This is a genomic window from Ruegeria sp. C5 (assembly GCF_056537605.1).
The window spans coordinates 1414608-1471448 of sequence record NZ_JBQFRX010000001.1 but is presented as its reverse complement, the minus strand read 5'-3'; the positions used below and the strand labels follow the sequence as shown (position 1 = coordinate 1471448).

Genomic DNA, 56841 nt, shown 5'->3' with positions numbered 1-56841 from the left:
GCACCTGATCCAGAAACAGAGGATCATCGCCATCCTGACCCGTCGCGCGCAGGTAATCTCCGGCGAAGAATATCAGCTCATAAGTGCCGGTTTTAAAGTCGTCCTGCGGTAAGATCGGGCTATTGGTTCGGCCATCCGCGTTGGTTTCCATCTCGACCAGTTTACGGTGCGAGTTCCCTGACACTTTGTAGAGCGCGATTTTCAACCCCTCAGCGGGGCAGCCGCGCGCCGTGTCGAGAACGTGGGTTGTCAGATAGCCAGCCAAGGGTCTCTCCTATGTGTTTCTTTTGGTGTGCCACAGTCTGGGCCAAACCGCAAAATGGTTGAAATGCCGAAAGAAGTGGAAACAGTGTTCGGATTGATTTGATAATCAATAGACCGTTTCTGCGGTAAAGCTGTCAAAACACCTAATCGGACTGGAAGACCCTATGCAGCCGCCTCGTTACCCCCGCGATATGATCGGATACGGAGCCAACCCACCTGACGCCGCATGGCCTGGCGGGGCGAAACTGGCTGTGCAGATTGTGTTGAACTACGAAGAAGGTGGAGAAAACTGTGTTCTGCACGGGGACGCTGCGTCCGAGGCCTTCTTGTCCGAGATCGTTGGGGCGGCGCAGTGGCCGGGCCAGCGTCATTGGAACATGGAATCGATCTATGAATACGGCTCGCGGTCGGGGTTCTGGCGCCTGCATCGCTTGATGAAAGACCTACCGATCACCGTTTATGGTGTGGCTACCGCGTTAGCGCGTTCGCCAGATCAGGTTGCGGCGATGAAATCGGCAGGGTGGGAGATTGCCAGCCATGGCCTGAAATGGGTCGAGCACAAGGATATGCCTGAGGCAGAAGAACGGGCCCAGATCGCCGAAGCGATCCGTCTGCATGCCGAAGTCGTAGGGGATCGCCCGCGCGGCTGGTACACTGGGCGCTGTTCGGACAACACCGTGCGTCTGGTCGCCGAGGAAGGTGGCTTTGCTTATGTTGCCGATACCTATGCAGACGATCTACCCTACTGGATGCAAACCGGTGGTCGGGATCAGTTGATTGTTCCCTACACGCTGGATTGCAACGACATGCGCTTTGCGACGCCACAGGGGTTCAACGCCGGGGATCAGTTCTATTCATATCTGAAAGACAGTTTCGACGCGCTTTATGCGGAAGGCGAAGCTGGCGCGCCCAAGATGCTGTCGATCGGTTTGCACTGTCGCCTGATCGGGCGACCGGGACGCGTCATGGCGCTGAAACGGTTTCTGGATTACGCGCGCGGGTTCTCGGACGTGTGGTTCGCGACGCGATTGCAGATTGCCGAGCATTGGGCCGAAAAGCACCCGGCGGCTGAGCGTCCACAACCCTCGCAAATGGGCCGCGAAGAATTCGTCTCTGCGTATGGAGGTATCTTCGAGCATTCCGCTTGGATCGCCGAGCGCGCCTATGATCTGGAATTGGGCGCGGCGCATGACACGGCAGGCGGATTACACAATGCTTTGACCCGCATGTTCCGGTCCGCCTCAACCGAGGAACGGTTGGGCGTTTTGACGGCCCACCCTGATCTCGCGGGAAAACTGGCGCAGGCTAAGCGGCTGACACAGGAAAGCACGTCCGAGCAAGCCTCGGCAGGGCTTGATGCGCTGACGGATGAGGAACGCGCCACCTTCACCGAACTGAACCAGCGCTATACGAAAAAATTCGGCTTTCCGTTCATCATTGCCGTACGGGACCACAATAAGGCTTCGATCCTAAACGCATTCGAACGGCGCATCGAACAGGATCGCGAAACCGAGTTCGCCGAGGCCTGCCGACAGGTCGAGCGGATTGCCGAGTTCCGTTTGCGCGATGTGCTGCCCTCATGACTCAGATTGTCGTTGAACCGATCTCGGCTGAGGCTTTCGCGCCGTTTGGTGATCTGATCGATATCTCGGGCGAGCCCGACAAGATCATCAATCAGGACCAGTGCGGGCGGTATCATGATCGGGCGAGGCTGGATTTCGCGGACGCCCGCGCGGGTATCAGCCTGTTCAACGCCAACCCACGCGAACTGCCTTATCAGCTAGAGATGGTTGAGCGTCATCCTGACGGCAGCCAGGCGTTCATTCCGATGACTCACCAGCCCTTTCTCGTGATCGTCGCCCCGGATGAGGAGGGGCAACCGGGTCGTCCTCGCGCGTTCATTACACAGCCAGGACAGGCGGTGAACTATCACCGGGGAACATGGCACGGAGTTCTGACACCCTTGCATGGACCCGGTCTGTTCGCAGTCGTTGATCGGATCGGGGAAGGCCCGAACTTGGAGGAATACTGGTTCAGCACACCGTACGAGGTGGTCAACCGCTGAAACCAGAACCGAAGCCGCCGGAGAAGCGGTAAGAACCCCATTGGATCTTAGGGAGGACAATGAGATCATGGCTGAAACTTCGATAGGGACGCCCGAACAGCTTCGGGACCCGAACTTCACACCCGCCTTGCACAAGGCGATACCGCTGGGCATTCAGCACGTTTTGGCGATGTTCATCTCGAACGTGACACCGGCCATCATCGTGGCGGGTGCTGCCGGTTTTGGATTTGGGTCGAACTCCCCGGATTTTCCCGAATTGCTGTACCTGATCCAGATGTCGATGCTGTTCGCTGGGCTGGCGACCCTGCTGCAGACTATCACGATTGGCCCGGTTGGAGCGGCTCTGCCGATTGTACAGGGAACGAGCTTTGCGTTTTTGCCCATCATGATCCCTCTGGTCGCCGGAAAAGGCGTGGATGCCTTAGGGGCGCTGTTTTGCGGTGTCCTGGTTGGCGGCTTGTTTCATGCCTTTCTTGGCCTCTTCATAGGCAAGATACGGTTTGCGCTTCCGCCGCTGGTCACCGGACTTGTCGTAACAATGATCGGTTTGGCGCTGGTCAAGGTCGGTATTCAATACGCCGCTGGTGGTGTGCCTGCGATTGGCACCCCGGAATACGGATCGCTGCTTAACTGGTCGGCAGCTTTGGTTGTGGTTGTTGTGACGCTTGGCCTCAAGTTCTTTGCACGCGGTATGCTGTCGGTGTCTGCCGTACTGGTTGGTTTGGCCATCGGCTACGTCTATGCCCTGATGGTCGGGATGGTGACGTTCGAGGCCATTGGCACAAGTTGGTCACGCGCCTCAGCTTTTGCTCTGCCCGTACCGTTCAAATATGGGTTTGAGTTCTCTCTGGCCGCCGTGATCGGCTTTTGTCTGATGTCTTTTGTCTCGGCCATCGAGACCGTCGGTGACGTATCGGGAATCACCAAAAGTGGTGCAGGTCGCGAAGCAACCGACAAAGAAATCGCGGGCGCGACTTATGCCGATGGTTTCGGTACTGCCGTTGCCGGTATGTTCGGCGGTTTTCCCAATACTTCGTTCAGCCAGAATGTCGGTTTGATTGCGATGACGGGCGTCATGAGCCGCCATGTTGTGACCTGTGGAGCTATCTTCCTGATCCTGTGTGGCCTTGTGCCAAAAGTCGGGGCAATTATCCGCACCGTGCCTATCGAAGTACTGGGCGGTGGTGTGATCGTCATGTTCGGCATGGTGGTCGCGGCAGGTATCTCGATGCTGTCAGACGTGGATTGGAACCGTCGCAACATGGTGATCTTTGCGATTTCGCTGTCGATCGGTCTTGGGTTGCAGCTGGAACCCGGCGCGGTTCAGCACCTACCTGATACACTTCGTATCCTGATGACCAGCGGCCTGCTGCCCGCAGCGCTGATCGCCATTGTACTGAATTTGGTCCTGCCAGAAGAATTGGCCGAAGAATCGACTGAAGAGGTTTCAGGGGGTATGGCCGGTCACGGGGCGGGTAGCCTACCTCACGATTGAAGTCTTGAAGTAATCCGCAGCGTGCTTCAGCGCTGCGGATTACCCGGCGTTTGCCATCAGGCGCGCGACATCCAGCATGCGGGCTGAAAACCCCCATTCATTGTCGTACCAGCCAAAGACCCTGATCTGCCTCTCTCCAATCATGCGCGTCTCGGGCCCCGCCACCACCAGTGACTCAGGGCGGGACCGCAAATCAGATGACACCAAGGGCAGATCGGTCCATCCCAGCACGGCAGAAGCTGCGACCGCGTCGCGAAAGGCTTGGTCGAACTGCTCAGCGCTCATGCCACGTTCAAGCGTGGCGACAAGATCAACGGCAGATACGCTGGCCGTCGGAACACGCACCGCGGCCCCCGACACACGACCGGCCAGGTCTGGCAAGACGATATCAATCAAATGCGTCGCGCTCGAGGTCGTGGGCACCATCGACAATGCCCCGGCGCGCGATCGGGCCAAATCCCCGCGTGGCGCATCGACCATCGGCTGGCTGTTTGTATAGCAGTGGATGGTGGTCATGTGCCCGGACACAAGCCCGCCGATTTCATCAATCAGCTTGACGAGCGGTGCCAGACCATTGGTGGTGCAGGATGCATTTGAAACGATCCGTGCGCTGCCCAATTGATCTTCGTTTGCCCCCAGCACCAGTGTGACTTCGGCAGCGGGTGACGGACCGGAAATCAACACTTTATCCGCCCCAGCAGTCAAGCCCCGGCTGGCCACGTCGGATGTTCGCGCGATGCCGGTGCAATCGAGCATGACATCGACGCCGGACAGATCGACCTGTGCCAAATCGGCGCTGTGAGACATCAGAATAACGCGGCCATCGATATTCAGTGCTTCACCTTCGGTCGTGACCGAACCCTGATAGGGGCCAAACGTGCTGTCATATTTGAACAGGTATGCGCATGTTTCCAGCGGTGCGATATCGTTGATCAGCACTAGTTCTACATCCGAATGCTGCGGCAGGCTTAAGACCTGACGCAGAATGGTGCGGCCGATACGGCCGAATCCGTTGATCGCGAGTTTCATGCGCAAGCTATGGCAGGCAGATCAGGCGATCTCAATCAAAGTATTGTACCAATTTCAGTTGCAGCTGACCTGCGAAAAGAACTGGCCCGAAATGTTCTGATACATGCTGGAATAGATCGCCTTGCAGCCAGTCGCCTTCTGTATCGCGGCCATTGCCTGGATGGTGCGAAGACGTGGCGGCGGGCCAAAGGGGTTCAGATTGTTATTATCCCGCGTCGCCCGATAAACCACAGGCGCGTCCGAGACCTGCGTCACCGCCCATGTGCGGCTCATGACGAAAACGGATTTGGTTTCTTCCTTGGCTGCGACCGGGGCGGCGTTGAACGCCGAAAGGCCAAGGGTGGCAACCAGTGCAATCATCGTACCGCGCAGTAACATCGAACAATCTCCAGTGCTGAAAACTCATTTGATTTCATCAGATTCCAGCGATTCTGTGAACCCCTTTACCAGAACTTGACCCGGTAAAGCCCCGATCGTCAGCTACCTAGACGGTACAGACAACGGCATGTGCCTATTCACATCCTTGTACAACAGATAGCGAAACCGTCCCGGTCCGCCTGCGTAACAGGCCTGCGGGCAGAAAGCGCGCAGCCACATGTAGTCACCGGCCTCGACCTCGACCCAATCCTGATTGAGCCGGTAAACGGCCTTGCCCTCAAGCACATAAAGGCCGTGTTCCATCACATGGGTTTCGGCAAAGGGAATCACGCCACCAGGTTCGAAATTGACGATGTTGACATGCATGTCGTGACGCAGGTCCTGCGGATCGGTGAAGCGGGTGGTAGACCAGCGGCCTTCGGTGCTGGGCATTTCGTTGGGTACCACGTCGCGTTCATTGGTGATGATCGGGTCAGGGGCGGGCAGGCCGGGCACTGCATCATAAGCCTTGCGCACCCAATGGAACCGGGCAACTGAATCGCCATGGTTGTGTAGCGTCCAGTCGCTGCCCGGGGGGATATAGGCATATCCACCGATCTCAAGAACATGATCCGCTTCGTTCAGGGTCAGCGTGACGCTGCCCTCGACCACGAAGATTACCCCTTGCGCATTTGGATCGGTTTCGGGCGTATCGCTGCCACCACCGGGCTGCACCTCCATTATGTATTGCGAGAATGTCTCGGCAAAACCACTCAAAGGCCGGGATAAGACCCAAAGACGTGTATTCTCCCAGAAAGGCAGAAAGCTGGTGACGATGTCGCGCATCGTGCCCTTGGGGATTACCGCATAGGCATCGGTGAACATGGCACGGTCGGTCAACAGTTGCTCTTGCCCCGGATGTCCGCCTGTCGGTGCATAATATTTAGGATGTGTCATCAAATGCCTCTGCTTCGTCTGGGCACAATATGAGGCGATCTCACGGGCGGACCTAGCGCCCGCCTTGCGAAAGGTTTGTTCGGGATAATTTGAAGGTGGCCAAGTGGGGCTTGGCCGCACACGCATAGAGGTATATCTATGGACGTGAAAGTCATTCAAATCGGCGAGGCCCTTTGATGAAAGCCTTTGTTTACACAGCGCTGGTTGCTGCACTTTTTCTAGGGGTGGGTGGAATAGCACAGGCTAAACCACTTTCCCGAATCATCGCGGAAATGGGGTTGAGCCCCGCTGACTTTGAGGTGTTGAACGACACCTCAAACGCGTTGCTGTCGACGGGCACTCCATCCGTGGGGCAGGAGAGGGCTTGGCTCAATCAGGACACCGGCTCGAAGGGGACAATCCGCGTGCAAAGCGTTCAGGGCAATTGTGTTATACTTCAGCACTTTGTGCAGCCTGAAGGTGCTGCACAGGCCCGCGATATCAGAACGCGCCGCTGCAAGACCGCTGATGGGAACTGGATCCTGACACCTTAAAGGCCGTTGCCTTGGCCAGCACCCGAACTAGCACAGCTGCACCCTTGTGATTTGCTCTAGCTAATTTTACCGCAGGCCCCCTGCTGGGCATCGCATTGATGCTGGACCGGGCTCAATTTGCGTGAATGACGTTCCGTCACTTAGCTGGACACGCTCATGGCCACTAAGCCATCCTCGGACCAAAGCCAAAGACCCGCATTGCGCCACAGGGAAGGAATAGACATGACCATGACTTTCGGATTGCGTGAGGAAAACCGCGCCCTGTTACAGCGGGTGAGAGATATGATTCACGACGAGGTCATGCCGCTTGAAGATGAGTATCAGGCAGAAATCAATAAAGGCGATCGTTGGAAATATACCGCGCGACAGGCCGAGATTCTCGAGGGGCTGAAAGCCAAGGCCAAGGCGGCGGGGCTTTGGAACTTCTGGCTGACAGACAGCGACAAAGGTTTTGGCCTCAGTACAGTTGAATACGCCTATTTCGCCGAGGAGATGGGCAAGACGCCCTTGGGGGCCGAAGTTTTCAACTGCTCCGCGCCCGATACAGGGAATATGGAGGTGTTTGAACGCTACGGGTCAGGCGCGATGAAAGAGCAGTGGCTGAAGCCTTTGCTCGACGGGCAGATTCGCTCGGCTTATCTGATGACCGAACCCGATGTGGCCTCATCAGATGCCACCAACATTTCGATGTCCTGCGTGAGGGACGGGGCCGAATATGTTCTGAACGGCGAGAAATGGTGGTCGTCTGGGGCGGGCGATCCGCGTTGCAGGGTCTATATCGTGATGGTCAAAACCGGCGGGGACGATCTGCCAAAGCACCAGCGCCAGTCGATGATCGTGGTCCCAGCAGACGCGCCCGGGATCGAAGTGCTGCGCCCGATGGAGGTCTATGGCCACGACGATGCGCCCCATGGACACATGCACATCCGTTTCACAGAAGTCCGGGTCCCAGCCGAAAACATTCTACTGGGTGAAGGGCGCGGGTTCGAGATTGCGCAAGGTCGCTTGGGGCCGGGCCGTATTCACCATTGCATGCGCGCGATTGGTCAGGCCGAGTCTGCGCTGGAGCAGATGTGCAAGCGTTCACTACAGCGCCAGGCGTTTGGGAAGAAACTGGCGCAGCTGGGGGCAAACTACGACATCATCGCCGAATGTCGGATGGAGATCGAAATGGCCCGTTTGCTGTGCCTCAAGGCCGCCTGGTACATGGATCAGGGCGATGCAAGGGCGGCGGCCCCATGGATCAGCCAGATCAAGGTCGTTGCCCCCAAGGTCGCGCTTAAGGTGATCGATGAGGCCGTGCAAATGTTCGGCGCACAGGGGATCAGTCAGGATACGCCCTTGGCAAATGCATGGACCCATGTGCGTACGCTGCGCCTGGCGGATGGTCCTGACGCCGTGCATCGCCGTCAGGTCGCGCGTGCCGAGTTGAAGAAATACACGCAGGAAAAAGTCTGAGGCGACAGAACCACAATGACATCGGATGTGTTGGGGAAGGCGTATTTCCACCAAAATGCGCAGGGTGTGTTTGTCGGAAATGACCCCACGCGCGGGCCTTGGTCAGCCGATCATTGCCATGCTGGGCCAGTCAGCGGATTGATCGTGCGGGCGGCAGAAACCGAAGTTGGCCCTGAGAAGATGTTGACCCGGTTGACCGTCGATCTGCTGCGTCCATTGCCTCTGGCTGGTTTGCGAGTCGCGGCAGAGACGACACGCCATACCAAGACGCTGGCGACCACACGGGTCACCGTACATGATCTGGACGACACGCTTTGCGCAACCGCCACAACCATGCATATGGTGCGCAAAGACCTTGGGGCCGTGCCCAATGTCGAACTGCCCGCGCCCAGGGTCGAAGATATGGTCGATGGCCCGTTTCCGATCGGTGAGATGCGCCATCAGTTGCCCGGTTTTGCCCATCACTCCCAGATCGGCTATCCCGCTGATGGCAAGCAAGGGGCAGGTCCGAAAACCGTCTGGATGCGTACACCTGCCTTGCTGGAAGGAGAGGACCCGTCGCCGATCCAAGCGCTCTGCCCGCTTGCAGATTGCGGCAATGGCATATCGTGGAACGCGCCCACATCTGAGATGGGTTTCATGAATACCGACCTGACTGTGCAAGTCCACCGCGAGCCTGTCTCGGACTGGCTGGCCTCTGACTCGATCTCGCACTGGCAACCCTCGGGGATCGGTATGTCGCAGTCAGTTCTTTTTGATACGCAGGGGCCAGTTGGGACGGCTTTGCAGACATTGGTCCTGTTCCCGCCGGAGTAAATGGCGGGATTCTGCAGCCTGGTGTTTAGTAGGATTGCCGATACCCGCTGCGCATTCTATCTTTGCAACATGCGCTGGCTTGCCTTCTCCTTGACCTGCCTTCTGCCGATACCGGCACTGGCTCATCCCCATGTTTTTATCGACACGGGGCTAGAGTTCATGGTCGATGACGCAGGCAACCTGACCCATGTGCGTGTGACCTGGGCCTATGATGAGTTCTATTCATTGCTGGTTCTGGAAGACATGCGACTGGATCAGGATGCAGATGGCGTGCTGACCGAGGCCGAAGAGCAGTTTTTAAGCGGCTTCGACGCGCAGTGGGTCGAAGGTTACAATGGCGATCTGGTCATTCGCATGGGCGAAACCGTGATCCCGCTTTCCGGCCCGCTTGAACCGCAGGCCACGACCGAGGATGCCCGCATCGTGACCACACATCTGCGCGCGGTCGAAGGAGACCCTGTTCCGGCGGATGCGCTGTCGATCAAAGCCTTTGATGAGAGCTTTTATACCGCATACGAAGTGACCCGCCCGGTTCTGGTTTCGGGCCCCACGACCTGTGAGATCGAACGGAGCGATCCGGATATCGACAACGAACTGGCCCAGATGCAGGCTTTTTTGCTGACGCTGGATGCCGAGTATGACCTTGAAGAAAACGATATCCCTCTGGTCGGTGAGAAATTCGCAACCGAGATTCGGCTTTCATGTCCAAATACCTGATCGTTCCCGTTGCCATCGCCTGCGGGGTGCTGCTGTGGTTCTGGGGCAGCGGTGGTTTTGACCATCTGGCCGCTTGGGCTGCCGGAGAGCAGCGCGAATTCCAAAACCAGATCGCCCGCGCCCTGCGCGCAGCACGCGCCGAGCAGCCCGAAGCTGTGGCAACGCTACTGACGGTCTGTTTTGCATATGGGTTTTTTCATGCCATCGGACCGGGCCATGGCAAGGTTCTGATCGGAGGATACGGGCTTGGCCGTCGTGTTGCGTTTTGGCGACTTTCTGCAATCAGTGTCCTGTCGAGCCTAGGGCAAGCAGTTACGGCGGTTGTGCTGGTTTATGCCGGGGTATTGGTATTCCAGATGTCACGCGAGTCGCTTGTAGGCACGACCGAACAGGTCATGGCACCGATCAGCTACGGCGCAATTGCCGCTATAGGCCTGTGGCTGGTTTTTCGCGCCATCCGCAGTTTTGCGCGGCGTCACAAAATCCAGGCCTCTCAAACGCACGACCACCATCACCATGCGCATGATCAGGAGCATCACCACAACCACGGAACCTGCTCGGATTGCGGCCATCGCCACGGCCCGACGGCCGAAGAAGTCGCTCAGGTCGGCAGCTTGCGCGAGGCGTTGATCCTGATCGCTGGCATAGCCGCACGCCCCTGTACGGGCGCGTTATTCGTGCTGATTCTGACATGGCAGATGGGTATCGCAATGGTCGGCATCGCGGGCGCATTCGCCATGGCTTTAGGCACCGCAACCGTCACCACTTTGGTCGGTTGGACATCCTTTGGGTTGCGCAGTGGGTTGTTGGCCTCTGCTTCGGCTACGCGCTTTGCATCGGTACTGGCCCCGACCATCGAACTGGTTGCGGGTCTTATCATCGCCGTGATTGCAAGCGGGCTGCTACTGCGGGCCTTGTAGACTTAGCCAAACACCGGTTCGGGATATCCTACCCGTGCCAGATACAATCCTTGCGGCGGGCAAACCGGCCCACAGGCCGCACGGTCAACCGCCTCAAGCGCATCGCGAACGTCTTCGGGCGTCCAAGCTCCGGCCCCCACGCGCTCCAACGTGCCAACAAAGCTACGTACCTGATTGTGCAGGAACGATCGGGCGCGAACATGGAAGTGGATTTCGGCGCCAGAGAAGCCCTGAACCTGTTCCACCCGCAACTCATCCAGTGTTTTGACCGGGCTGGCGGCCTGACAGATGGAGGACCGGAAGGTGGTGAAGTCATGCCGCCCGATCAGCATATCCGCCCCGGCTTGCATCGCCGCGACGTCCAGAGAATGATTGATCTGCCAGACCTGCCCCTTGTCGTGGGTTGCAGGTGCGCGACGCATCAGGATGCGGAACAGATATTGGCGCTCAAGCGCCGAAAACCGTGCGTGCCAATCATCATCCACCCGTGCGGCTTGCACGATGGCAACGGGCTGCGGCTTGAGGTGATAATTCAACGCCTCGGACAGGCGGAACGGGTCCCATTCTTTGACCAGATCGCAATGCGCCACTTGTCCTAGCGCGTGAACCCCCGCGTCGGTACGACCGGCGGCGGCGATTGTGTGGTCTCCGGGTTCGATCCGCGAAAGCGCTAGTTCGATCGCGCCCTGAACCGAAGGCAGCTCCTTTTGCCGCTGCCATCCGGCAAACGGTTCCCCTTGGTATTCGACTTGCAGCGCGTATCTGGGCATGGGGCGCTGGTATCGCGCCTTGGTCGGACGGGCAAGGGGGCGAAAGCTCTGGCAAGTGCCGCAACCGCTACCTATCTTGGGCAAAACGATAATTGCGGGGCGACAGCTTGGTCATCTCATCATTGGCAGACAGTCTGGTGCGCGGCGTCGAATCCGTGGGTGACCGTGTATCCGAGACATTCTTCGAACCGGTCATCCGGCTGGGCGTCACGGGATTGGCGCGGTCGGGTAAGACAGTGTTCATCACATCACTGGTCGCCAACCTGCTGGATCGGGGCCGCATGACCGGTCTTGTGGCGCAGCAAGAGGGGCGTGTCACCGCCAGCTATCTGCAGCCGCAACCCGACGACACCGTGCCCCGGTTCGATTTCGAATCCCATCTGTCGGCGCTGACCGGACCAGCGCCGCACTGGCCGGACAGCACGCGTGCTGTTTCCGAGTTACGCCTGTCCTTCAAAGTCCAGCCCGCAGGTCTGCTTTCGGGATTGCAGGGCCCTCGAACATTGCATCTGGACATTGTGGACTATCCGGGTGAGTGGCTGCTGGATCTGGCCCTACTGGACAAATCCTATGAAGATTGGTCGCGGGACACGCTGGAACACATATCCAATCGCCCACAAGCAGGGGCATTTCTGGCAAAGGTTCAGGCGACCGACCCAACCGCGCCACATGATGAGCCGCAGGCGCAGGACCTCGCCCGCAGCTTCACCGATTACCTTAATGCTGCGCGTGATGCCGGTTTCTATGACTGCACTCCCGGTCGGTTTCTTCTGCCGGGCGATCTGGCCGGGTCTCCTGTGCTGACATTCGCGCCGCTCCCGGTGTCGGGGGCGTCAATTCGGCGTTCACTACACCGCGAGATGGAGCGGCGGTACGAGGCGTACAAATCGCGTGTGGTCAAACCTTTCTTTCGCGACCACTTTGCCCGGATCGACCGGCAGATCGTTCTGGTAGATGCGTTGGGGGCAATCCATAAAGGCCCGCAAGCGGTCGAGGATATGCGCCGCGCGATGGCCGATATCCTGTCGGCCTTCCGCCCCGGTCGCAACGCATGGCTCAACAGGCTGCTGCTTGGCAAGCGGGTCGAGCGTATCCTATTTGCGGCCACCAAAGCGGACCATCTGCACCATCTGCAGCACCCGCGCCTGACCGCGATCATTGAGGCCCTGACCCGTGAGGCCCGCGACCGCGCCAGCTTTGCCGGGGCTGAAACTGCGGCCTTATCGTTGGCTTCACTTCGGACAACGACGGAAGAGATGCGCAGCCATAACGGCGTAGAACTGCCATGTGTGCGCGGCACTCTGCTAGATAGCGGTAAGCAGGCGGCCTTTTACCCCGGTGATTTGCCAGAGGACCCTGCCCATCTGCTGGGCCCCGCGCGCAATGGGGCCGAGCGATGGCTGGGCGAGGACTATGGCAATATGGCCTTTGCACCCGCACATTTGACCCTGAATCCCGGTGACGGTCCGCCACATATTCGGCTGGACCGGGCTGCGCAGTTTCTGATCGGAGACCGGCTGTGAACGTGATCCTTCGCCCCGCTCGCAGTACCGATGCCGGAACCACAGGCGCTATTCTGCACGGGTTCGCCCGCGAAAACGACTGGATGCCTGAACTGCATTCTGAGGCCGAGACCATTGCGTTTTGCGGCAGGATGATTGATCTCGGCTGGGTCACGGTGGCCGAAAAGCAAGGGCAGGTGGCCGGATTTCTGGCGTTGAATGGGGACGAAGTGCAGTCGCTCTATCTGGCGGCCTCGGCGCGCGGGCAGGGGATCGGGCAGCAATTGCTGGATCGTGCCAAAACGCAGCGTCCCACGCTCAACTTGTATGCGTTTCAGGCCAATCCTTCCGCATGCCGGTTCTATGAGCGCAACGGCTTTGTTGAGGTCGCACGCGGCGATGGGTCCGAAAATGACGAAAACCTGCCCGACATCAGATATGTCTGGACGCGCGAGGAGTTGGTCGATGGCTAAAGGCCCTGTTTTGATTGATCTGGAAGACGATGCCTCGACAGTTGATGTCTCGGCCGCGCCTCCTGTTCCAGACATCGCGCCTCCGCAGGGGCAGGCGATGCAGGCAGCGGTACGGTTTGCAGCGCGGAAACCTTCGGTTTTAGCGCGTTGGTTCTGGGGGCTGACATTAGCCGTTGTGGGGGCGGTGGTCTCGGTCGCCGCATGGGATTTCGCCATCTCTCTGCTGGAACGCGCACCAATTCTGGGTTGGATCGTCACCGGTCTGATCGCTGCGCTTTTGCTGGTCGTCCTGATCATTGCACTGCGCGAGTTGGCCGCAATCAGCCGTCTGTCTCGCGTCGATGGGCTGCGGCGCGCGGCGGACACAGCTTTATCAGACGAGGACTTGTCGCAAGCCCGCGCTGTAACCACACGGCTGATTGCGTTCTATAAGGGACGCGATGAAACACGCTGGGGTCGCGACCGTTTGACCGAACGCATGGGAGAGCAATTCGAAGCGGCAACCCTGCTGAGCTTGGCCGAAGACGAATTGCTGGCCCCGCTGGACGCTGCTGCCAGCCGCGAGGTCGAGGCCGCAGCCCGGCAGGTTGCCACCGTTACCGCTTTGGTTCCGCTCGCGCTGGCCGATGTCGCGACCGCGCTGGCAAGCTCATTGCGAATGATCCGACGTATTGCCGAAATCTATGGCGGTCGCGCAGGTTTCTTGGGCAGTTGGCGACTGACCCGCGCCGTATTCGTGCATTTGGTGGCAACGGGTGCAGTAGCGGTTGGGGATGATCTGCTGGAACCGATATTGGGCGGCTCAGTCCTCAGCAAACTGTCCCGCCGGTTCGGCGAGGGGCTGGTCAACGGCGCGCTCACCGCCCGTGTTGGTGTTGCCGCGATGGAGGTCTGCCGCCCGCTGCCTTTCTCGAAACGCCACCAGCCCTCGACCCGTGGCATGATCAAACGCGCGCTCAGCGGGTTGTTCTCCAGGACTTGATCTGGCGCAAGGCCGTGCCTGAACCTGTCCTGCATAAACAGGACGGAGCCAGCCATGACCGAACACGGCCACAGCCAGCAAGAGATTTTCGAACGGATCAATGCGCCTCCGGGGCGTGGGGTTCTGCGCGATGTGGTTTATGGCGGCATCGATGGCTCAGTCACGACATTCGCGATCGTTGCCGGGGTTGCCGGGGCAGGTTTATCGCCTTTTGTCATCGTGGCACTTGGGCTGGCCAACGTGCTGGCGGATGGTTTCTCGATGGCGGCGGGCAACTACTCGGGAACCAAGGCCGAGCTCGATAACATCCACCGTATTCGAGCCATCGAGGAACGGCATATCAAGTTGTATCCGGATGGCGAGCGAAAGGAGGTGCGCGAAATCCTCGCACAAAAAGGCCTTTCAGGCAGCGTTCTGGATGACGCGACGGCTGAAATCACTTCGAACCACGACAATTGGGTCGACCTGATGATCGAGGGCGAATACGGGCTGGGCAGCGTCGACCCGCATCCCCTCAAAGCCGCGATGGCGACGTTCTTTGCCTTTCTGATCGCGGGGATGATTCCGTTGTTGCCGTTCCTCTTATCCGTTGCAGATGCGTTCACGGTATCAGCCTGGATGACTGCGGGCGTATTCTTTGCCATTGGCGCGATGAAAAGCCGGTGGTCGCTTGCCCCCTGGTGGCGATCAGGCGGAGAAACCCTGCTGATCGGGGGTGCGGCGGCAGCTATCGCCTTCTGGGTTGGCTCGTTGTTTCACCCCTGAATGGTGCTGTTGTCGCGGACGGGGTGATCAGGCTGGTCCTCAGAATCTGACCCGCTAGGGTGTTGTAAACCATTGCGAGGCACCTCGTGGCAACGGATCATCCTGAAAAAACTGTTTTGGTGCTAGGCGCTTATGGCTTCATCGGTGCTGCGGTCGTTCGGTCGCTGCATGCGGATGGCGCCTGTGTGAAGGGGCTTGTGCGCAGCCAGAGGACGGCTGAGAGGGTCCTTCCGGATATTGCGCTGATCTCGGGGGATCTACGTGATTTCAAGTCGGCGGCGGATTGACGGGGCTATCGTGGGCAGCCGAGATACTCTCGCGCAATGGTTGGCCCATTGGGATCGCCAACACGAGCGTGGTGTTTTGGTCGATGATCAATATCGCGCTGGGGCTGGCAATCTTGTGGCGTCCGTGGGCCGCACGCGCTTGCCTCGCGCAGGCTGCAATCGCCGCTTTCTATCTGATCGCCGCCACGTTGACGGAGCCTGAACTGTGGCTCGACCCTTTGGGATCGTTGGTCAAGATAGCACCGGCTTTGATGCTATCACTGATCGCGCGATCCATGTTGGAGAGCCGCTGATGGACCCGGACCTGATCCTGCGTTGGCTGCACGTGATCGGAGCATGCGTTCTTCTGGGTACCGGCGCGGGTATCGCTTTTTTCATGCTTATCGCGCACCGAACGGCGGATGCTCGGGTGATTGCTCATACGGCGGGAATCGTGGTGCTGGCCGACACAGTTTTTACGGCCACCTCAGTCATTTTCCAGCTGATCACCGGCGTGTCGCTGGCCTGGCAACTAGGCTGGCAACTGGGCTGGTTGCTGTCGGAGGGTCGGATCGCGATATTACAGTTGCTTTACGTACTGACCGGCCTGTTCTGGCTGCCGGTGGTTTGGATTCAGGTGCGTCTGAGGGATTATGCAAGGCAGGCTGATCGGGATGGTACCTCCTTGCCAAGCAGTTACTACAAACTGTTCCGCAGATGGTTCGCTTGCGGTATTCCGGCCTTTGCCGCAGTGCTGGCGATCCCTTGGCTGATGCTGGCACGCCCTCACATCCTGCTTTTCTAGGCCGATTACCTGAGCAGCAGGCGGTATCCATGCGGATTTCCAGACTATAAACCAGCCTGTCTGCACGGTACGTTTGGCGCATCGCATCCCGGAGGTCTCGGTTGGAATCCTTGCTTGTCCTCGTTGGTCTGATCGTTCTGGCCATTCCTGTTTCGATCATCGCTTTGCTGATTGGTCAATCGCGGTTGCGTAAGCGCGTCGAACAGCTTGAGCGGCAATTGGCCAGGCAAATACCGGAAAGCGGCGCCGAAACCTCCAAGACATCAAGGCCGGAGCCGACGACGACGCAAACCAAGCATGATCCCTGGGCCGCGGCGAAAACCTCATCTACCAATGACGAAAGCCCATCGGATGCGCCGCAGGCCGTTGAGGCCGCCGATCCTCCTGCCACCATCGTTTTTCGTGAGGAAAAGATCGCTGCGCTGGGCGCGTGGTTGCGTGAGAACTGGTTCTATGCGGTTTCGGCGCTGTCACTGGCGTTGGCGGGGATTTTTCTGGTTCAGTACGGGGTTGAAAACGGACTGTTGCCACCGACAGCGCGCGTCATCGCGGCGTTGGTCTTTGGCCTTTTGTTGATCGGAGCGGGTGAAGTGATCCGCCGCCGCTTTGGCGACGATGAAAACTCATCTACTGCATACTTGCCGTCTGTATTCTCGGGCGCAGGTCTGGTGACCCTGTTCGGAGGGGTTCTGGCCGCGCGCCAGCTTTATGATCTGATCGGCCCCGAGGCCGCTCTGGCCGGTCTCGTTATCATCGCTCTGTTTGCGTTGGTCTTGGGATGGTTCCACGGGCCGCTGCTCGCCGCCGTAGGCCTAATCGGAGCCTTTGCCGCGCCCTTTTTGGTTGGAGGCGCATCGGACGATCCTAGTTGGCTTTATGGTTATTTCTTTATCATTGCCATTTTGGGCTTGGGTATCGATACCGTCAGGCGGTGGGCATGGATTTCCATTCTGACGCTAGTGGGTGCATACGGGGCGGCGTTTTTTCTGGTGCTGTCTTCCCCCTCCACGGAACCGGGGTATCTGACCTGTGTGACAGCACTGGCGCTGATTGCGATGGCGATACCCGTGCGCAGTATCTGGCCCGACCACACCGGCCCGATGATTGCCGAAGTCATTCGGCGACGGAAAGGGATTCCATGGCCCGTGTTTCCAACCCGAATTGCCTTTGGTGCGGTTCTCACCAGTTCCATCATCCTGTCGCTGCATTGGTCGGATTCAAGCGGTGAGTTTTGGCTGGGCGTTGCACTGTTTACCGCTTTGATACTGGCGCTGATCCTTTGGACAAAAGCTGCGCGTGCGTTGCAGGATGTGACGGTGCTGCCTGCGTTGGGTCTGATCTGGTTTGTTCTGCTGCACGGGTTGGACGGTGGCTCCGTGTGGCGCGGCTTTGCCGACACATACGTGGAAACGGCCGAGGCCGATTATCCTTGGGTAGTCACGCTATTGGTTGCCCTCGGGGCCTTGATCAGCGTGCTCGCTGCGTGGCGGTCCTTCCACGCCGGGCGCTACGCTGTGGTCTGGGCCGGGGGTGCAGCCCTATATGCTCCGACGCTGGCGATCGCGCTTGAAGTCGGTTGGCAGCCTGCAAACGTGATCGGAGCTTATGCGTGGGCCTTACACGCAATCGCAATAGGCGCGATGATGGTGGTTTTGGCCGAACGGTTTGCGCGGGCCGATGGTGAGAAACGGATGCGGCCTGCCCTGGCAACTCTGTCTGCGCTATCGTGCCTTAGCTTTGCCTGCATCATCGTACTCAGTTCTGCCGCATTGACCGTAGCACTTGTCGCCATGATTGTTGTGGCCGCGGCGCTGGACCGGCGATTTGTTCTGGCTCCGATGAGTTGGTTCATTTGGGCGGGTGTGTTCACGGTGACCGTACGGCTGGTGCTCGACCCGGGGCTCGATTGGGCCGAAACCGCGCCTTTGATCGAAATGACCTTGGTCTATGCAGTGGCGGTTGCCGGGTTCATCATGGGGTGGGCGTTGCTAAGGTCCTTGGACCGCCCGATTGCCTCATTGCTGCTTGAAAGCGCGGCCTGGGCAACGGCGGGAATACTGCTATCGCTCTTGTTGCTGCGTTGGCTGGAAAGCTTCGGAGAAGGCGGCGCGACAGACAGCCATTGGGGGCGGGGGCTGCTGGCGGTGATCTGGCTGCTGCTGGCTTTTGCACAAATACAGCGGTTCGAGCTTGGCGGTAAGCTGAACTACGCGCGTTACGCGCTCGCGGCGTTCTTTGCGGCACACGGCATGATGCGTCTGGTTCAGGCTTTGTCTGAGGCTAACCCGTTGCTCGACCCATTTGCCGATCCCGTGCTCGGCCCGCCGGTGCTGAACACGTTGGCGGTGGCCTATCTGTTGCCTGCGCTGGCCATCGGCTTCTCGGCTTGGCGCGTCGTGACGCAGCCCGTGCTACTGAAGCAGATCAGTTATGGGGTCGCCGGTGCCCTGATCGCGTTTTGGCTGGGGCTTACAATCCGTCATGTCTGGCAGGGGGCGAGTGGCATGTATGAAGGCAACGGCGTCACCCAGCCCGAGCTTTATTCATACACCATCACCTTGTTGGTGGTCGGCGCAGGGTTGTTCTACCAGTCGCTGGCCCGCCGGTCCGATTTGATGCGTAAGGCCGGTTTGGCCGTGATTGGCCTCGCGGTGGCCAAGGTGTTTCTGATCGATATTGCCGGATTGGGCGGGCTGATCCGGGTGTTTTCGCTGTTGGCGCTCGGTCTCGCACTGGCGGGTCTTGCATGGCTCAATCGCTGGGCCAAGCTGCGCCATTCGTCGCAAGACCCGGAACCTCTGGACCATTGAGAGCAGGCGTCCTATAAGCGCGGCCATGTTTGACCGGCTGGCCATCATTATTCGAATTATATCCCCGGCGCTCTGATATCGCGAGACGCCGGGCAAAGGTGCTTGAGTTATCGCACTGACCGCTTCGATCCATACACGACCAGAACATCCTGAGGACGCCCCAAATGTGCGCCGAAACACCTGACTACAAAGACACGCTGAACCTGCCGAAAACCGAATTCCCCATGCGTGCAGGCCTGCCCAAGCGCGAGCCAGCATGGCTGGACCGCTGGGAGAAGATCGGCGTCTATGACCGCCTTCGCGAGAAAGAGGGCCGCAAGCCTTTTACCCTGCATGACGGCCCTCCTTACGCGAACGGCCACCTGCATATCGGCCACGCACTGAACAAGACCATCAAGGACATGATCGTTCGGTCCCATCAGATGATGGGCTACGATTCACGCTATGTACCTGGCTGGGACTGCCACGGTCTGCCCATCGAATGGAAGATCGAGGAACAGTATCGCAAGAAGGGCAAGAACAAGGACGAGGTGAACATCGTCGACTTCCGTCAGGAATGCCGCAAGTTCGCCGAAGGCTGGATCGACATCCAACGTGAAGAGTTCAAGCGTCTGGGCATCACCGGCAATTGGCCCGATCCTTATATCACCATGGATTATCACGCCGAGGCTGTGATCGCAGACGAGTTCATGAAGTTCCTGATGAATGGGACGCTTTATCAAGGCTCGAAACCCGTGATGTGGTCGCCCATCGAGAAGACGGCTCTGGCCGAGGCCGAGGTCGAGTATCACGACAAGGAAAGCTTCACCATCTGGGTGAAGTTCAAGGTTGTGAACACCGGCGATGTGACGCTGGACAACGCTTATGTGGTGATCTGGACGACGACCCCATGGACGATGCCCTCGAATAAGGCCGTGGTCTATGGCGAGGGTATTTCCTATGGCCTCTACGAAGTCACTGGACGCCCCGAGGAGTGCTGGGCGCGGATCGGTGAGCGTTACTTGCTGGCCGATGACCGCGCCGCAGATGTGTTTGCGCGCGCGCGTCTGGATGACACGATGTATCGCCGTCTGTGCGATGTAACGCAGGAAGATCTGGCCAAGATCCAGCTGACCCACCCGCTGGCCGGGGCCGAAGGTGGCAACGGCGAATGGGACGACATTCGCGATTTCCGCGCCGCTGAGTTCGTGACCGACACCGAAGGGACCGGTTTCGTCCACTGTGCACCTTCGCACGGGATGGAGGAATTCGAGCTTTATCGCGATCTGGGCATGCTGGAGCAGGTCATCACCTATAACGTGATGGATGATGGCAGCTTCCGCGCTGATCTGCCGTTCTTTGGTGGCAAATACATCCTGTCTCGAAAGGGCGGTGAGGGTGATGCCAACAAGGCCGTGATCGACAAGCTGGCCGAGGTCGGCGGGCTGCTGGCGCGCGGCAAGATCAAGCACAGCTATCCGCATTCGTGGCGCTCGAAGGCGCCGATCATCTACCGCAACACGCCGCAGTGGTTTGCCTCGGTCGACCGCAAGCTGGAGGACGGCATGGGCGAGATGGGCGACTCCATCCGTGAACGTGCTCTGCGCTCGATTGATGAACTGGTGAAATGGACGCCGCAGACCGGCCGCAACCGTCTGTATTCCATGATCGAAGCACGCCCGGACTGGGTCCTGTCGCGCCAACGCGCCTGGGGCGTGCCGCTGACCTGCTTCACCAAGAAGGGGGCATTGCCGACCGACGCGGACTACCTGCTGCGCAATGACGAACTCAATGCCCGCATCAAAGCCGCGTTTGAGAAGGATGGCGCAGACGTCTGGTACACGGACGGGTTCAAGGAGAAGATCCTCGACGGTATCGCGAACCCCGACGACTACGATCAGGTGTTCGACGTGCTGGATGTGTGGTTCGACTCTGGCTCGACCCATGCCTTTGTGCTGCGTGATCGTGAGGACGGGACCGCGGACGGTATCGCTGACGTCTATATGGAAGGCACCGACCAGCACCGCGGGTGGTTCCATTCGTCGATGCTGCAGGCTTGCGGCACCAAGGGGCGTGCACCATACCGCAACGTAGTGACCCACGGATTTACGCTGGATTCCAAGGGCAACAAGATGTCCAAATCGCTGGGCAACACCATCGTGCCGGAAGAGGTCGTTAAACAATACGGCGCCGATATCCTGCGCTTGTGGGTGGCTCAGACCGATTACACCGCCGACCAGCGGATCGGACCGGAGATCCTGAAAGGGACAGCCGACAGCTATCGCCGCCTGCGCAATACCATGCGGTTCATGCTGGGCTCGCTGGCGGACTTCACCAAAGCGGATCGGGTTGCGCCTGAAGATATGCCGCGCCTGGAACGCTGGGTGTTAAGCCGAATGGCCGATTTGGATGAGCAAGTGCGCAAAGGTTATGCAGCATTTGACTTCCAGGGTGTATTCAGCGCCGTATTCACATTCGCCACGGTTGACCTGTCATCGTTCTATTTCGATGTCCGCAAAGACGCGCTTTATTGCGACGGTGACAGCCTACGCCGCCGTGCCGCGCGGACTGTGCTGGATATCCTATTCCACCGTCTGACCACATGGCTGGCCCCAGTTCTGGTCTTCACTATGGAAGAGGTCTGGCTGGAACGGTTCCCGGCCGATGATAGTTCGATCCATTTAATGGATTTCCCTGAAACGCCCGCTGATTGGCGCCATGAAGAACTGGAAGCCAGCATGGCCAAAGTCCGCCGCGTGCGCCGCGCCGTGACCGCTGCGCTGGAAATTCAACGTCAGGACAAGGTGATCGGATCCAGCCTTGAGGCCGCACCGATCGTGCATGTCGAAGATCAGGAAACCCGCGATCTGCTTGCGACCTTCGACGTGGATGACATGTGCATCACTTCTGGTCTGGCCGTCACAGGCGATCCGGCCCCGGCCGAGGCGTTCCGAGTGCCGGAAATCGAGGGCGTAGCTGTAGTGTTCGAAAAAGCCCAAGGTGACAAATGCCAGCGCTGCTGGAAAATCCTTCCTGATGTTGGGCTGCACGCCCATCCGGGCGTATGCGGGCGATGTAACGAGGCGCTGAGCTGACATTCGAACGGAGCGCGAGAGAGAGATCGCTGATGCGAGGCTCTGCCTCGCGCTCCGAGGTATTTTTGGCCAGATGAAGAGGCGGATCGTCAGGATTCGGGTTGCAGGTGTGGTGAAACATCTGCAACCGTTCTCTTATGCCGATGATCGCCGTAGAAACTCAGTTTGGTTGCCTTGGTGTCGAAGAGACCAGCGGCGCCATCACGCGTCTTGTCTGGAATGGCCGTGACGAAGGTCTAGCCACCCCGGTTCTGCGAGAAGCGGCGGCGCAGTTGCGTGCCTATGACGAAGGGCGTTTGCAGCAGTTCGAACTGCCCTACCGGATCAAAGGATCGGAATTTCAGCGTCAGGTGTGCGATGCAATGTATGCTATCCCATTTGGTGATACGCGCACCTATGGCGAGTTGGCTAACGACCTTGGCTACTCGGCGCAAGCGGTTGGGCGCGGATGCGGAGGAAATCCCATCCCCATCATTATTCCCTGTCACCGGGTTCTGGGTGCAGATGGGAAGATGGTTGGGTTTTCAGGCCACGGCGGTGTTGAGACCAAAGTGGCTCTGCTGCGTCACGAAGGTGCTGCCAGCCTGTTGATCTGATCGGTACTTATCTGTTGCAATCGGAGCGGTACGGCCCCAACCTATATCGAATAGTGAATTTGAAGGACCGAATTGAATGACCGGCCAGATAGACCCCGCCGCACGTAAGAAAGCCATCATCGATCATCTGATGTCTTTGGAAGAACAGGAACTGGCAACCGCACAGGCACATTATGATGCCTTCCTTAAGGACTCACAGTTGGATGACCGAGAAGGGCATGACAAGGACGACATCGCTGCCTCGCGCGAGAATGCAGATCTGGCGGCCGCCTTTGATGCGCCTGTTCATGCGCATCACGCCAAGATTGACGTGATCGAGAACACCGATTTTGGCCTCACGGATACGGTGCAGCCCGGCGCCGTAATCAAGTTCAACAATCGCCGCTTCGTCGTATGTGTCTCAACGACTCGGTTTGAGGTGGACGGCAAAACCTACATGGGCATTTCGACCCAAAGCCCGATCTATCTGGCTATGGTTGGCCTGCAAGAGGGTGACGTGTTCACCCATAACGGGACTGAGTTCGAGGTTCAGGAAGTCTTGTAATCCCGGGCCTTGCGCGGCGGAATGATCTGCTGCGCAATACCGGCCGAGACCAAATACAAGCTGGTGATCACCAGCCCCCAATGTGCCCAGCTTTCGGGGTGAAAGTCGACCCAGGCGGCCCAGCCTGCAAAAAATGTCCACGCAAAAGCCATAGGCAATGACAGGGTGCGCCAACGCTCGGTCCGGACTGGGTGAATGAATTTCAGCGGCAGGAACATTGCGACAGACAGCAAGGTGACCAGCAGCAGGATGACCCAGAAGTTGGGCTCCAGGGCGAAGATCACAATGACGAACATGTTCCAGCAGCCTGGAAATCCAGAGAAGGAATTATCTTTGGTTTTCATACGTGTATCCGCAAAGTACATCGCACTTGCAAAGGTGATGACGATGATTGCGAACCAGCCGGTCCAGCCGTCCATCAGACCTGACTTAAACAAGGCGAAAGCGGGAATGAAAACATAGGTCAGATAGTCGATGATCAGATCCAGCAATACCCCGTCAAACTCGGGTGCGTTCTTTTTGACATGATAGTGCCGCGCCAGCGGGCCATCGATGCCATCGACGATGAACGAGACAACGAGCCAGAGATACATCAGGCTCCATTTCTCTTCGACTGCGGCCAACATTGCGAGCATTGCGAAAACGGCACCTGTGGCGGTGAAGAGATGAACGGAAAGCGCTTTGAATCTGAGTGTCATGGTGGTGTCATGACGGAAGCAAGGCGCAGATGCAAAGCAAAAAGGGTCTTTGCTTCAGGCTTTTGGGTGCGTGCGGTTATAGACTTCCATCAACCGGGCCGTATCGACTGCGGTATAGGTCTGCGTGGTCGAAAGCGAGGCGTGACCCAAAAGCTCTTGGATCGCGCGCAGGTCGCCGCCCGCAGACAGCAGATGGGTGGCAAAGCTGTGGCGCATCGCGTGCGGGGTGGCTGTTGCGGGAAGGCCAAGTTGCATCCGTGCCTTGGCGACCACAGCCTGAATGATTCCGGGGTTGAGCGGGCCGCCCCTGACACCTCGGAACAACGCCTTATCAAGGGATTGCGGATGTGGGCAGAGGTGAAGATAGCGATCCACCGAAGCCCGAGCGGCAGGCAAGACCGGTACGATTCTTTCCTTATCGCCCTTACCCGATATGCGCAGCGTTTCTGGCAGAGGAGCGTCCACACCGGTCAAAGACAACGCCTCGGAAATCCGCAACCCGCACCCGTAGAGGAGCGTCACAACTGCAACATCCCGTGCAGCGACCCAGTCCGATGAGGATTGTAGCTCGACCGTGTCGATCATTGCGCGCGCGGCATCTTCGGCCAGAGGTCGGGGCAGTTTCTTGGTAAATTTGGGCGCTCGGGTGGACAGCACCGCAGTAGGTTCGAACCCTTCGCGTTCGGCCAACCAGCGATAGAAGGTTTTGACGGCAGAAAGCTTGCGCGCCAGAGATCGCGCGCCGACATCAGAATTGCGCTGCTCTGCCATCCAGGCCCGCATGTCAGAAACGCTGATGCGTTCCAGCGCGGCCAGCCCTTGGCGCTCGCTGTGATGCAAGGTCATGAAGGACAGGAATTCTGTCACGTCGCCGCGATAGGCGTTGAGCGTATTTTCAGACCGCCCCGCCAGCGCCCCCAGACTGTCCAGCCAATGCTGCAGAGCATCGCGGCAGGCTGGGGAAATCAGGCTCACGACAGCCAGTGGCGCATAGAGCGTTCGAACACGCCGGCAAAAAAGGCAAGAAGATCAGTGCCAAGCTGAGGTGAGAAATGCCTCGGATCGCGCGCGCCCATGACAATCATGCCGGGTAGGCGGCCAGTGCCAAGATCGAGTTTCAGGCAGGCCTCGGATCGTAGCTGATCGGCTTGTTTACCGTAAACTTGCGGATTGGGATGGCGGATTTCGCGCAAGGTAACCTCGCGCGGCTGACCGTTGCGGTCAGCGGTTAGATAGCTATCGATAAAGCCGGGCTCAGCCACAGTCAGCACGCCGCCGAGCTGGTTCACCACCGGATCATCACGTACGACGGTTGTTTCGAGGACCAGAGTGATGTGATCGACACGCAGGATTTCGGCCACGTCATTGCCTAGCGCGCGCAGGAAATCCTCGAACACGGTGGGCTCCAACAGGCGAAGAATGGCGCGATGCACCTGATTTGTGCCCGCCAAGTTCTCATACGCCGCCGCGATGACTGAGCGATGAGTGTCCTCAAGGCGGTCAAGACGCGCCTCAAGCCGCTGCATGGCGATACCGCGCAGGTCGATAACGTTGTCACCACGCGCCTGCTCATTTGCAGCCACCAAGGCCTGCATCAGGTCTTTGTCATCCAGCACGGCGTCAGGCTCAGCCAGAATTGCGGCGCGGAGATTGTCCTTGAGTTTAGGATCGCTGCTCATGTCCCGTCCGGTCGTTTTTTTTGTTTGGCGGGCTTATAACATGGGTTGCTGGATTTGCCTTGGGAAAAATGCACGCGAAAGGCGAATTTCGTCGTTGCTGTGGCGGGCGCTCCCGCCTGCCCGGCGCTGATCAAAGATCAGCTTTTGCCGTTGGGCCGGGCGCGGTGCCTGATGGCACCGCGCGGCAATGCTTGGGATCAGAGGATTTTCTGACCTGTCTTGGCCCAGTCGGCCAGGAAAGTTTCAAGGCCTTTGTCGGTCAGCGGGTGGTCGGCCAGTTTTTTGATCACGCCCGGAGGTGCTGTAATCACGTCAGCCCCGATGCGGGCACTGTCGGTCACGTGGTTTACGGTGCGGATCGAGGCGGCGAGGATTTCGGTCTCGAACCCGTAATTGTCATAAACTTGGCGAATATCTGCGATCAGGTCCATGCCATCGAGGTTGATATCATCCAGACGTCCGATGAACGGCGAGATGAAGGTTGCGCCCGCTTTGGCCGCCAGAATCGCCTGATTGGTCGAGAAGCACAGGGTCACGTTGACCATCTGGCCTTCGTCGGTCAGTGTTTTACAGGTTTTCAAACCAGCCCATGTCAGCGGTACTTTGACTGCGATGTTGGGCGCGATCTTGGCCAGCTTACGGCCTTCGGCGATCATGTCTTCGGCCTCGGTGGCGACAACTTCGGCCGAGACGGGGCCGTCGACCAGATCACAGATCTCTTTGGTGACTTCCAGAATGTCGCGGCCCGATTTCAGGATCAGCGAGGGATTGGTGGTTACGCCGTCCACCATGCCCAGATCGTTCAGTTCGGCGATGGCATCGATCTCGGCGGTGTCTACGAAGAATTTCATGAGGGCAGTCCTTTGATGGGTTGGCCTTGGTCGCGGATGGCTTTACCTCAAAGAGACCCATGCTGGAACCCCCTGCGAAGGATATACCGTGAGCGCTAACGGATTTTTCGACGAAGGAGAGCTGGTTGCGGTGCTGACCACGCAGCCGCTGGACCGGACGTTGGATTACAAAGCGCCCGAGGGCGGGTGCTTTCTTGGGGCGTTTGTCGAGGTGCCTTTGGGCCCGCGCAAAGTCTTGGGTGTGGTTTGGGGGCCGGGGCAGGGTGGTTTTGATCTGGCCAAGGCGCGATCGGTGAACCGGGTGCTTGAGGTCGCGCCGATGCGTGAAGAAATGCGGGTGTTTCTGGGGAAAGTGGCTGACTACACCCTGACGCCGATGCATGCGATGCTGCGGCTAGCAACGCGCGCGCCGGGGTTGGGCGATCCGCCCTCGATGCGCAAGGTTTATCGTTTGGGCGGTGGTCAACCGGACCGAATGACCGACGCACGAATGCGGGTACTTGAAGTTTTGCGAGACTATGGCGGCTTGGCCTTTACGCTGAAGGAACTGGCCGAGCAAGCGGGGGTCACATCTTCGGTCATCAAGGGGTTGGTCAAACAGAACGCTGTGCGTGAAGAGGACAGCCCGCGTGATCTTCCCTATCCTCATCTTGATCCTGAATTGCCGGGAAAGGACCTGACCGAGGATCAGGCGGAGGCCGTGATGCGGCTTCAGACCGGGCAACGGACGGGAGATTATGGAACGACTCTTCTGAAGGGGGTGACGGGCTCGGGCAAGACCGAGGTTTATCTTGAGGCGGTCGCCGAGGCCCTGCGCGTGGGGCGGCAAGCACTGGTCTTGCTGCCCGAGATCGCGCTGACGGCTGAATTTCTGACCCGTGTCGAGGCGCGATTTGGTGCGCGTCCGGCTGAGTGGCATTCGGGCGCGACCATGACCGAACGTCGCCGGGTTTGGCGGATGGTCGGTCAGGGTGATGCGCAACTGGTCGTTGGGGCCCGGTCAGCACTGTTTCTTCCATTTCGTGATCTTGGTCTCCTAGTTGTCGATGAAGAACACGACACCTCGTACAAACAAGAAGATGGGGTGCATTATAGTGCGCGGGATATGGCCGTTCTGCGTTCGGCCATCTGCGGAGCGCGGGTGATTCTGGCCAGCGCGACGCCTTCACTGGAAAGCTGGGCCAATGCCGAGGCGGGTAAATACGAGCGGCTTGACCTGACCTCGCGTTTTGGTGCAGCAGTCCTGCCCGAAATGAAGCCGATCGACATGCGCGCCGAGCAGATGCAGGCCGGGACTTGGATTTCCCCCTCGCTGCGGCAGGCGGTGCAACAGCGTATCGAACGCGAAGAGCAGTCACTGCTGTTCATCAACCGCCGTGGCTATGCGCCCGTGACACTATGCCGGGCGTGCGGGGAGCAGATTGCCTGCGATCATTGCGACGCGCGAATGGTTGAACATCGGTTCCTCAAGCGTCTGATGTGCCATCAATGTGGTGAGACCAAGCCAATGCCAGAGGCCTGCCCATCCTGCGGGGTCGAGGGTAAACTGGCACCGGTCGGACCCGGGATTGAACGGCTGGCAGAAGAAGCTGAGGCGGCGTTCCCTGAAGCCAAAATCGCTATGCTCAGCTCTGATCTGTTTGGTTCGGCTCGTGCCCTGAAGGCCAAGATCGAAGAGATTGCCGAAGGCGATGCGGATATCGTTATCGGGACACAACTCGTGGCCAAAGGACATAATTTTCCAAAGCTGACACTGGTTGGGGTGATTGATGCGGACCTCAGCCTGCATGGGGCTGACCTGCGCGCGGCGGAACGAACTTTTCAATTGATGCGGCAGGTGGCGGGCCGGGCAGGTCGTGCGGATAAACCGGGTCAGGCGTTGTTGCAGACATTCCAGCCGGAACATCCGGTGATCCGGGCGATTCTATCGGGCGATGAAGAAGGATTCTGGAAGGCTGAAGCCGCCGGGCGTCAGGCCGCCGGGGTGCCGCCGTATGGCCGCATGGCCGGGATTGTCCTGTCTGGCCCCGAGGTCGGGCCGGTCTTCGACATCGGCAACGCCATGGCGCGCAACGATGCGCCGTTGCGCGATGTTGGTGCTCAGGTATTTGGCCCGGCTCCAGCCCCGATCGCGCGCATACGTGGGCGTCACCGCGTCCGGCTGTTGGTCAAAGCCCCGAAAGGTGCGCCTATTCAGGACGCCATCGCCCGCTGGATCGCCCCGTTGAAGTTGAAAGGCGATATCCGCCTGACCGTGGATATCGATCCGCAAAGCTTCTACTGACCCCTGCATCAGTGCAGAGCCGCTGTGCGCCTGCCGCTTTCCCCTCGCCAAAAAGTACAAATGGGCGTAGAGCATCCTCATGCTGAAACCCATGCCCTTGTCTGAGGCGCAGAGTCTTCCGCTCTGGCGCCGACCTATGACGCTCTTGTTCGTGATGGCGTTGACCATGCCGATCGCGTTCAACGCGTGGAGTGCATTGCTGAACAATTTCGTCATCGAGGCGGCGAACTTCGACGGGGCGGATATCGGGCTTTTGCACACGGTACGCGAGATTCCGGGTTTTCTGGCCGTTGGCGTGATTGCGGTGATCATTTTCATCCGCGAGCAGGTACTGGCCATGATCTCATTGATGATGTTGGGCGTGGCGACGGCGGTGACGGCCTGGTTTCCCAGCCTTGGCGGGCTGCTGTTTGTGACGCTGTTCAGCTCGATCGGGTTTCACTACTATGAGACGGTGAACCAGTCACTGCAGCTGCAATGGCTGCCTAAAGACCGTGCGCCGCAGGTGCTTGGCTGGCTGGTGGCTATGGGCTCGGCTGCGACGGCTGTGGTCTATGGCTTGATCGTCCTGACATGGGACCGCTTCGACCTGTCCTATAACTTCGTGTTCATGGCGGCAGGCGGCGTGACAACTTTGCTGGCAGTGTTTTGCTTGATTGCTTACCCGCAATTCGACGCACCGACGCCGCAGACCAAGAAGCTGATCCTACGCCGCCGCTACTGGCTGTATTATGCATTACAGTTCATGGCGGGCGCGCGGCGGCAGATTTTTGTCGTGTTCGCCGGTTTCATGATGGTCGAGAAATTCGGCTTTGAAGTACACGAACTGACCAGCCTTTACCTGATCAACCTTATGATCAACATGATGGCGGCTCCGCTGCTGGGCAAGGCAGTCGCGCGGTTTGGCGAACGCCGCACTCTGATCTTTGAATATGCCGGGCTCGCCATCGTTTTCGCAGCCTATGGCGGCATCTACTGGTTTAGCTGGGGCGTGCTGCTGGCGGCGATCCTCTATGTGATCGACCATGTGCTGTTTGCTCTGGCGTTGGCTTTGAAAACTTATTTCCAGAAGATCGCCGACCCGGCGGATATTGCGCCCACTGCGGCGGTGGCATTTACCATAAATCATATCGCCGCTGTTTTCCTGCCAGCACTTTTAGGTCTGCTATGGGTCGTTTCGCCCGGCGCAGTGTTTGGTTTGGCCGCTGCAATGGCGATCATCTCGCTTCTGCTGTCACTACTGATCCCGCGTCATCCGGAACCGGGCAACGAAACCATCCTGTCGAAATACGCCCCCGCGCCCGCCGAATAAGCGACTCCGCTTGACCTTGGCGGTCGGTGCCCCTAGGCGCTGTTTCGATCGAAACAGGAGGCCCCCATGCCAACATTCACTGCTCTGACCACTTTGAACGGCAAGAAAGCCGCTGAAGGATTGGGCGAGGCGATGGAACGGCTGGACCCGGAACCAACCGGCGTCGGCGTGTTCGAGGTCGAGGATGGCTCGGGCCTGTGGGAAGTCGGCGGCTATTTTACCGAAACCCCGGATGAAACCGCGCTGGCGGTTCTGGCCGCCGCGTTCGAGGCCAAGCCCTTTGTGGTCTCGGAACTGCCCGAAACGGATTGGGTCGCCCATGTCCGCCGCGAACTAGCCCCAGTCGAGGCCGGTCGGTTTTTTGTCTATGGAAGCCATGATGCCGACAAACTGCCCGAAGGCCGCATTCCGCTGCTGATCGAAGCTGCGATGGCCTTTGGCACAGGGCACCATGGGACAACGCTTGGTTGCCTCAAGGCTTTGGACCATCTTCTGGATCATGGGTTCACGGCCACCAAAGTTGCCGATATCGGCTGCGGTACTGCCGTGCTGGCGATGGCCGCAGCTCGGGTCTGGGAGGGCAATATCATCGCCAGCGACATTGATGAGGTTGCCGTCGACGTGGCCGAGGCCAACCTTCGGGCGAACGGTATGGCGGGTGCGGTTAAATGCGTTGAAGCGGCAGGTTTCGATCACCCGGATCTGAAGGCGCATGCGCCTTACGATCTGATATTCGCCAATATCCTAAAAGGTCCGCTCGTGGCCCTTTCGCCTGAAATTTCGGCGAACCTGCGGGGGGGTGGACAAGCGATTCTATCGGGAATCCTCAATGAACAGTCCGATGACGTGATCTCGGTTTATCTCCAAAACGGCTTCAATCTGGTTCGCCAGGATCGGATTGGTGAGTGGACGACGCTAATCTTAAGCAAACAGGGCTGAATTTAGGCCATTTACGGGAGTTTTGTGGATTTTTGCCACGTTTTTGTCGCATTCTCTAATTATCGTCTTTCAATGCACTCGGGGGGCGGTTTTCGGAGGCTGCCATGACAGGAAAACAACTCGAATTCGATCAACGCATCTCGCGTTTGAACAAAAAGCACCAGAAACTCAGCCGCGGCTATCGTGCCACGTTGCGCTCAGACGGGCTGGTGGTGATGAAACCCCAGCGTATGCGTTCAGCAGTTCCAGCGAGGGTTTTGTTGCTGTGTTTGGTTGGCTTCTTTGCCTTCAAGGCCTTTTTACTGTCCCATCTTGGCCCGACTGCGTACGAAACGCGTGTTGAAAGCCTGAATCAGGGCACGCCGGTTGAGAAAGCTGGCGCCTGGATCATGCAGGCCGATCCGGTGACCGCGTTTTTCTCGAGCCAACTGAACAAGGTTTGGTTCTAACCGGATATCTTGCACCCTCCTAATAAAAACACCGCATGCCTCACGGCGTGCGGTGTTTCTGTTTGCCCCACAGGGAGGAGGAAGGGGCGTATGCGGTAGTCCGTTATCTCAGTAACGGCGGCCTTCGGCGACAACGTCGATGTCGCCGCGGCATAGTCCGATATCGTCCAGTTCGCGGTCAGAAAGACCGTTCAGCGCGTTACGGGTTGCGCGGGCGTCATTCCATTCAACAACGGCGTTTACAACCGATGCAAAAAGTGCGCCGATACGGCCGACGAGGCCGAATGAGCCAGTGGTGGTGCGGGTGGTATCCAGTGCAGCCATATCCTGTTTCCTTCTGGTTTGTGTTAAACTCTGATCTTGCGATCTGAGCGGCATCTAGTGATGAGTTTCGCCGTGCGCAAGCGCAGAAATTGCATGTGTCCTATGCATTTTTTGCAACGCTCGAAATTGATGAAAACCCCTTAAATCATTGGTTAAAGTTCGATCGGATAAGCGTCGAAAACGAACCTAACCCGGTCGCAAACAGGCCGCGAGGAACCGGAGGCGACATGAATGTCGGTTTTGGACCTTGAGTTGATTTCCTTGGAAAATGTTCACGCTTCGTGCTAGTCGATGAAAAAAGATCACACAAACCCGAGCAGGCCGAGACAAAACATGCGAATTCTGGGCATTGATCCAGGGCTTAGAACCTTGGGATGGGGCGTCATCGAATCGCATGGCAGCCGCCTGAGCCACGTTGCGAATGGATTGTGCAAATCCGATGGTGATGATCTGGGGGAAAGGCTGCTGTCGCTACACAATCAAATCGTCGAAGTCATCGCCGAGCACAAACCAGATCAGGCGGCAATTGAACAGACCTTCGTCAACAAGGATGGGGCCGGTACACTGAAACTGGGTCAGGCGCGTGGTGTTGCGCTTCTGACGCTTGCGAAGGCGGGTTTGCCGGTTGGCGAGTACGCCCCCAACCGCGTCAAGAAAACGGTGGTGGGCGTCGGGCACGCCGAAAAAGAGCAGGTACTGCATATGGTCAAACTCCAACTGCCCGGTTGTTCCCCCAAAGGGGCGGATGCTGCGGATGCATTGGCGATTGCCATCTGCCATTCCTACTATGGCGCCGCACCGCAGGCACGGATGAAAGAGGTACGCGCATGATCGGCAAGCTCACTGGACGGCTGGATTACCGCGCGGCGGATCACGTTCTGATCGACGTGCGGGGGGTCGGCTATATCGTCTATTGCTCGGACCGGACCATGGCGGCCCTGCCGGGGGTGGGTGAGGCAATGTCAATCTACACCGATATGGTCGTGCGCGAAGACCTGATGCAGCTTTATGGTTTTCTGTCCTTGGTCGAGAAGGAATGGCACCGTCTGCTGTGCTCGGTTCAGGGTGTGGGTGCGAAGGTATCGCTGGCCATTCTTAGTGCGCTGGGGTCCGATGGTGTCAGCCGCGCGATTGCCTTGGGCGACTGGGGGGCCGTGAAGGCCGCAAAGGGTGTCGGCCCCAAGACCGCGCAACGGATCGTTCTTGACCTCAAGGACAAGGCCCCGGGTGTGATGGCGATGGGCGGCACGGTGACCGAAGCGATGGATGGCCCGGCACTTGAAGTGGTTGAGACGACCGAGCCTGCGCCTGTTCCGAAACGGGTGGCCAAACCGGCCTCGGGCGCTGCCGCTGCTTCTGCGGATGCGCTGTCGGCGTTGGGCAATCTGGGCTATGGACCGTCCGAGGCGGCATCGGCCGTGGCCGAGGCAGCGGCTAATATGCCAGATGCGGGCGAGGCCGATCTGATACGCGCCGCGCTGAAGCTACTGGCCCCCAAGGGCTGAGTGAAAGGGTAACTGAATGGTAGACGCTGATCCCGCCCTGCGACCCGAACCGATGCCCGAGGACAATGACCGCGCCCTGCGCCCGCAGGGGCTGGATGAATTCATTGGTCAGGCCGAGGCGCGGGCCAACCTACGCATCTTCATCCAGTCGGCCCGCCAACGCGGTGAGGCGATGGATCACACGCTGTTCCATGGTCCACCTGGATTGGGTAAGACCACGCTTGCGCAGATCATGGCGCGCGAGTTGGGAGTGAATTTCCGCATGACCTCGGGACCGGTTCTAGCCAAGGCGGGGGATTTGGCGGCGATTCTGACCAATCTGGAATCGCGGGATGTCTTGTTCATCGACGAGATTCACCGTCTGAACCCGGCGGTCGAAGAGGTGCTGTACCCCGCGATGGAGGATTTCGAGCTGGATCTTGTCATTGGTGAAGGTCCGGCGGCGCGGACTGTACGGATCGAGCTGCAGCCATTTACGCTGGTCGGGGCGACAACGCGGATGGGGTTGCTGACCACGCCGTTGCGCGATCGGTTTGGCATCCCGACCCGGCTGCAGTTCTATACGGTCGACGAGTTGCACGAGATCGTCACCCGCAATGCCCGCAAACTGGGCGCACCTGCGGATGACGAAGGCGCGCGTGAGATCGCGCGCAGGTCTCGTGGAACACCACGGATCGCCGGTCGTCTTCTGAGACGCGTAGTGGATTTTGCCATTGTTGAAGGCGATGGGCGGATTACGCGCGACTTGGCGGATGGGTCACTGACCCGACTGGGGGTCGATAACCTTGGTCTGGACGGGGCCGACCGCCGGTATTTGAAGCTGATTGCCGAGAACTATGCGGGCGGGCCAGTGGGGATTGAAACACTCTCGGCGGCGTTGTCCGAAAGCCGGGATTCGCTGGAAGAGGTGATCGAGCCTTATCTCCTGCAGCAAGGCCTGATCCAGCGCACTCCGCGCGGACGGATGCTGGCGCAAAAGGCATGGACGCATCTGGGGATGGCTGCACCCAAAGGACAGAGCGATCTGTTTGGTTGAAGTGGGGCGCATTAGATTTTAAGCCTCAGGCAGTCGTATCTAAATCGAGAAGAAGGACTGGGGCGTGACACCCGATGAGATTGAGGCGCTGTTCACACGCGATAGCGGTGAGTTTCTGTTTGCGCGCTGGGGCAGACCCATCGTGCCCATCGTGTTTGGTGTCGAGGATGAAACGCTGTCGACCGTAAAAGGTGCGTTCGAGGCGGTTGTCACTCTGGCAAATCACAAGATGACCGAGACGGATCCCGAACTGGGTGCCAATTGCATGGTGTTCTTCTTCCGTGAGTGGCAGGAATTGTTGGACGTGCCCGATCTGGATCGCCTGATCCCGGATCTGGCCCCACTGGTCGACCGGCTTGTGGCGGCCGATGCCAATCAGTATCGCATATTTCGGTTCGAGGATGACGGCGCTATCCGCGCGGCATTTGTGTTTTTGCGCATGGACAAAGAGCTGTCGAAAGTGCCGGCAGAAACGCTGGCGTTAAGCCAGGTTGTACAAACGATCCTGCTTTGGTCCGACACAGCTTTTCGCAGCGCCTCACCTCTGGCGATTGCTGGTGACGCGACGATCTTGCGGCCTGATATTGCGGCCTTGATCCGCGCCGCCTACGATCCTGTTCTGCCCGGTGCCGCGCAGGACCCCTCTCATGCGTTGCGCTTGTTCGCCAGATTGGAGCCGTCGCAATGAAGCATCACTACCCGGTCCGTGTTTATTACGAAGACACCGACATGGGAGGCGTGGTCTATCACGCAAATTATCTGAGATTCATCGAACGCGCCCGGTCGGACTGGGTGCGTAAACTGGGTAATGATCAGAACGCGATGCGGGACGCAGGCATTGTCTGGGTCGTGCGGCGGATCGAGGCGGATTATCTCGCCGCCGCTAGGTTTGAAGACGAGCTGATGGTCGAGACCGAGATGGTTTCGCTATCGGGCGCTCGGTTGACAATGTCGCAATTGGTCAAGCGTGGCGAGACCGAGATTTTCCGCGCCGAGGTAACGGCTGTCTGCATGAATGCGCAGGGTAAGCCCGTTCGTCTTCCGGCAGAGATTCGCGCATTGATGTAACATTTTCAGCCTCCGGGGTGGTTCTGTTGGCTTTTCATCTCCATCTGCGTTAGCGTTTGGCAAAACAAGGCCAAATGGCCATCAGGCAAAACAAAGAGCAGGTTCATGGAAGCTGAAACTCTGGCGCTGGCGCAGGAGATCGATTTCTCCATGTGGGGGCTGTATGCCCGCGCGACCTTTATCGTCAAACTGGTGATGTTGATGCTGATCGGTGCATCCATCTGGTCCTGGGGCATTATCATTCAGAAACTGATCAACTACCGAGCCGCGCGGCGCGAGGCGCAGGTATTCGATGAAAGCTTCTGGTCTGGCAATCCGCTGGATGAGCTGTTCGAGCAGATCGGAACCCAGCCCGATGGCAGTTCCGAAAAGATTTTCGCGGCGGGGATGATCGAGTGGCGACGCTCGCACCGCACCGATGGCGGCTTGATCGCAGGGGCGACGGCGCGGATCGATCGCTCGATGGACGTGGCGATCGCGAAAGAGGCTGAGGGTCTGCAAAAAGGGTTGCCCATTCTGGCCACTGTCGGATCGACAGCGCCGTTTATCGGCCTGTTTGGCACCGTTTGGGGCATCATGAATGCCTTTATCGAGATTGCCGAGCAGCAGAACACAAACCTCGCCGTTGTGGCCCCGGGTATTGCCGAGGCGTTGCTGGCCACCGGTCTTGGCTTGCTGGCCGCGATCCCGGCGGTGATATTCTATAATAAACTCAGCGCAGACAGTGACCGCATCGTCGGCGGCTACGAGGCCTTTGCCGATGAATTCGCCACTATCCTGTCGCGTCAGTTGGATAGCTGACGATGGGTGCGGCAGTTCAGCAAAGCTCGGGCGGGAACGGACGCAGGCGCGGACGGCGGCGCGGGCGCGCCCAACCGATGGCCGAGATCAACGTGACGCCCTTTGTTGATGTCATGCTGGTGTTGCTGATCATCTTTATGGTGGCGGCCCCATTGTTGACCGTCGGCGTACCTGTCGATCTGCCCAAGACTGCCGCAAGTGCCTTACCCGGTGACAACGAAGAGCCGCTGACCGTGACCCTGACCGCAGATGGGCGCGTGCAGATCCAGACCACGGATGTGCTGCGCGAAGAACTGATCGGTAAGCTGCGCGCGATCGCAGCTGAGCGCAGCAGCGACCGCGTGTTCTTGCGTGCTGACGGCGCGATTCCATATGCGCAAGTGATGCAGGTCATGGGTGCTTTGAACGCGGGCGGGTTTTCCAACGTTGGCCTTGTGACTGATACCGGCGGGCCAACGCTGGACGAAGGGTGAGAGTGAGGCTGCGCGGTGGATACCGGCACCAAGATTTCGGCAATTGCGCATGTCAGCCTGATTGGCTGGGCGCTGATCGGCGGGACCTTCCGGTCCGAGCCGTTGCCGATGGCTGTACAGGATGTCTCGGTGATCTCGGCTGAGCAGTTTGCGGCCATGACCGCGCAACGCGAGGCACCCGAGGTGCCGACTGACCCGGCTGAACTGCAACAGCCTGCAGAACCTGATAAGATCGAAATACTGGACCCGACACCGGAAGAAACGCCCGAACCTGAGCCGGTTGCCCAGCCCGAGCCGGAACCTGAGCCCGAGCCGGAACCGGAAACGGTGGAAGTCCCGCCCGAGCCCGAACTGATCGAACAACCTCCGACGCTTGAAGAGCCCGAGCCTGAGCTGGCGGCGCTTCCTGCGCCTCCGGGCCCAGAGGCCGAACCAAGCCCTGCGGATAAGATCGCGCCCGAGCAGATTGCTCCTCCTCCGCCCGAGGCCAAGCCGGATGACATTGAAACCCCTCCGGTTTCGCTGGATGAAGGGGCGGAAATCCAACAAGAACAGCAAGATCAAACGGCACCGGAAGAGGCCGCGCCCGAGATTGTGACCGAGGCGGAAGAAGTCGAAGATCCGGCCCCGCGAACTTCTCCTCGTCCGCGCGTGCGCCCGAACCGGCCGGCACCCCAGCCAGAGCCTGAGGTTGCAGAAACGCCCGAGCCCGCGCCGACTGAACCTGCGCAAAACGAGCAAGCGATCAATGACGCCTTGGCCGAAGCATTGGGCAATGGCACCGAACCTTCGGGCCCACCACTGACAAGCGGTGAAAAAGACGCGATGCGGGTTGCGGTGTCGCGGTGTTGGAATGTCGGGTCCCTGTCGACGGATGCGCTGGAAACCGTGGTTGTTGTCGGGTTTTCGTTAACCAGAGATGGCAAAGTGGTTGGCGGCAGTTTGCAGCTACTCGACAGTTCAGGCGGCTCAGCCGCATCAGCAAAACAAGCCTACGAAGCCGCGCGGCGCGCAATTTTGCGCTGTGGGTCTAAAGGATATGACCTACCTGCTGACAAATACGATCAATGGCAGGATATTGAGATTACATTCAATCCCGAGAGGATGCGGATCAAATGATGAAACTTCTGACCAGCCTCTTAATTGGCCTGACCCTTCTTTCGACCTCGGCTTACGCCCAAAGTGGCCCGCTGCGTCTGGAAATCGATGAAGGGATCATCGAACCTATGCCGTTTGCCGTGCCAAGCTTTGTGCCTGACGGTCCCTCGGCGGCACAATATGCACAAGATATCTCGCGGGTGGTCGTGTCTGACCTGACCGGAACGGGCCTGTTTCGTGAAATCTCGTCGGATGCATATATCAGCCGCGTCAGCAGTTTTGACGCGCCGGTACAGTTCGCAGATTGGAAGGCGATCAACGCTCAAGCACTGGTGACAGGGGCGGTCAATGTGTCGGGCAAGCGCCTGACGGTCCGGTTCCGGGTCTGGGATGTCTTCTCGGGGCAGGAACTCGGCAACGGTTTGCAGTTTGCAGGAACAACCGACGGTTGGAGGCGCATGGCGCATAAGGTCGCGGATCAGGTTTATACCCGGATCACGGGAGAGGGCGCCTATTTCGACAGCCGTGTCGCGTTCGTGTCGGAGAGCGGCCCAAAGGATCAACGGCGCAAACGGTTGGCCATAATGGATTACGACGGCGCTAATGTGCAGTATCTGACCGACAGCGCAGCGATTGTTCTGGCGCCTCGGTTTTCACCGACGGGCGACCAGTTGCTCTATACCAGCTACGAGACCGGTCAGCCGCGTATTTACGTTCTGGATGTCGGCCGCGTGAAGCGGCAGGAGTTGAAAACGCAGGAAGGCACCATGAGTTTCTCACCGCGCTTCTCTCCGGATGGTCGTTCAATTGTTTATTCGTTGACCCAAGGCGGAAACACGGATTTGTGGAAAATGGATCTGGCCTCGGGCCAAAGCGTGCGACTGACCAATACGCCCGCGATTGAAACTGCACCAAGCTATGCGCCGGACGGCAGTCGGATCGTGTTTGAAAGCGACCGGTCGGGCACTCCGCAGCTTTACATCATGCCCGCCAACGGAGGCGAGGCAACGCGGATCAGTTTTGGGCAAGGCCGCTATGGTACGCCGGTTTGGTCTCCGCGTGGTGACTTGATTGCCTTTACCAAGCAGAACAAAGGTCGCTTCCACATCGGTGTTATGCGCACGGATGGCAGCGAAGAGCGCCTTTTGACCGCCTCGTTCCTGGACGAAGGTCCCACATGGTCGCCAAACGGGCGGGTCATCATGTTCACCCGCGAAACGCAGGGGGCAAGCGGTCGATCGACGCTTTACTCTGTGGATATTTCGGGCCGTAACTTGCGTCCTGTTAGAACGCCGGATGGCGGTAGCGACCCGTCTTGGGGGCCACTGCAGAATTGATCGGAACAGACCGCAGGTAAAGTTCACAACAAACCCGCAATGTGATAGAAGCGCGGCAATAAACAACGAAACACGAGGCACTTGAGATGAAACTGTTGAGCAAAGTCGCGGCAATTGGGGCGCTGACCCTGATTGCGGCCTGTTCCAATAATGATCCGTCGGCTCTGGGTGGCGGCGCTGGTGGCAGCGGCGCACTGGTTCCGGGCTCACCCAGTGATCCGCGTTCGCCAGCCTATTTCCAGCAAACAGTTGGTGACCGGGTTCTGTTCGCGGTCGATCAGTCCACGCTCAGCCCGCAGGCGCAGACGATTCTGCAAGGGCAGGCCGATTGGCTGCTCGCCAATCCGGATTTTGTCGCCAATATCGAAGGCCATGCGGACGAGCAGGGCACGCGCGAATACAACCTTGCGCTTGGAGCTCGCCGGGCCAATGCGGCGCGGGAGTATCTGATCTCGCGCGGGGTGGCAGGCAACCGGTTGACCACCGTCAGCTATGGCAAGGAACGCCCGATCGAAATTTGCAGCACCGAGGATTGCTATTCGAAAAACCGCCGCGCGGTGACGGTGCTGACCGGTTCAACCTTGGGGTAAGATGATGCGAATTGCAGGTTTGGTTCTGGCGGCGGTCGTGACCGTCGCTGGTATGACACAGGCACAGGATCAGCAGACGCTGGCGGATATCCGTCAGGAATTAACCGTGCTGCATGTGGAAATTCAGCGTCTCAAGCGCGAGTTTTCAACCACTGGTTCCCCTGCGCCAAACCTGTCCGGCAGTTCCGTGCTTGAGCGCGTTGATGCGATCGAGGCCGAACTACAGCGCCTGACTCGTCAGACCGAGCAGTTGAACCAACGGGTGCAGAATGTCGTGACCGATGGCACCAACCGTATCGGTGATTTGGAGTTTCGTCTGGTTGAACTTGAAGGCGGTGATCTGAGCGCGCTGGGCGAAACCTCAACGCTGGGTGGTGAGACATCGACCGATGTGGCTGTGGCACCCACCCCCAACCCTACGCAACCCACGGTCACTGATCAGGGGGAGCTTGCAGTCGGTGAACAAGCGGATTTTGATGCCGCTTCGCAGGCCCTGGTGGATGAAGATTTCCAGACCGCGGCCGATCTGTTTGCGCAATTCGACCAGTCCTATCCGGGCAGCCCGCTGGCGAGCCAAGCCAACCTGCGGCGCGGGCAGGCGCTGAAAGGGGTAGGCGATACACGCGAAGCGGCGCGCGCCTTTCTGGCCAGCTTCACGGGCGACTCCGAAGGACCTCTGGCACCCGAGGCGTTGTTTGAGTTGGGCGCAGCGCTTGGACAGCTGGGCCAAACCGATCAGGCTTGCATCACACTCGGCGAAGTTGGCGTACGATTTCCGGCATCGGCACCAGCTGCTTCGGCCACACAGGAAATGGCAACGCTGGGCTGTTCTTGACCTCTGACGCCGATACGCTTCGGGCCAATTTGCGGGCAGGTCTGCCCGATCCACTGCCGCGCCGTCTGGGGGTGGCGGTTTCAGGGGGCAGTGATTCGACTGCCCTGTTGCGATTACTTGTTGATATCGCGCGACAAGAGCAGATCGAGCTGTTTGCGGCGACCGTTGATCACGGCCTGCGAGCTGAATCTGCGTCAGAGGCCTTGGCCGTCGCGACACTGGTGCAGCGCTTAGGCATTCCTCATGAAACGCTGAAATGGCAGGGGTGGGATGGATCCGGAAATCTGCAGGATCAGGCGCGGCGTGCGAGATACCGGTTGCTGGTCGCGTGGGCCGAATCGAAGGGCCTAGAGGCAGTTGCGCTGGGCCACACGGAGGATGATCAGGCTGAAACGGTACTGATGCGGCTGGCCCGTGCTTCGGGCGTTTCGGGGCTTTCGGCCATGGCTGTATCGCGAAAAGAAGGTCTGGTCACATTGCTGCGCCCATTGCTGTCCACGACACGCTCCGATCTTCGGGAATATCTGACTGTGCTAGGTATTTCGTGGATTGATGATCCGTCGAATCAGGACCCTCGTTTTGACCGGATCAAAGCCCGCCAGGCACTTTCCGGATTAAATCAAATCGGGATCACGGCAGAGTCATTATCACGGGTCGCTGAAAATATGGCACAAGCGCGTGAAGCATTGGCGCAATACGCGCAGGAATCCGCTCTCCGGTTCATCACGGTGGCGGATGGCGATCTTTGCATTGATCGCGAAGGTTTCGAAACTCTGCCCGAAGAAATCCGTCGTCGGCTTGTGACCGCGTCTGTTTCATGGATCGCAGGGGGAGAGTATCCGCCACGACACAAAGCGGTGGATCAAGTGTTGGATTCGATATCGTCTGCTCAGACGGCCACCCTGGGGGGATGCATTTTAATCCCGGAAGGCAAAAAAACTTGGATTTGCAGAGAGCTAAACGCCGTCAGCAATCAGCTCGCGCGCGCCTCAGAACCTTGGGACAGGCGTTGGATTATGTCCGGGCCAAAAACTGAAGTTGCGGAAATCCGGGCGCTTGGTGAGGATGGTATATTGCAGCTGGAAAACTGGCGCTCTGTGGGCAAACCTCGCGCTGCAGTGCTGTCGACGCCCTCGGTCTGGGCCGAAGGCACTCTACTGGCTGCACCTCTGGCCGGTTTTGCAAACGAATGGCGGGCCGAACTGCTTCCAGAAAGGTCCGACTTCGATGCGGTGATTTTATCTCATTGAACCTGCCACAATCCTCTCTATTTTAAGGAACAACCCCGGCAGGTCCCCACCTGCCGAAACCTTTCGGGAGATTTTCCTTGGGCAACGCTCGCAACATCGCCTTCTGGGTCGTTCTGTTTCTGCTGATCCTGGCACTGTTCAACCTGTTCAGTGGACCCAGCGGGTCGCTTCAGAACAATGAACGCACCTATTCCGAGTTCGTCAGCGCCGTGGACGCCGGAGACGTCACCAGCGTCACGCTGGATGGCGAACAGATCCGCTATCGCACGAATGAGAATCAGGACTTTGTCACCATCAAACCCACCGATGCCGAGGTGACGAAGCTGCTGATCGACAAGAACATCCCCGTACGTGCTGAAAAACAGCAGCAATCGGGTTTCCAGTCGTTCCTGATCACGCTGCTGCCCTTCCTGCTGCTGATCGGTGTCTGGGTCTATTTTATGAACCGGATGCAGGGTGGCGGCAAAGGTGGCGCGATGGGTTTTGGCAAGTCCAAGGCCAAGATGCTGACCGAAAAGCATGGCCGGGTGACGTTCGACGACGTTGCGGGCATCGACGAGGCCAAGGAAGAGCTGGAAGAGATCGTGGAATTCCTGCGCAACCCGCAGAAATTTTCGCGTTTGGGCGGTAAGATTCCCAAAGGCGCGCTGCTGGTTGGCCCTCCGGGCACTGGTAAGACGCTGCTTGCCCGTGCGATTGCTGGCGAGGCGGGTGTGCCGTTCTTTACGATCTCGGGTTCCGATTTCGTTGAAATGTTCGTTGGTGTTGGTGCATCGCGTGTGCGTGACATGTTCGAACAAGCCAAGAAGAACGCGCCTTGTATCGTCTTCATCGACGAAATTGACGCCGTGGGGCGCCATCGTGGTGCTGGCTATGGCGGCGGAAACGACGAACGCGAACAGACCCTCAACCAGCTGCTGGTTGAGATGGACGGTTTCGAGGCCAATGAAGGCGTGATCATTCTGGCTGCCACCAACCGGAAGGACGTTCTGGACCCCGCGCTGCTGCGTCCGGGCCGGTTTGACCGTAACGTGACCGTCGGCAACCCCGACATCAAAGGCCGTGAAAAAATTCTGGGCGTTCACGCGCGCAAGACGCCTCTGGGTCCCGATGTCGATCTGCGCATCATCGCGCGCGGCACGCCGGGCTTTTCGGGTGCTGATCTGGCGAACCTCGTGAACGAGGCCGCATTGATGGCCGCTCGCGTCGGTCGTCGCTTTGTCACCATGGAGGACTTTGAAAACGCCAAAGACAAGGTGATGATGGGGGCCGAGCGCCGTTCGATGGTGCTGACGCAGGACCAGAAGGAGAAAACCGCCTATCACGAGGCCGGCCATGCCGTTGTGGGTCTGGAACTGCCGCTGTGCGATCCGGTCTATAAGGCGACCATCATTCCGCGCGGTGGTGCGCTGGGTATGGTTGTGTCACTGCCCGAAATGGATCGTCTGAACTATCACCGCGATGAGTGTGAGCAGAAGCTGGCCATGACTATGGCAGGCAAGGCCGCCGAGGTGATTAAATACGGCGAAGATCACGTGTCGAACGGCCCTGCGGGCGATATCATGCAGGCCAGCCAGTTGGCCCGCGCCATGGTGATGCGCTGGGGCATGTCGGACAAGGTCGGCAACATCGACTATGCCGAGGCGCATGAAGGCTATCAGGGCAACACCGCCGGGTTCTCGGTATCGGCTCATACCAAAGAGCTGATCGAAGAAGAGGTAAAGCGCCTGATCCAGCAAGGCTATGAACGCGCGCACAAGATCCTGACCGACAAGAACGAGGAATGGGAGCGACTGGCGCAAGGCCTGCTTGAGTATGAGACCCTGACCGGCGATGAGATCAAGCGCGTCATGAATGGCGAACCGCCCACCGAAAGCGATGATGAGGGTGACAGCCCCGATGAGGGCAACGCCCCCAGCGTAACTGCCATCCCGAAGACCAAGTCCAAGAAATCGCCGCCAGATGGCGGTATGGAACCAGAACCCACCGCATAATTGCAAAACCCGGAGCCAGCCTCCGGGTTTTCTCTTTTCATCAGGGCGTTGCCGGGCATTATGCCTACAAACCTGCAGATGAATGGGGGCATCTCATGCCGTTCTTATGTGAAACTGAATATTCGGCCGAGGTGGTATGGCTGGGCCATGTGCCAGCAGGCCAGTCTTTGCGGGCCAAGCCTGTCAATGTTTTGGACCTGAGCTTCGATGGCGTTCAGGGGGAACGGCATCAGGGGCTCAATAGGGCGTCCTGTGTTCGGGTAGCGAATCTCTATCCAAATGGCACCGAGATCCGGAATGTGCGGCAACTGTCAGTGCTGTCGGCAGAGGAATTGGGTGATATTGCGGCTGAGATGGAGTTGGCAACGCTTGATCCGTCTTACCTTGGGGCTTCGATTGTCCTGAAGGGCATTCCCGATTTCTCTCATATCCCTCCATCTTCGCGGTTGCAGGCCGAGAGCGGTTTAACGATCACTGTGGACATGGAAAACGCCCCCTGCGTTCTTCCGGGCCGTGAGATCGAGGCGGATCACACCGGTTACGGGGCGGCATTCAAACCTGCGGCCAAAGGGCGACGCGGGATAACGGCTTGGGTCGAACGCCCGGGGGCTCTGAAACGCGGCGACAAGATGCAATTGTTTGTGCCGGATCAGCCCCTTTGGAACCCATAGGTTCAATCCGTTTCCGATTTGCGCATTACGATTTCTCGCAACGCCGTTTCGCGGCATGAAAATGTCGGAATCCTTAGCCATCAGAGTTGTGTACGTCAGTATATGTTGCGCAGCGCCGACGCCCGTGCGTCGGTTTTGCACGGAATTCAATCAGGGACCCTGCCCAATGAGCTACAAATCCGACATTGAGATTGCCCGCGAGGCGAACAAAAAGCCGATTCAGGAAATCGGCGCGAAGCTGGGTATCTCCAGCGATGATCTGCTGCCTTACGGCCATGACAAGGCCAAAGTCAGCCAGGACTTCATCAACTCGGTACAGGACCGCGAAGACGGCAAGTTGATCCTGGTGACCGCGATCAACCCAACCCCCGCAGGAGAAGGCAAGACCACCACCACCGTAGGTCTGGGCGACGGCTTGAACCGCATCGGCAAGAACGCGATGATCTGTATCCGCGAAGCTTCGCTTGGCCCGAACTTCGGCATGAAGGGCGGCGCCGCAGGTGGCGGTTACGCGCAGGTTGTTCCGATGGAAGAAATGAACCTGCACTTCACGGGTGACTTCCACGCCATCACCTCGGCCCATTCGCTGCTGTCGGCGATGATCGACAACCACATTTACTGGGGTAACGAGCAGGAAATAGACACCCGCCGCGTTGCATGGCGCCGCGTCGTCGACATGAATGACCGTGCTCTGCGTCAGATCACGGCGTCTCTGGGCGGCGTGTCGAATGGTTTCCCGCGTGAAGCGGGCTTTGACATCACCGTGGCGTCCGAAGTCATGGCGATCCTCTGCTTGGCAAACGACTTGAAAGATCTGGAGAAGCGTCTGGGCGACATCATTGTTGCTTACCGCCGCGACAAGACCCCGGTTTACTGCCGCGATATCAAGGCAGAAGGTGCAATGACCGTTCTGTTGAAAGACGCGATGCAGCCGAACCTGGTGCAGACGCTGGAAAACAACCCGGCTTTTGTCCACGGCGGCCCGTTTGCAAACATCGCGCACGGCTGTAACTCGGTTATCGCAACCAAAACCGCTCTGAAAGTGGCCGACTATGTTGTCACCGAAGCGGGCTTTGGTGCTGACCTCGGTGCCGAGAAGTTCATGAACATTAAGTGCCGCAAGGCGGGTATTGCTCCGTCGGCAGTGGTACTGGTTGCAACCGTGCGCGCGATGAAAATGAATGGCGGCGTGGCCAAGGCTGACTTGGGTGCGGAAAACGTTGACGCTGTGAAATCAGGTTGCGCCAACCTGGGTCGCCACATCGAAAACGTCAAATCCTTCGGTGTTCCGGTTGTCGTCGCGATCAACCACTTCGTCACCGACACCGATGACGAAGTTCAGGCGGTCAAGGACTACTGCGGCGAGCATGGTGTTGAGGCGATCCTGTCGCGTCACTGGGAGCTGGGTTCGGATGGCTCTGCGCCTCTGGCCGAAAAAGTTGTCGAAATCGTCGAAAACGGCGCCGCGAACTTCTCACCGATCTACCCTGACGACATGTCGCTGTTCGAGAAGATCGAAACCATCGCCAAGCGTATCTATCGCGCCGACGAAGTTCTGGCCGACAACAAGATCCGCAACCAGCTGCGCGAATGGGAAGAAGCGGGCTACGGCAACCTGCCGGTCTGCATGGCGAAAACCCAGTATTCGTTCTCGACCGACCCAACCCTGCGCGGCGCGCCTACCGGACACTCGGTTCCGGTGCGTGAGGTTCGCCTTTCCGCTGGTGCCGGTTTCATCGTCGTTGTCTGCGGAGAGATCATGACCATGCCCGGTCTGCCGCGCAAACCGGCCGCCGAAACCATCTGCCTTAACGACGCAGGTGAGATCGAGGGCTTGTTCTAAGCTCTCAAATAAGACATCTCGTGGTCCGGGGATATCCCCGGGCCGCAGGAGACCAAAATGCCCACTCTGATACCTCCGCAAGACTGTCATTCGATGCAGGAATTGCGGCCTCAGATCGACAAGCTGGACCGCCAATTGATTGGATTGCTGGTAACGCGCGCAACCTATATCGACCGCGCGTCGCAACTGAAACCCGGCGAGGGCCTGCCAGCCCGCATCCCGGAACGTGTCGAAGATGTGGTGCAGCGCGTCCGCAAGAGCTCGGATGAGTTGGGTATGGACCCCGATCTTGCCGAAAAGCTCTGGCGTATACTGATTGATTGGTCGATTGCCCGCGAAGAACGCGTGCTCGGCCCAGACTGAAGAAACGGGCGCCTAGTGCGCCCGATCCGTTTTGTGAAAGAAGGGATCAAAGAATGGTAGCGCAGGTTATCGACGGAAAGGCTTTTGCCGCCAAAGTGCGCGCGCAGGTGGCTGACCAGGTTGCAAAGCTGAAAGAAGAGAACGGCATCACCCCCGGTCTGGCGGTGGTTCTGGTGGGCGAAGACCCGGCCAGCCAGGTCTATGTCCGTTCAAAGGGCAAGATGACCGTCGAGGTCGGCATGAACTCGTACGAGCACAAGCTGGATGTGGACACGTCCGAGGCGGACCTGCTGGCGCTGATTGACAAACTGAACAATGACCCTGCGGTGCACGGCATTCTGGTGCAACTGCCGCTGCCCAAGCATCTGAACGAAGATCTGGTGATCAACTCGATCGATCCGGCAAAGGATGTCGACGGGTTCCACATCTCGAATGTGGGCCTGCTGGGAACAGGTCAGAAGTCAATGGTGCCGTGCACTCCGCTGGGCTGTCTGATGATGTTGCGCGATCACCACGGCTCTTTGTCCGGCATGGATGCTGTAGTGATCGGTCGGTCTAACATCGTGGGTAAGCCGATGGCGCAGTTGCTTCTGGGCGACAGTTGCACCGTGACCATCGCGCATAGCCGCACCAAAGATCTTCCCGATGTTGTACGCCGTGCTGATATTGTGGTCGCCGCAGTTGGTCGCCCCGAGATGGTTCCGGGTGACTGGATCAAGGAAGGCGCAACTGTGATCGATGTCGGCATCAACCGGATCGAACGCGACGGCAAGAACAAGCTGGTTGGCGACGTTGACTACGCCACTGCGGCAGAACGCGCTGGTGCGATTACCCCTGTTCCCGGCGGAGTTGGCCCTATGACGATCGCCTGCCTCCTTGCGAACACGCTCACCGCGGCTTGCCGCGCAAACGGCTTGCCTGAACCTGAAGGTCTGACTGCTTAATAGCAGCCTCGGTGTTCAATCCGGGCGCAACGTCCATGATTGAATTGGCCGGAGAGCGAAAAGCTCTCCGGCCTTTTTCATTAGATTAGGATATTTATATAACTACATCTTGACTTGACCTTGCGTCGGTCGGTGATAATCCTTCTATTCCAGCCGTTTAAGGGATAATAATCCTGTCAGTTGGTGTTTCATGGTTTTACCATTGGCGAGGTGCGTTACCTGGTATGATGAAGCTGAGTCCGATCTTCTCGTTAATAAGTCTTCAACGGGTAGTGGCAGGTCTCGTTTTTATTCCTTTATTGGCGTATTCCTTTGCCCCCTTTCGGGATATGACACTGCCATTCAGTCAGCGGATGGTGTTCTGGACAGGTGTTATGCTGCTCGCGCTTGCAGCGACTTGGTCGGCTGGAAAGCTGGTACGCGAACGGCTAAATCGATCCGGATTGCTGGTCCGTGATTTTGCCTTCGTCCTGTTGATCCTGACATTGTTTGCACCATCACTGTGGTTTCTGACCTGGATTCTGTTCACGCTAAATGGATTGATGGCACCGGGCATATTGAAAGTCGCCCCTTATGGTCTTCTCTTCGCCACCGGACTTTTGCTGGTGCGTCAGCGGGAAGAAACCGCAGCACCGCTATACGAACCCAGACCACGTCTTTTCAATCGTTTGCCCGCCACTTTCGAGGGGCAGGTTTATCGGTTAACCGTGCGCGATCACTATGTCGACGTGGTCACGTCCGATGGTACGTTTACAATCCGCTCGCGCTTTACCGACGCGATTGCCGAGATGGAGCCGGTACAAGGCCATTGTACGCACCGTTCACACTGGGTCGTGGATTCGGCGATTGTTGGGGTCGAAAAAGAAAAGGGAAAATCCTTTTTGCACCTAAGCAACGGCGATCAGGTTCCTGTCAGCAGGAAATACAAGCAACAGCTCGTGGACGACGGGTTGCTCTAGAACCTATCTGGGCATCGGAATGAGTTGTGGCTGCGCGCCGGTCAGAATTGCCCGCGCATCCGGTGCCATGATGCCGCTCAGAGCCTCTGCTGAACTGCGCAACCCCCCGGTGTAAGCGCCATAAGCTGGAAGGATCAGACGTGATTGATCCAACAAAAAAGCTGGGCGGGTGATCGAGCGCCCTCGGGCATTGAGGTTAACTTTGGGGTGGTAGTGGCCCGAGACTTCACCTGGACTGTTTTGCTGGGCGATATGGCGAAAAATCAGATCGTGGCAAGCCCACTCGGACAGATGTGTGCCGCCCATTTCTACCGGGCCGGGGTCATGGTTCCCCTCGATCCAGATCCAACGTCGACCAGCCTGCATTGCGGTGATCTGTTGCCTATCCTCAGCAGCCAACGCGCCCGAGGCATCGAGATCGTCAAAGCTGTCCCCTAAACAGATGACCGTCGTGGCACCGGTACTGGCAAGATCACTTGCCAATCGGGTCAATGTTTCGCGGCTGTCATACGGCGGCAATGTCGGGCCGCCCCTGCGGGCGATCCGTTCGGATTTGCCTAAATGCAGATCGGAAACACAGAGCAAGCCCTGTTCCGGCCACCATAGTGCGCCCGACCCAAGCGCAGCCAGGTCTTGGCCAGAAAATGAAAACGCGATCTTGTTCATGATCCGTTCTTCATACGATTTTGCGGATTGCGCAAGTGGTTTATGCCGGTTGCAATCCGGCGGCCTGCAGTAACCGGGCACTTTCTTCCGCAAGCAGGCGTTCCTCGGCTTCACCCTTGACGGGGACTTTGCCAACTTCGAGGAACAGAGGCGCCGCCAGGGGTGAGACGCGGTCTAGCCGCAGCAGGTCAATGCGGTCTCCGATCCGGGCGACCATGGCTTCGATCCGTCCGAAATCGACCAACCCGCGCATGGCCTCTTCGCGGGTGATTTGCATCAGCAGATGTTCAGGATCGTATTTCAGCAAGGTGTCATAGAGGATATCTGACGAAAATGTCGCCTGCCGACCACTCTTGCGCTGCCCACCAGTGTTGCGTTCGATCAACCCCGCGATTGTGGCCGAAGCACGAAATGTGCGTTTCATCACGGCGTTACCCGCCAGCCAAGTCTCCAATCCTTCTCGTAGCGCGTCCAACTGAAACAGTGGGCGCGGATCGGTCACCGCATCCAGCCCCCAGATTAAGGTGGCATAGTCAGTGGCTACAAATCCCAGCGGCGCAAGGCCGGTTTCCTCCATGCGTTTGGTCAACAGCAAGCCCAGCGTCTGTTGCGCATTGCGGCCGGCAAATCCGTAGACGCATAGATGCTCGCGCCCCCTGTCAGGGAAGCTTTCAATCAACAGGCGGTCACTTTGCGGCAGGCGTGATATCTCGCGCTGAAGACCCAGCCATTCGGCAGTGTGGCCTGGCAACTGAGGCCAATCCGGCTGTGCGAACATCCGCAGGATTCGGTCGCTCAGTTGGGTAGACGTGGCGAACTTGGTGCCCGAAAAGGTCGCAATCTTGGGCTTGCGGTCAGCGCGGCGGCTGACCTCGACCACCATCTCTCGCAGACCCTCATAGCGGACGATCTGACCACCGATCAGAAAGGTATCACCAGGGGTTAGCGAGGCCGCGAATCCCTCTTCTACCTCACCCAGAGGCTTGCCCCCGCGATTGCGCTTAAGCCGAACCTTCAGCGTGTCGGTGTCCTGAATCGTGCCAAGGTTCATGCGGATACGCTGTGCCGCCCTCGGGTCGCGCAATTGCCAGGCTCCATCCGGGCGCTGCTGTAGCCTCTGCCACCGATCATAGGCTCGCAGGGCATATCCACCGGTGGCGCAGAATTCCAAACAGGCATCGAATTCAGCACGGGTGATCTGCGCATAAGGCCCGGCAGCCGTCATTTCGGCGTAGAGTGCATCTGCATCAAACGGTCCCGCTGCGGCGGCGATCAGAATATGCTGGCACAAAACGTCCCTGGGTCCTGGCCCGCGGGGGTCGCCATCCAGATCATGTTCTTGCACAGCTTCCAGTGCAGCAACACATTCGACCACTTCGAACCGGTTGGCTGGGACGAGAATAGCTTTGGAAGGGGCATTGTAGCGGTGATTTGCGCGCCCGATCCGCTGCACCAGCCGCTTGACGTTCTTCGGCGCGCCGATCTGGATCACCAGATCCACATCGCCCCAGTCGATCCCCAGATCGAGGCTGCCGGTACAGACAATTGCCCTCAGATCACCCCTGACCATCGCGGCCTCGACCCGTTCGCGTTGTTGCCGATCCAGGCTGCCGTGGTGAATGCCGATGGGCAGAGCGTCGTCGTTGGCGAGCCAGAGGTTGTGAAAGAAAATCTCGGCCTGCGCCCGAGTATTGTGAAAGATAAGTGTCGTCTTGTGCTTTTTGATCTGCTCCATCACAGCGGGGATGGAATAGGCTGCGCCACCGCCCGACCATGGCGGCATCTCTTGTGTTTGCAGCATCGAGATATCGGGGTCAGGGCCGGGATCAGCCTGAATAACTCGGCAAGGATCGGGATTGCGGGCTAGAAATCGTGCGATGCCTTCGGGGTCTTCAACCGTGGCGGACAAGCCTACGCGGCGCAGATCGGGGCAGAGTGTCTGCAATCGTGCCAGCGCCAGCATCAATTGATCCCCCCGTTTGCTTTCTGCCAGTGCATGTATTTCGTCGACAACAATGCGCTGGACCCCAGCAAACATGCGCGGAGCATCTTCGTATGAAGTAAGTAACGCCAGACTCTCGGGCGTGGTCAGAAGGATATGTGGAGGATCGGCGCGCTGGCGTTTCTTCTGCGTGGCCGATGTGTCGCCGGTGCGATCTTCGATCCGAATTGGTAGGCCGATTTCCTCGACGGGAACGCGCAGATTGCGCCTGATGTCCGCTGCCAGCGCCTTGAGAGGAGACACATAAAGCGTGTGCAATCCGTCATGCTGCCCCAGCGCCAACTCGGCCAAGGAAGGCAGAAACCCGGCCATGGTTTTGCCGCCACCAGTTGGAGCGATAAGTAGGGCCGCGGGATCATTCGCCCGCTCAAACATGTCTTGCTGATGTGGATGAATCGACCAGCCTTTGTTCGAAAACCAGTTTTGGATTGCCGGGGGAATCTGCACCATCCGGCAAACCTAGCGCAGCCCTCAGGCCATGGAAACCAGGACAAGGGGATCAGTGAATGATCTTTTCTTCCTTAACGAACATGTTGGCCCAGGCTCGGTCGATCAGGTCAGGACTCATCTGATAAGGGATACCCTCAAACTCGCAGATTGAGATCATCTGGTCGATCAGGAAGATCGGCTGATAGTTGGCGTAGATGTTGTTGATGGTCGGGTATTTGACCTTCAGCAAATGCACTAGCGCCGCCTCGTCTAGTGGCATACCGCGCTTGCGGGCGACCATGGCAAAGATCTTCAGGAAGTTCTCTTGGTTCGGGCCGTCGATTTTGATCTTGAAGAAAATCCGGCGCAGGGCCGCTTGGTCGAAAATCTCATTCGGGTGGAAGTTGGTCGAAAATATAACCAGCGTGTCGAATGGTACTTCGAACTTCTCACCCGATTGCAGGCCAAGGATATCCTTGCTTTCTTCAAGCGGAACAATCCAGCGGTTGATCAGGGCCTGAGGGGGCTCTGCCTGACGTCCAAGGTCGTCCACGATGAAGATGCCGCCGGTGGATTTCAGCTGCAGAGGCGCCTGATAAGTACGCGCAGTGGGGTTGTAGACCAAATCCAGCATGCTCAGTGACAGTTCACCACCAGTCACAACGGTGGGGCGTTCGCATTGAACATAGCGAGTGTCGAACCGCTTGCGGCGGCGCAGACTGTTGGGATCGTCCTCTTCTTGCTCGATCGCGGTGTGCACGATCGGGTCGTAGACCGTAATCACCTGACCGGCATATTCGATTGCGCGCGGAACATAGACGTTGTCCCCCAAAGCATCGCGAATGCCGTTCGAGATCGAGGATTTACCATTGCCCGGAGGGCCATACATCAGAATTGAGCGACCGGCGCTGACCGCCGGGCCCAGATGATCCAGCAGGCTGTCGGGCAGAACAAGATGGCCCATCGCGCCGGTTAGCTGGTCGCGGGTGACTTGAATGTTGCGGATCGACTGGCGCTTGACCTGCTCGCGGTAAACATCGAGCGGCACCGGCATCGCACCGAAATATTCAGACTGGCTCAACGCATCCAACGCCCGCGCTTTGCCTGCATCGGTCAGCTGATAGCCCATTTCATTGCCGGAGTTGGCGTTCAGAGTCCCGGTCGCTTCAAGCAGTTTCTGCTCGCGTGCGATATCAACTAGTTCCTGTGTCACGGACCCGGGCAAACAGATGGCACCCGCGATTTCGCTGACCGTATCCACGTTCTTGCGAAAGACGGTCTTCAACAGAATGTCCCGCATCATCACCAGCGGAAGTTGCATTTCTCCCAGGCCTTTAGGGGCAGGGGGGGCAATCACAGAGGAGGTCTGCATATTCATGAGCGGGGCTCGTCCATCCAAAAATCACGCAAAAGGCCCTTGCGGGGCCGCTTTGGAAGAATTTGGCGCGGATTTGTGGCAGGACAAAGGCGCGGGCAAGGCGCGCTGATGATTGTTCACGATCCGTGGATTATGCCCAAAATCAAATAAACAACGAGGCTGCCAGCCAGCGTCAGACCCATAGGGAACTGTTTGCCGCGATCCCAGCTTTCCCAATGTGGCGCGATCTGGCGCAGCCGGGTGTATTTCGCCAACCGGTGGGCAAAGAACGCTCCCAGCAGAGTTGCCGTCAGAATCACCATGACCCACATCAGGTCACCGACCCAGACAAACGCTGCGGCTGCGGCACAGAACTTCGCGTCTCCGGCCCCCATCACCCCAGCTGCATTTAGCACGATGCCGATAACAAGAACGACAACCATGTGAAGCAGCTGCCATCCGTAGGCAGGCAGGGTCAGGGTTAACGGCCCGATGTTGCCGGGGATCCACGGACCGGACCACGGTGGCAATGCGATAAGCCCGACGATGAGATAAACAACCGCCAGCGCGATGACCGCGTGGTTCTTGATCCGCATCTCACGCATATCCGTAAAGGCAACGTAGAAACAGATCGGCAGAACAAAAGGTAGAAACCACGCCGCCGCTGCCGCTGGTATGATCATGGATCAGGCGTCCTCAAGGGCCCGAAGCGAGCGGACCGCCTCGTCATAATGCTGCGGGTGGGTGGAAATCGCCTCGCGATAGAGGTTCTTGGCCAGGTTGATATTCCCCTGTTTCACGGCTGAAATGGCCATGGTGTTCAACAGTTTCGCCCGTTCGGTCTGCGTCATTGGGACAACAGGAACGCTGTAGTTGCCTTGCGCGCTGCGCGCCAGAACAAGGTTGTTCTTGGCGGTGAACATAGAATTGTCCTGCCTAATGGCGTCGGTAAACAGCCGCTCGGCTTCCGCATATTGCCCGCGCGTCAGTTTGGAATAGCCCCAGTTGTTCATGACGCCAGCAGGGCGGGTCGTCAGGCCCACTGCGGTTTCGTAGTAATGATCGGCGCGATTCCAGTCTTTTTTGGCATCTGCCACCAGCGCTTCAAGCCGATACCGTTTAAAGGTTTCATATGTAGGAGGGATTTTGTCCAATGTCGCCTTTGCGCCATCCCAGTTGCCGCTGCGAATCTGCGCATCAGCGTATTCGACACGGTCGGCGTTGTTGGCCCCTTTCATGCTCAGCACTCGTTTCCACGCGGCGGAAGCTTCAGTGCTGCGCTTGGCACGGGTCAGCGTGATTGCTAGTCCTCGTTGCAGGTCGATGCGGTCGGGGTTCTTGGCGGCCGCACTTTGGAAATAGGTCACCGCCTCATTGGGATCGGCCGCATTCAGCATCACGTCATTCAGGTTGGTCTCGTCGATGACGTTCACTTCCTGAAAAGTACGTTCAACCTTTTCCTCTTCGGTTTCCTTTGCGCAGGCGGCCAAAACCAGCCCGCACGCCAGCATCGTCGGAATCAAGAAGGGTTGGCGCATTTTTGTGCGTCCTTTACTGCTCTGCCTCTATTACTGGATTTTACGCAGAACAAATTGCCCGTTGCCGCGCTGCTCCAGTTCAAATTCTTGTTCTTGTGGGGTATTATTAACAGGATTTTCCATTTTTGCGAGTGCTAACCGCAGATTGTCGCGGATTGCGTCACTTTCGCCATTGTCCAGCGCATAGGCTCTGCGGAACATCTGCGCGGCTTCGGCATATTCGCCCGTTTCCACCAAGAAGACACCCAGGTTGTTCCATGCCACAGGCCACTCGGGATCGTCCTCGACAGCACGACGCAATAGCGGTTCAGCTTGGCCAATCCGGCGCAATCCCAAATTAGCTGTCCCAAGCGAAGTCAGGATTTGCGGGGTCATACCCTGTTGCAACGCGGCACGGGTGAAGGATTCAAGTGCAAGCTCATATTCGCCCGCCGCCATCAATCGGTTTCCGACGGTCACCTCATCTACCGCAGGCCCATCTGGGTCGACGCCAGGGGCAAACGGATCGTCTGTCGCGCCTGTTTCAGTGCAAGAGGCCACCATGGTGAAAACCATGGCGGCCTGAATTGTCATACGAAGGTGCCAACAACCTGATTTGGCAACCCAGCGAAGAAGCGGGAAGGCGTTATCGGTTTCCAAACTCCATAATACCTTTTGCCGAAGGTCCAACAAGGATGACCAGCAGAGGAGGGACGGTCAACATCATTGTCGCAAGGGTCATTTTGGTTGGCAACTTATTCGCTGCCTCTTCGGCGCGCATCACGCGTTTGTCACGCATTTCATCGGCATAAACCCGCAACGCTTCGGCAATGGATGTCCCGAATGTCGCTGATTGGATCATCACGGTGACGAACGCGCTAACGTCCTGAACGCCGCATCGCGTCGCGAAGTCGCGCAAAACGGTGTCCTTTTCTTTACCGGCTTTCATTTCGTAGGCGACAACCTCGAACTCAAGCGCGATGTCTGGGTAAGATGCTTTCATCTCAGACGCGACCCGTACAATGGCCTGATCCAAGGACTGCCCGGCCTCGACGCATACCAACATCAGATCGAGCGTATCAGGGAAACCATTTACGATCGCTTCCTTGCGTTCCTCTACGCGCCGCGTGATCCAGTATTTGGGCACGAAGTAACCCGCAATACCAGGTCCCAGAACGCGAATGAGGATTTGCGTCGAGTCAAATTCCTGATCGCCCGCAAACACGGTAACCAGCGAGACGCCGATCAGGATCCCGATTATGCCCAATGCGAACTGAGCGAAGTGATAGAAACGAACCGCGTCCTTGGACTGATAGCCGGCTTGCCTCAACTTGAGTTGAACGGCGGTATACTCTTCTTCGTTCTTGGGTTCGAGAAAGTTGGCGAACTTCTCAAGCTGTTCGTTCCGGCTGGCTGTTCTGAGACGTTCTTTCTTTTCTTTCTTGTTGTTTTTTGGCGGTGAATTTGACCGCTGCAACTTCTTTAGTGGGTCTTCCGGCTGGTTCAGCATCAGCGGGATCGTGACCAGGATCATGAACAATCCCAAAACGCCCACGACAATCAGCGGACCGAATTCACCCAAGTTCTGCTTCAACAGTTCATTGATCTGGTTCAAAAATTCCATCTTTGGGCCTCTTAAACCTTAATGTCGGTCAGGATACGCATGACGATCAGGTTCAGGGTCAGCGTGATACCGACAAAGAAACATGCCGGAATGAAAAGCGGATCGTCGATTACGGCGTCGTAGTAGTTCGGGTCCTTAACCATGATGAACAGAAGACAGGCGACCGGGAAACCCGACAGGAATTTGCCCGACCATTTGGCTTCGGCGGTGATAGCGTTCACCCGGCGGAACAGTCGGAAACGTGCGCGGATCACCTTGGCCAAACCGGCCAAAATATCGGCAAGGTTACCCCCCGATTGCTGCTGGATCGAAACGGCGACGGCCAAAAACCGTAAATCCTGCATGTCCAGCCGCTCTGCCATATCCTTGAGTGCTTCACCGACATCCCGGCCATAAGCGGATTCATCCGAGATAACACCGAACTCTGTCGCAAGGGGGTCCTCGACCTCGTTAGCAACGATTTGGATCGAGGAAACAAATGGGTTTCCGACGCGAAGTGACCGAACCATCAGTTCCACCGCATCGGGCAATTGTTCTTCAATCAAGGCCATACGTTTATTGGCTTTGTTATTGACCCAAGCGTACACCGCTCCGACCCCGATCGCGACCGATAGAGCCGCCCGAAGCGTCGGTTCGGTCGCTGTTCCTACGCTCAAACCTACAAAAGCTAGCCCTGAAACCAGCGCCATGATCACAATCAACTGCCGAGGAGAGAAGGCGATCGCCGCCTTCTGCGCCTTGTCTG

Annotated in this window: 59 protein-coding genes (2 of these 59 running past the window's edge); 41 read left to right on the top strand and 18 right to left on the bottom strand. The window is 58.2% G+C overall.

The genetic code is table 11. The features are described from left to right. Positions 1-265 carry the 5' portion of a hydroxyisourate hydrolase gene (gene uraH, locus ACR0AW_RS07485; RefSeq protein WP_170404478.1) on the bottom strand. 92 nt of this gene lie to the left of the window's left edge, so 265 of the gene's 357 nt are visible here — the first part of the coding sequence; the start codon lies at positions 263-265; the stop codon falls past the left edge of the window. 163 nt (positions 266-428) lie between these two features. On the opposite strand from uraH, the gene puuE reads away from it, so the two are divergent. The 3 genes from puuE (at position 429) to ACR0AW_RS07470 (ending at position 3824) form a co-directional block, all read left to right on the top strand. Then, entirely contained in the window at positions 429-1847 is a 1419-nt protein-coding gene (gene puuE / locus ACR0AW_RS07480) for an allantoinase PuuE (RefSeq protein ID WP_170733284.1), read from the top strand. Continuing rightward, on the top strand, positions 1844-2329 hold the full coding sequence (locus ACR0AW_RS07475) for an ureidoglycolate lyase (RefSeq protein WP_170733283.1): 486 nt from the start codon (positions 1844-1846) through the stop codon (positions 2327-2329). The genes puuE and ACR0AW_RS07475 overlap by 4 nt, the downstream gene beginning before the upstream one ends. 67 nt (positions 2330-2396) lie before the next feature. Further along, the gene (locus tag ACR0AW_RS07470) at positions 2397-3824 is read left to right on the top strand and encodes a nucleobase:cation symporter-2 family protein (protein ID WP_170733282.1); all 1428 of its coding nucleotides are present in this window, start codon (positions 2397-2399) and stop codon (positions 3822-3824) included. Positions 3825-3863: 39 nt separating this feature from the next. On the opposite strand, the gene ACR0AW_RS07465 is transcribed toward ACR0AW_RS07470, so the two are convergent. From ACR0AW_RS07465 to ACR0AW_RS07455, 3 genes are all read right to left on the bottom strand, one after another. Beyond that, on the bottom strand, positions 3864-4853 hold the full coding sequence (locus ACR0AW_RS07465; protein ID WP_170397459.1) for a glyceraldehyde 3-phosphate dehydrogenase NAD-binding domain-containing protein: 990 nt from the start codon (positions 4851-4853) through the stop codon (positions 3864-3866). 54 nt (positions 4854-4907) lie between these two features. Then, positions 4908-5231, bottom strand: a complete 324-nt coding sequence (locus ACR0AW_RS07460; protein WP_170397457.1) for a hypothetical protein — start codon at positions 5229-5231, stop codon at positions 4908-4910. Positions 5232-5333: 102 nt separating this feature from the next. Further along, on the bottom strand, positions 5334-6167 hold the full coding sequence (locus ACR0AW_RS07455) for a bifunctional allantoicase/(S)-ureidoglycine aminohydrolase (protein ID WP_170733281.1): 834 nt from the start codon (positions 6165-6167) through the stop codon (positions 5334-5336). A gap of 176 nt (positions 6168-6343) precedes the next feature. On the opposite strand from ACR0AW_RS07455, the gene ACR0AW_RS07450 reads away from it, so the two are divergent. The 5 genes from ACR0AW_RS07450 (at position 6344) to ACR0AW_RS07430 (ending at position 10611) form a co-directional block, all read left to right on the top strand. Continuing rightward, positions 6344-6700 carry a hypothetical protein gene (locus ACR0AW_RS07450; RefSeq protein ID WP_170404458.1) on the top strand — a complete coding sequence of 119 codons (357 nt, stop codon included), beginning with the start codon at positions 6344-6346 and terminating at the stop codon, positions 6698-6700. A gap of 222 nt (positions 6701-6922) precedes the next feature. Further along, positions 6923-8158, top strand: coding sequence for an acyl-CoA dehydrogenase family protein (locus ACR0AW_RS07445; RefSeq protein WP_170626491.1), 1236 nt, complete (start codon positions 6923-6925; stop codon positions 8156-8158). A gap of 15 nt (positions 8159-8173) precedes the next feature. Next, a complete protein-coding gene (locus ACR0AW_RS07440; RefSeq protein WP_170626490.1) occupies positions 8174-8974 on the top strand; it encodes a thioesterase family protein in 801 nt (266 codons plus the stop codon). Between the two features lie 69 nt (positions 8975-9043). Next, positions 9044-9691 carry a DUF1007 family protein gene (locus ACR0AW_RS07435; protein ID WP_170565006.1) on the top strand — a complete coding sequence of 216 codons (648 nt, stop codon included), beginning with the start codon at positions 9044-9046 and terminating at the stop codon, positions 9689-9691. After that, positions 9676-10611: a HoxN/HupN/NixA family nickel/cobalt transporter gene (locus ACR0AW_RS07430; protein ID WP_170733280.1), complete on the top strand. Its 936-nt coding sequence runs from the start codon at positions 9676-9678 to the stop codon at positions 10609-10611. The genes ACR0AW_RS07435 and ACR0AW_RS07430 overlap by 16 nt, the downstream gene beginning before the upstream one ends. 2 nt (positions 10612-10613) lie before the next feature. On the opposite strand, the gene truA is transcribed toward ACR0AW_RS07430, so the two are convergent. Continuing rightward, positions 10614-11381, bottom strand: coding sequence for a tRNA pseudouridine(38-40) synthase TruA (truA, locus tag ACR0AW_RS07425; protein WP_170397443.1), 768 nt, complete (start codon positions 11379-11381; stop codon positions 10614-10616). Between the two features lie 107 nt (positions 11382-11488). Between truA and ACR0AW_RS07420 the strand changes: the two genes are divergently transcribed. The 11 genes from ACR0AW_RS07420 (at position 11489) to ACR0AW_RS07370 (ending at position 23198) form a co-directional block, all read left to right on the top strand. Beyond that, a complete protein-coding gene (locus tag ACR0AW_RS07420; protein WP_170564644.1) occupies positions 11489-12904 on the top strand; it encodes a YcjX family GTP-binding protein in 1416 nt (471 codons plus the stop codon). Continuing rightward, complete coding sequence (locus ACR0AW_RS07415; protein WP_170511433.1) at positions 12901-13356, top strand: GNAT family N-acetyltransferase; 456 nt, start codon at positions 12901-12903, stop codon at positions 13354-13356. Before ACR0AW_RS07420 ends, ACR0AW_RS07415 begins: the two co-directional genes overlap by 4 nt. Continuing rightward, positions 13349-14338, top strand: coding sequence for a YcjF family protein (locus tag ACR0AW_RS07410; protein ID WP_170733279.1), 990 nt, complete (start codon positions 13349-13351; stop codon positions 14336-14338). The genes ACR0AW_RS07415 and ACR0AW_RS07410 overlap by 8 nt, the downstream gene beginning before the upstream one ends. A gap of 54 nt (positions 14339-14392) precedes the next feature. Then, positions 14393-15103 (top strand): VIT1/CCC1 transporter family protein, encoded by a 711-nt coding sequence (locus ACR0AW_RS07405; protein WP_170733278.1) that lies wholly within the window; start codon positions 14393-14395, stop codon positions 15101-15103. Between the two features lie 86 nt (positions 15104-15189). Continuing rightward, positions 15190-15390, top strand: a complete 201-nt coding sequence (locus ACR0AW_RS07400; protein ID WP_170733277.1) for an NAD-dependent epimerase/dehydratase family protein — start codon at positions 15190-15192, stop codon at positions 15388-15390. Then, complete coding sequence (locus ACR0AW_RS07395) at positions 15387-15683, top strand: DoxX-like family protein (RefSeq protein WP_480438824.1); 297 nt, start codon at positions 15387-15389, stop codon at positions 15681-15683. The genes ACR0AW_RS07400 and ACR0AW_RS07395 overlap by 4 nt, the downstream gene beginning before the upstream one ends. After that, a complete protein-coding gene (locus ACR0AW_RS07390; protein WP_170733276.1) occupies positions 15683-16174 on the top strand; it encodes a DUF2269 domain-containing protein in 492 nt (163 codons plus the stop codon). The genes ACR0AW_RS07395 and ACR0AW_RS07390 overlap by 1 nt, the downstream gene beginning before the upstream one ends. A 101-nt stretch (positions 16175-16275) precedes the next feature. Then, positions 16276-18984, top strand: coding sequence for a DUF2339 domain-containing protein (locus tag ACR0AW_RS07385; RefSeq protein ID WP_170733275.1), 2709 nt, complete (start codon positions 16276-16278; stop codon positions 18982-18984). 164 nt (positions 18985-19148) lie between these two features. Beyond that, complete coding sequence (gene ileS, locus ACR0AW_RS07380; RefSeq protein WP_170733274.1) at positions 19149-22058, top strand: isoleucine--tRNA ligase; 2910 nt, start codon at positions 19149-19151, stop codon at positions 22056-22058. Positions 22059-22195: 137 nt separating this feature from the next. Further along, positions 22196-22654, top strand: coding sequence for a methylated-DNA--[protein]-cysteine S-methyltransferase (locus ACR0AW_RS07375; RefSeq protein ID WP_170397424.1), 459 nt, complete (start codon positions 22196-22198; stop codon positions 22652-22654). A gap of 76 nt (positions 22655-22730) precedes the next feature. Continuing rightward, positions 22731-23198 carry a hypothetical protein gene (locus tag ACR0AW_RS07370; protein WP_170733273.1) on the top strand — a complete coding sequence of 156 codons (468 nt, stop codon included), beginning with the start codon at positions 22731-22733 and terminating at the stop codon, positions 23196-23198. Here the strand turns inward: ACR0AW_RS07370 and ACR0AW_RS07365 are convergent. The 4 genes from ACR0AW_RS07365 to fsa all read right to left on the bottom strand — a co-directional run bounded on the left by ACR0AW_RS07365 (position 23183) and on the right by fsa (position 26426). After that, a complete protein-coding gene (locus ACR0AW_RS07365) occupies positions 23183-23896 on the bottom strand; it encodes a CDP-alcohol phosphatidyltransferase family protein (protein WP_170397421.1) in 714 nt (237 codons plus the stop codon). The two genes, ACR0AW_RS07370 and ACR0AW_RS07365, sit on opposite strands and share 16 nt — an antisense overlap. Before the next feature lie 54 nt (positions 23897-23950). After that, positions 23951-24871 (bottom strand): tyrosine recombinase XerC, encoded by a 921-nt coding sequence (locus ACR0AW_RS07360; protein WP_170733272.1) that lies wholly within the window; start codon positions 24869-24871, stop codon positions 23951-23953. Then, the gene (locus ACR0AW_RS07355; RefSeq protein ID WP_170397417.1) at positions 24868-25575 is read right to left on the bottom strand and encodes a DUF484 family protein; all 708 of its coding nucleotides are present in this window, start codon (positions 25573-25575) and stop codon (positions 24868-24870) included. Before ACR0AW_RS07355 ends, ACR0AW_RS07360 begins: the two co-directional genes overlap by 4 nt. 197 nt (positions 25576-25772) lie before the next feature. Continuing rightward, entirely contained in the window at positions 25773-26426 is a 654-nt protein-coding gene (gene fsa / locus ACR0AW_RS07350) for a fructose-6-phosphate aldolase (protein ID WP_170404410.1), read from the bottom strand. Positions 26427-26514: 88 nt separating this feature from the next. On the opposite strand from fsa, the gene ACR0AW_RS07345 reads away from it, so the two are divergent. The 4 genes from ACR0AW_RS07345 (at position 26515) to ACR0AW_RS07330 (ending at position 31410) form a co-directional block, all read left to right on the top strand. After that, the gene (locus ACR0AW_RS07345) at positions 26515-28710 is read left to right on the top strand and encodes a primosomal protein N' (RefSeq protein ID WP_170733271.1); all 2196 of its coding nucleotides are present in this window, start codon (positions 26515-26517) and stop codon (positions 28708-28710) included. Between the two features lie 79 nt (positions 28711-28789). Continuing rightward, entirely contained in the window at positions 28790-30022 is a 1233-nt protein-coding gene (locus ACR0AW_RS07340; RefSeq protein ID WP_170397410.1) for an MFS transporter, read from the top strand. Between the two features lie 66 nt (positions 30023-30088). Continuing rightward, positions 30089-30961, top strand: a complete 873-nt coding sequence (locus ACR0AW_RS07335; protein WP_170733270.1) for a 50S ribosomal protein L11 methyltransferase — start codon at positions 30089-30091, stop codon at positions 30959-30961. Positions 30962-31065: 104 nt separating this feature from the next. Continuing rightward, the gene (locus ACR0AW_RS07330) at positions 31066-31410 is read left to right on the top strand and encodes a hypothetical protein (RefSeq protein ID WP_170397406.1); all 345 of its coding nucleotides are present in this window, start codon (positions 31066-31068) and stop codon (positions 31408-31410) included. A 108-nt stretch (positions 31411-31518) separates the two neighbouring features. On the opposite strand, the gene ACR0AW_RS07325 is transcribed toward ACR0AW_RS07330, so the two are convergent. Next, positions 31519-31734: a DUF1127 domain-containing protein gene (locus ACR0AW_RS07325; RefSeq protein WP_170397404.1), complete on the bottom strand. Its 216-nt coding sequence runs from the start codon at positions 31732-31734 to the stop codon at positions 31519-31521. A 333-nt stretch (positions 31735-32067) separates the two neighbouring features. Here ACR0AW_RS07325 and ruvC point away from each other — a divergent pair, with 333 nt between their 5' ends. The 18 genes from ruvC (at position 32068) to ACR0AW_RS07235 (ending at position 48501) form a co-directional block, all read left to right on the top strand. Next, a complete protein-coding gene (gene ruvC, locus ACR0AW_RS07320; RefSeq protein WP_170397401.1) occupies positions 32068-32565 on the top strand; it encodes a crossover junction endodeoxyribonuclease RuvC in 498 nt (165 codons plus the stop codon). Next, positions 32562-33239 (top strand): Holliday junction branch migration protein RuvA, encoded by a 678-nt coding sequence (gene ruvA, locus ACR0AW_RS07315; protein ID WP_170733269.1) that lies wholly within the window; start codon positions 32562-32564, stop codon positions 33237-33239. The genes ruvC and ruvA overlap by 4 nt, the downstream gene beginning before the upstream one ends. A 16-nt stretch (positions 33240-33255) precedes the next feature. Next, complete coding sequence (gene ruvB, locus ACR0AW_RS07310) at positions 33256-34275, top strand: Holliday junction branch migration DNA helicase RuvB (RefSeq protein ID WP_170397397.1); 1020 nt, start codon at positions 33256-33258, stop codon at positions 34273-34275. A gap of 64 nt (positions 34276-34339) precedes the next feature. Continuing rightward, on the top strand, positions 34340-34963 hold the full coding sequence (locus ACR0AW_RS07305) for a hypothetical protein (protein ID WP_170733268.1): 624 nt from the start codon (positions 34340-34342) through the stop codon (positions 34961-34963). Beyond that, positions 34960-35343, top strand: coding sequence for a tol-pal system-associated acyl-CoA thioesterase (ybgC, locus tag ACR0AW_RS07300; RefSeq protein ID WP_170404386.1), 384 nt, complete (start codon positions 34960-34962; stop codon positions 35341-35343). Before ACR0AW_RS07305 ends, ybgC begins: the two co-directional genes overlap by 4 nt. Positions 35344-35448: 105 nt before the next feature. Continuing rightward, positions 35449-36144: a protein TolQ gene (gene tolQ, locus ACR0AW_RS07295; RefSeq protein WP_170397391.1), complete on the top strand. Its 696-nt coding sequence runs from the start codon at positions 35449-35451 to the stop codon at positions 36142-36144. Positions 36145-36146: 2 nt separating this feature from the next. Next, the gene (tolR, locus tag ACR0AW_RS07290; protein WP_170424320.1) at positions 36147-36617 is read left to right on the top strand and encodes a protein TolR; all 471 of its coding nucleotides are present in this window, start codon (positions 36147-36149) and stop codon (positions 36615-36617) included. A gap of 15 nt (positions 36618-36632) precedes the next feature. Beyond that, entirely contained in the window at positions 36633-37736 is a 1104-nt protein-coding gene (locus ACR0AW_RS07285) for an energy transducer TonB (protein ID WP_170612104.1), read from the top strand. Beyond that, positions 37733-39052 carry a Tol-Pal system beta propeller repeat protein TolB gene (gene tolB / locus ACR0AW_RS07280; RefSeq protein ID WP_170466163.1) on the top strand — a complete coding sequence of 440 codons (1320 nt, stop codon included), beginning with the start codon at positions 37733-37735 and terminating at the stop codon, positions 39050-39052. Before ACR0AW_RS07285 ends, tolB begins: the two co-directional genes overlap by 4 nt. 86 nt (positions 39053-39138) lie before the next feature. Next, complete coding sequence (gene pal, locus ACR0AW_RS07275) at positions 39139-39642, top strand: peptidoglycan-associated lipoprotein Pal (protein WP_170397385.1); 504 nt, start codon at positions 39139-39141, stop codon at positions 39640-39642. 4 nt (positions 39643-39646) lie between these two features. Further along, positions 39647-40477, top strand: coding sequence for a tol-pal system protein YbgF (gene ybgF / locus ACR0AW_RS07270; protein ID WP_170733336.1), 831 nt, complete (start codon positions 39647-39649; stop codon positions 40475-40477). Further along, positions 40474-41727 (top strand): tRNA lysidine(34) synthetase TilS, encoded by a 1254-nt coding sequence (gene tilS / locus ACR0AW_RS07265; RefSeq protein ID WP_170733267.1) that lies wholly within the window; start codon positions 40474-40476, stop codon positions 41725-41727. The genes ybgF and tilS overlap by 4 nt, the downstream gene beginning before the upstream one ends. 77 nt (positions 41728-41804) lie before the next feature. Then, positions 41805-43721, top strand: a complete 1917-nt coding sequence (gene ftsH / locus ACR0AW_RS07260; RefSeq protein WP_170424311.1) for an ATP-dependent zinc metalloprotease FtsH — start codon at positions 41805-41807, stop codon at positions 43719-43721. Positions 43722-43816: 95 nt separating this feature from the next. After that, the gene (locus ACR0AW_RS07255; protein WP_170733266.1) at positions 43817-44392 is read left to right on the top strand and encodes an MOSC domain-containing protein; all 576 of its coding nucleotides are present in this window, start codon (positions 43817-43819) and stop codon (positions 44390-44392) included. 166 nt (positions 44393-44558) lie between these two features. Then, the gene (locus ACR0AW_RS07250) at positions 44559-46235 is read left to right on the top strand and encodes a formate--tetrahydrofolate ligase (RefSeq protein ID WP_170397376.1); all 1677 of its coding nucleotides are present in this window, start codon (positions 44559-44561) and stop codon (positions 46233-46235) included. A gap of 57 nt (positions 46236-46292) precedes the next feature. Further along, on the top strand, positions 46293-46598 hold the full coding sequence (locus tag ACR0AW_RS07245) for a chorismate mutase (protein WP_170404363.1): 306 nt from the start codon (positions 46293-46295) through the stop codon (positions 46596-46598). A 53-nt stretch (positions 46599-46651) separates the two neighbouring features. Further along, positions 46652-47542 carry a bifunctional methylenetetrahydrofolate dehydrogenase/methenyltetrahydrofolate cyclohydrolase FolD gene (folD, locus tag ACR0AW_RS07240; RefSeq protein WP_170397373.1) on the top strand — a complete coding sequence of 297 codons (891 nt, stop codon included), beginning with the start codon at positions 46652-46654 and terminating at the stop codon, positions 47540-47542. Positions 47543-47871: 329 nt separating this feature from the next. Further along, positions 47872-48501 (top strand): LytTR family DNA-binding domain-containing protein, encoded by a 630-nt coding sequence (locus ACR0AW_RS07235; protein ID WP_480438819.1) that lies wholly within the window; start codon positions 47872-47874, stop codon positions 48499-48501. A 3-nt stretch (positions 48502-48504) separates the two neighbouring features. Here the strand turns inward: ACR0AW_RS07235 and pdeM are convergent, their stop codons facing one another. From pdeM to ACR0AW_RS07195, 8 genes are all read right to left on the bottom strand, one after another. Next, positions 48505-49167 carry a ligase-associated DNA damage response endonuclease PdeM gene (gene pdeM, locus ACR0AW_RS07230; protein WP_170733264.1) on the bottom strand — a complete coding sequence of 221 codons (663 nt, stop codon included), beginning with the start codon at positions 49165-49167 and terminating at the stop codon, positions 48505-48507. 40 nt (positions 49168-49207) lie between these two features. After that, a complete protein-coding gene (locus ACR0AW_RS07225) occupies positions 49208-51619 on the bottom strand; it encodes a ligase-associated DNA damage response DEXH box helicase (RefSeq protein WP_170733263.1) in 2412 nt (803 codons plus the stop codon). 49 nt (positions 51620-51668) lie between these two features. Then, positions 51669-52976 (bottom strand): ATPase, encoded by a 1308-nt coding sequence (locus tag ACR0AW_RS07220; protein ID WP_170397365.1) that lies wholly within the window; start codon positions 52974-52976, stop codon positions 51669-51671. A 116-nt stretch (positions 52977-53092) separates the two neighbouring features. Further along, positions 53093-53638: a prepilin peptidase gene (locus ACR0AW_RS07215; protein ID WP_170733262.1), complete on the bottom strand. Its 546-nt coding sequence runs from the start codon at positions 53636-53638 to the stop codon at positions 53093-53095. 3 nt (positions 53639-53641) lie between these two features. Further along, positions 53642-54493 carry a tetratricopeptide repeat protein gene (locus ACR0AW_RS07210; protein ID WP_170397362.1) on the bottom strand — a complete coding sequence of 284 codons (852 nt, stop codon included), beginning with the start codon at positions 54491-54493 and terminating at the stop codon, positions 53642-53644. Between the two features lie 30 nt (positions 54494-54523). Then, positions 54524-55066 (bottom strand): tetratricopeptide repeat protein, encoded by a 543-nt coding sequence (locus ACR0AW_RS07205; RefSeq protein WP_370644360.1) that lies wholly within the window; start codon positions 55064-55066, stop codon positions 54524-54526. Between the two features lie 52 nt (positions 55067-55118). Then, positions 55119-56096: a type II secretion system F family protein gene (locus ACR0AW_RS07200; RefSeq protein WP_170397360.1), complete on the bottom strand. Its 978-nt coding sequence runs from the start codon at positions 56094-56096 to the stop codon at positions 55119-55121. Positions 56097-56107: 11 nt separating this feature from the next. Beyond that, a protein-coding gene (locus ACR0AW_RS07195) for a type II secretion system F family protein (protein ID WP_170397358.1) crosses the window boundary here: on the bottom strand, positions 56108-56841 show its 3' portion. 235 nt of this gene lie beyond the right edge of the window; only the last 734 of its 969 coding nucleotides appear in the window; its start codon lies beyond the right edge, outside the window — the gene reads right to left on this strand; its stop codon occupies positions 56108-56110.

Coding starts and splice junctions, on each gene's coding strand:
- puuE (WP_170733284.1), top strand. CDS start 429: ATGCAGCCGCCTCGTTACCCCCGCGATATGATCGGATACGGAGCCAAC.
- ACR0AW_RS07475 (WP_170733283.1), top strand. CDS start 1,844: ATGACTCAGATTGTCGTTGAACCGATCTCGGCTGAGGCTTTCGCGCCG.
- ACR0AW_RS07470 (WP_170733282.1), top strand. CDS start 2,397: ATGGCTGAAACTTCGATAGGGACGCCCGAACAGCTTCGGGACCCGAAC.
- ACR0AW_RS07465 (WP_170397459.1), bottom strand. CDS start 4,853: ATGAAACTCGCGATCAACGGATTCGGCCGTATCGGCCGCACCATTCTG.
- ACR0AW_RS07460 (WP_170397457.1), bottom strand. CDS start 5,231: ATGTTACTGCGCGGTACGATGATTGCACTGGTTGCCACCCTTGGCCTT.
- ACR0AW_RS07455 (WP_170733281.1), bottom strand. CDS start 6,167: ATGACACATCCTAAATATTATGCACCGACAGGCGGACATCCGGGGCAA.
- ACR0AW_RS07450 (WP_170404458.1), top strand. CDS start 6,344: ATGAAAGCCTTTGTTTACACAGCGCTGGTTGCTGCACTTTTTCTAGGG.
- ACR0AW_RS07445 (WP_170626491.1), top strand. CDS start 6,923: ATGACCATGACTTTCGGATTGCGTGAGGAAAACCGCGCCCTGTTACAG.
- ACR0AW_RS07440 (WP_170626490.1), top strand. CDS start 8,174: ATGACATCGGATGTGTTGGGGAAGGCGTATTTCCACCAAAATGCGCAG.
- ACR0AW_RS07435 (WP_170565006.1), top strand. CDS start 9,044: ATGCGCTGGCTTGCCTTCTCCTTGACCTGCCTTCTGCCGATACCGGCA.
- ACR0AW_RS07430 (WP_170733280.1), top strand. CDS start 9,676: ATGTCCAAATACCTGATCGTTCCCGTTGCCATCGCCTGCGGGGTGCTG.
- truA (WP_170397443.1), bottom strand. CDS start 11,381: ATGCCCAGATACGCGCTGCAAGTCGAATACCAAGGGGAACCGTTTGCC.
- ACR0AW_RS07410 (WP_170733279.1), top strand. CDS start 13,349: ATGGCTAAAGGCCCTGTTTTGATTGATCTGGAAGACGATGCCTCGACA.
- ACR0AW_RS07405 (WP_170733278.1), top strand. CDS start 14,393: ATGACCGAACACGGCCACAGCCAGCAAGAGATTTTCGAACGGATCAAT.
- ACR0AW_RS07390 (WP_170733276.1), top strand. CDS start 15,683: ATGGACCCGGACCTGATCCTGCGTTGGCTGCACGTGATCGGAGCATGC.
- ileS (WP_170733274.1), top strand. CDS start 19,149: ATGTGCGCCGAAACACCTGACTACAAAGACACGCTGAACCTGCCGAAA.
- ACR0AW_RS07375 (WP_170397424.1), top strand. CDS start 22,196: ATGCCGATGATCGCCGTAGAAACTCAGTTTGGTTGCCTTGGTGTCGAA.
- ACR0AW_RS07370 (WP_170733273.1), top strand. CDS start 22,731: ATGACCGGCCAGATAGACCCCGCCGCACGTAAGAAAGCCATCATCGAT.
- ACR0AW_RS07365 (WP_170397421.1), bottom strand. CDS start 23,896: ATGACACTCAGATTCAAAGCGCTTTCCGTTCATCTCTTCACCGCCACA.
- ACR0AW_RS07355 (WP_170397417.1), bottom strand. CDS start 25,575: ATGAGCAGCGATCCTAAACTCAAGGACAATCTCCGCGCCGCAATTCTG.
- fsa (WP_170404410.1), bottom strand. CDS start 26,426: ATGAAATTCTTCGTAGACACCGCCGAGATCGATGCCATCGCCGAACTG.
- ACR0AW_RS07340 (WP_170397410.1), top strand. CDS start 28,790: ATGCTGAAACCCATGCCCTTGTCTGAGGCGCAGAGTCTTCCGCTCTGG.
- ACR0AW_RS07335 (WP_170733270.1), top strand. CDS start 30,089: ATGCCAACATTCACTGCTCTGACCACTTTGAACGGCAAGAAAGCCGCT.
- ACR0AW_RS07330 (WP_170397406.1), top strand. CDS start 31,066: ATGACAGGAAAACAACTCGAATTCGATCAACGCATCTCGCGTTTGAAC.
- ACR0AW_RS07325 (WP_170397404.1), bottom strand. CDS start 31,734: ATGGCTGCACTGGATACCACCCGCACCACCACTGGCTCATTCGGCCTC.
- ruvC (WP_170397401.1), top strand. CDS start 32,068: ATGCGAATTCTGGGCATTGATCCAGGGCTTAGAACCTTGGGATGGGGC.
- ruvA (WP_170733269.1), top strand. CDS start 32,562: ATGATCGGCAAGCTCACTGGACGGCTGGATTACCGCGCGGCGGATCAC.
- ruvB (WP_170397397.1), top strand. CDS start 33,256: ATGGTAGACGCTGATCCCGCCCTGCGACCCGAACCGATGCCCGAGGAC.
- ybgC (WP_170404386.1), top strand. CDS start 34,960: ATGAAGCATCACTACCCGGTCCGTGTTTATTACGAAGACACCGACATG.
- tolQ (WP_170397391.1), top strand. CDS start 35,449: ATGGAAGCTGAAACTCTGGCGCTGGCGCAGGAGATCGATTTCTCCATG.
- tolR (WP_170424320.1), top strand. CDS start 36,147: ATGGGTGCGGCAGTTCAGCAAAGCTCGGGCGGGAACGGACGCAGGCGC.
- tolB (WP_170466163.1), top strand. CDS start 37,733: ATGATGAAACTTCTGACCAGCCTCTTAATTGGCCTGACCCTTCTTTCG.
- pal (WP_170397385.1), top strand. CDS start 39,139: ATGAAACTGTTGAGCAAAGTCGCGGCAATTGGGGCGCTGACCCTGATT.
- ybgF (WP_170733336.1), top strand. CDS start 39,647: ATGCGAATTGCAGGTTTGGTTCTGGCGGCGGTCGTGACCGTCGCTGGT.
- ACR0AW_RS07255 (WP_170733266.1), top strand. CDS start 43,817: ATGCCGTTCTTATGTGAAACTGAATATTCGGCCGAGGTGGTATGGCTG.
- ACR0AW_RS07250 (WP_170397376.1), top strand. CDS start 44,559: ATGAGCTACAAATCCGACATTGAGATTGCCCGCGAGGCGAACAAAAAG.
- ACR0AW_RS07245 (WP_170404363.1), top strand. CDS start 46,293: ATGCCCACTCTGATACCTCCGCAAGACTGTCATTCGATGCAGGAATTG.
- folD (WP_170397373.1), top strand. CDS start 46,652: ATGGTAGCGCAGGTTATCGACGGAAAGGCTTTTGCCGCCAAAGTGCGC.
- ACR0AW_RS07235 (WP_480438819.1), top strand. CDS start 47,872: ATGACACTGCCATTCAGTCAGCGGATGGTGTTCTGGACAGGTGTTATG.
- pdeM (WP_170733264.1), bottom strand. CDS start 49,167: ATGAACAAGATCGCGTTTTCATTTTCTGGCCAAGACCTGGCTGCGCTT.
- ACR0AW_RS07225 (WP_170733263.1), bottom strand. CDS start 51,619: ATGGTGCAGATTCCCCCGGCAATCCAAAACTGGTTTTCGAACAAAGGC.
- ACR0AW_RS07220 (WP_170397365.1), bottom strand. CDS start 52,976: ATGAATATGCAGACCTCCTCTGTGATTGCCCCCCCTGCCCCTAAAGGC.
- ACR0AW_RS07215 (WP_170733262.1), bottom strand. CDS start 53,638: ATGATCATACCAGCGGCAGCGGCGGCGTGGTTTCTACCTTTTGTTCTG.
- ACR0AW_RS07210 (WP_170397362.1), bottom strand. CDS start 54,493: ATGCGCCAACCCTTCTTGATTCCGACGATGCTGGCGTGCGGGCTGGTT.
- ACR0AW_RS07205 (WP_370644360.1), bottom strand. CDS start 55,066: ATGACAATTCAGGCCGCCATGGTTTTCACCATGGTGGCCTCTTGCACT.
- ACR0AW_RS07200 (WP_170397360.1), bottom strand. CDS start 56,096: ATGGAATTTTTGAACCAGATCAATGAACTGTTGAAGCAGAACTTGGGT.